This is a genomic window from Acidimicrobiia bacterium (genome assembly GCA_035471805.1).
In the GTDB taxonomy this organism is placed as follows: domain Bacteria; phylum Actinomycetota; class Acidimicrobiia; order Spongiisociales; family JAHEDJ01; genus JAHEDJ01.
This window is the reverse complement of record DATIPS010000015.1, coordinates 1-57,671: the sequence shown is the minus strand read 5'-3', so window position 1 is coordinate 57,671 and position 57,671 is coordinate 1. Positions and strand designations below refer to the sequence as shown.

Annotated in this window: 57 protein-coding genes and 1 pseudogene (1 of these 58 running past the window's edge); 50 read left to right on the top strand and 8 right to left on the bottom strand. The window is 63.3% G+C overall.

The genetic code is table 11. The annotated features are described in order from the left end of the window. The 13 genes and pseudogenes from VLT15_03585 to acs form a co-directional block, all read left to right on the top strand. On the top strand, positions 1–333 hold the 3' portion of the coding sequence (locus VLT15_03585) for an adenylate kinase (GenBank protein HSR44299.1). It extends 306 nt beyond the left edge of the window; only the last 333 of its 639 coding nucleotides appear in the window; the start codon falls outside the window, past its left edge; the stop codon is at positions 331–333. Further along, positions 330–1,091 carry a type I methionyl aminopeptidase gene (gene map / locus VLT15_03580; protein HSR44298.1) on the top strand — a complete coding sequence of 254 codons (762 nt, stop codon included), beginning with the start codon at positions 330–332 and terminating at the stop codon, positions 1,089–1,091. Before VLT15_03585 ends, map begins: the two co-directional genes overlap by 4 nt. A 163-nt stretch (positions 1,092–1,254) precedes the next feature. Continuing rightward, on the top strand, positions 1,255–1,368 hold the full coding sequence (gene rpmJ, locus VLT15_03575; GenBank protein HSR44297.1) for a 50S ribosomal protein L36: 114 nt from the start codon (positions 1,255–1,257) through the stop codon (positions 1,366–1,368). A gap of 3 nt (positions 1,369–1,371) precedes the next feature. Then, positions 1,372–1,749, top strand: coding sequence for a 30S ribosomal protein S13 (rpsM, locus tag VLT15_03570; protein ID HSR44296.1), 378 nt, complete (start codon positions 1,372–1,374; stop codon positions 1,747–1,749). A gap of 19 nt (positions 1,750–1,768) precedes the next feature. Beyond that, entirely contained in the window at positions 1,769–2,155 is a 387-nt protein-coding gene (gene rpsK / locus VLT15_03565) for a 30S ribosomal protein S11 (GenBank protein ID HSR44295.1), read from the top strand. 2 nt (positions 2,156–2,157) lie between these two features. Continuing rightward, positions 2,158–2,763: a 30S ribosomal protein S4 gene (rpsD, locus tag VLT15_03560; protein ID HSR44294.1), complete on the top strand. Its 606-nt coding sequence runs from the start codon at positions 2,158–2,160 to the stop codon at positions 2,761–2,763. A 14-nt stretch (positions 2,764–2,777) separates the two neighbouring features. Beyond that, positions 2,778–3,719, top strand: coding sequence for a DNA-directed RNA polymerase subunit alpha (locus tag VLT15_03555; protein HSR44293.1), 942 nt, complete (start codon positions 2,778–2,780; stop codon positions 3,717–3,719). Beyond that, positions 3,719–4,066, top strand: a pseudogene (gene rplQ, locus VLT15_03550) (50S ribosomal protein L17). The gene VLT15_03555 and the pseudogene rplQ overlap by 1 nt, the downstream one beginning before the upstream one ends. Positions 4,067–4,198: 132 nt before the next feature. Further along, entirely contained in the window at positions 4,199–5,146 is a 948-nt protein-coding gene (coaA, locus tag VLT15_03545; protein ID HSR44292.1) for a type I pantothenate kinase, read from the top strand. Positions 5,147–5,307: 161 nt separating this feature from the next. Next, positions 5,308–5,856 (top strand): NUDIX domain-containing protein, encoded by a 549-nt coding sequence (locus tag VLT15_03540; GenBank protein HSR44291.1) that lies wholly within the window; start codon positions 5,308–5,310, stop codon positions 5,854–5,856. A gap of 103 nt (positions 5,857–5,959) precedes the next feature. Beyond that, a complete protein-coding gene (locus tag VLT15_03535) occupies positions 5,960–6,493 on the top strand; it encodes a YIP1 family protein (GenBank protein ID HSR44290.1) in 534 nt (177 codons plus the stop codon). Between the two features lies 1 nt (position 6,494). Then, entirely contained in the window at positions 6,495–7,229 is a 735-nt protein-coding gene (truA, locus tag VLT15_03530; GenBank protein HSR44289.1) for a tRNA pseudouridine(38-40) synthase TruA, read from the top strand. 188 nt (positions 7,230–7,417) lie between these two features. After that, positions 7,418–9,379 (top strand): acetate--CoA ligase, encoded by a 1,962-nt coding sequence (gene acs / locus VLT15_03525; GenBank protein ID HSR44288.1) that lies wholly within the window; start codon positions 7,418–7,420, stop codon positions 9,377–9,379. 111 nt (positions 9,380–9,490) lie between these two features. Here the strand turns inward: acs and ilvA are convergent, their stop codons facing one another. Continuing rightward, entirely contained in the window at positions 9,491–10,699 is a 1,209-nt protein-coding gene (gene ilvA, locus VLT15_03520) for a threonine ammonia-lyase (protein ID HSR44287.1), read from the bottom strand. Positions 10,700–10,855: 156 nt separating this feature from the next. Here ilvA and rplM point away from each other — a divergent pair, with 156 nt between their 5' ends. From rplM to VLT15_03450, 14 genes are all read left to right on the top strand, one after another. Next, a complete protein-coding gene (gene rplM / locus VLT15_03515; protein HSR44286.1) occupies positions 10,856–11,308 on the top strand; it encodes a 50S ribosomal protein L13 in 453 nt (150 codons plus the stop codon). Continuing rightward, a complete protein-coding gene (gene rpsI / locus VLT15_03510; protein ID HSR44285.1) occupies positions 11,308–11,700 on the top strand; it encodes a 30S ribosomal protein S9 in 393 nt (130 codons plus the stop codon). Before rplM ends, rpsI begins: the two co-directional genes overlap by 1 nt. Further along, positions 11,701–13,032, top strand: coding sequence for a phosphoglucosamine mutase (gene glmM / locus VLT15_03505; protein HSR44284.1), 1,332 nt, complete (start codon positions 11,701–11,703; stop codon positions 13,030–13,032). Positions 13,033–13,334: 302 nt separating this feature from the next. Then, the gene (gene glmS / locus VLT15_03500) at positions 13,335–15,161 is read left to right on the top strand and encodes a glutamine--fructose-6-phosphate transaminase (isomerizing) (GenBank protein ID HSR44283.1); all 1,827 of its coding nucleotides are present in this window, start codon (positions 13,335–13,337) and stop codon (positions 15,159–15,161) included. A gap of 78 nt (positions 15,162–15,239) precedes the next feature. Continuing rightward, a complete protein-coding gene (gene acpS, locus VLT15_03495; protein ID HSR44282.1) occupies positions 15,240–15,614 on the top strand; it encodes a holo-ACP synthase in 375 nt (124 codons plus the stop codon). 192 nt (positions 15,615–15,806) lie between these two features. Further along, the gene (locus VLT15_03490; protein HSR44281.1) at positions 15,807–17,219 is read left to right on the top strand and encodes an NAD(P)H-hydrate dehydratase; all 1,413 of its coding nucleotides are present in this window, start codon (positions 15,807–15,809) and stop codon (positions 17,217–17,219) included. Further along, positions 17,216–18,310 carry an alanine racemase gene (alr, locus tag VLT15_03485; GenBank protein ID HSR44280.1) on the top strand — a complete coding sequence of 365 codons (1,095 nt, stop codon included), beginning with the start codon at positions 17,216–17,218 and terminating at the stop codon, positions 18,308–18,310. The genes VLT15_03490 and alr overlap by 4 nt, the downstream gene beginning before the upstream one ends. Further along, positions 18,307–19,188 carry a P1 family peptidase gene (locus VLT15_03480; GenBank protein ID HSR44279.1) on the top strand — a complete coding sequence of 294 codons (882 nt, stop codon included), beginning with the start codon at positions 18,307–18,309 and terminating at the stop codon, positions 19,186–19,188. Before alr ends, VLT15_03480 begins: the two co-directional genes overlap by 4 nt. Continuing rightward, positions 19,181–19,837 carry a uracil-DNA glycosylase gene (locus VLT15_03475; GenBank protein ID HSR44278.1) on the top strand — a complete coding sequence of 219 codons (657 nt, stop codon included), beginning with the start codon at positions 19,181–19,183 and terminating at the stop codon, positions 19,835–19,837. Before VLT15_03480 ends, VLT15_03475 begins: the two co-directional genes overlap by 8 nt. Beyond that, entirely contained in the window at positions 19,834–20,292 is a 459-nt protein-coding gene (tsaE, locus tag VLT15_03470; GenBank protein ID HSR44277.1) for a tRNA (adenosine(37)-N6)-threonylcarbamoyltransferase complex ATPase subunit type 1 TsaE, read from the top strand. The genes VLT15_03475 and tsaE overlap by 4 nt, the downstream gene beginning before the upstream one ends. Further along, positions 20,289–21,002, top strand: coding sequence for a tRNA (adenosine(37)-N6)-threonylcarbamoyltransferase complex dimerization subunit type 1 TsaB (tsaB, locus tag VLT15_03465; protein ID HSR44276.1), 714 nt, complete (start codon positions 20,289–20,291; stop codon positions 21,000–21,002). Before tsaE ends, tsaB begins: the two co-directional genes overlap by 4 nt. Beyond that, entirely contained in the window at positions 20,984–21,487 is a 504-nt protein-coding gene (gene rimI / locus VLT15_03460; protein HSR44275.1) for a ribosomal protein S18-alanine N-acetyltransferase, read from the top strand. Before tsaB ends, rimI begins: the two co-directional genes overlap by 19 nt. Beyond that, positions 21,484–22,500 carry a tRNA (adenosine(37)-N6)-threonylcarbamoyltransferase complex transferase subunit TsaD gene (gene tsaD, locus VLT15_03455; GenBank protein HSR44274.1) on the top strand — a complete coding sequence of 339 codons (1,017 nt, stop codon included), beginning with the start codon at positions 21,484–21,486 and terminating at the stop codon, positions 22,498–22,500. The genes rimI and tsaD overlap by 4 nt, the downstream gene beginning before the upstream one ends. A gap of 54 nt (positions 22,501–22,554) precedes the next feature. Then, entirely contained in the window at positions 22,555–23,334 is a 780-nt protein-coding gene (locus VLT15_03450) for a DUF1295 domain-containing protein (protein ID HSR44273.1), read from the top strand. Positions 23,335–23,355: 21 nt separating this feature from the next. Here the strand turns inward: VLT15_03450 and rocD are convergent, their stop codons facing one another. Continuing rightward, positions 23,356–24,561: an ornithine--oxo-acid transaminase gene (gene rocD / locus VLT15_03445; protein HSR44272.1), complete on the bottom strand. Its 1,206-nt coding sequence runs from the start codon at positions 24,559–24,561 to the stop codon at positions 23,356–23,358. Between the two features lie 172 nt (positions 24,562–24,733). Between rocD and groES the strand changes: the two genes are divergently transcribed. Together groES and groL are read left to right on the top strand one after the other, a co-directional pair. Then, positions 24,734–25,024: a co-chaperone GroES gene (gene groES, locus VLT15_03440; protein ID HSR44271.1), complete on the top strand. Its 291-nt coding sequence runs from the start codon at positions 24,734–24,736 to the stop codon at positions 25,022–25,024. Between the two features lie 20 nt (positions 25,025–25,044). Continuing rightward, positions 25,045–26,676, top strand: a complete 1,632-nt coding sequence (gene groL / locus VLT15_03435; protein ID HSR44270.1) for a chaperonin GroEL — start codon at positions 25,045–25,047, stop codon at positions 26,674–26,676. A gap of 126 nt (positions 26,677–26,802) precedes the next feature. Here the strand turns inward: groL and VLT15_03430 are convergent, their stop codons facing one another. Beyond that, positions 26,803–27,423: a GNAT family protein gene (locus tag VLT15_03430; protein HSR44269.1), complete on the bottom strand. Its 621-nt coding sequence runs from the start codon at positions 27,421–27,423 to the stop codon at positions 26,803–26,805. A 26-nt stretch (positions 27,424–27,449) separates the two neighbouring features. On the opposite strand from VLT15_03430, the gene VLT15_03425 reads away from it, so the two are divergent. The 11 genes from VLT15_03425 (at position 27,450) to VLT15_03375 (ending at position 37,211) form a co-directional block, all read left to right on the top strand. Next, positions 27,450–27,992 carry a CoA pyrophosphatase gene (locus tag VLT15_03425; GenBank protein ID HSR44268.1) on the top strand — a complete coding sequence of 181 codons (543 nt, stop codon included), beginning with the start codon at positions 27,450–27,452 and terminating at the stop codon, positions 27,990–27,992. A gap of 160 nt (positions 27,993–28,152) precedes the next feature. Continuing rightward, a complete protein-coding gene (locus VLT15_03420) occupies positions 28,153–29,064 on the top strand; it encodes a DUF559 domain-containing protein (protein ID HSR44267.1) in 912 nt (303 codons plus the stop codon). Between the two features lie 197 nt (positions 29,065–29,261). After that, positions 29,262–29,918 carry a 50S ribosomal protein L25 gene (locus VLT15_03415; protein HSR44266.1) on the top strand — a complete coding sequence of 219 codons (657 nt, stop codon included), beginning with the start codon at positions 29,262–29,264 and terminating at the stop codon, positions 29,916–29,918. Then, on the top strand, positions 29,881–30,513 hold the full coding sequence (gene pth, locus VLT15_03410; protein HSR44265.1) for an aminoacyl-tRNA hydrolase: 633 nt from the start codon (positions 29,881–29,883) through the stop codon (positions 30,511–30,513). Before VLT15_03415 ends, pth begins: the two co-directional genes overlap by 38 nt. After that, a complete protein-coding gene (locus tag VLT15_03405) occupies positions 30,510–31,706 on the top strand; it encodes a hypothetical protein (GenBank protein ID HSR44264.1) in 1,197 nt (398 codons plus the stop codon). The genes pth and VLT15_03405 overlap by 4 nt, the downstream gene beginning before the upstream one ends. A gap of 9 nt (positions 31,707–31,715) precedes the next feature. Continuing rightward, positions 31,716–33,212 carry a glycerol kinase GlpK gene (gene glpK / locus VLT15_03400; GenBank protein ID HSR44263.1) on the top strand — a complete coding sequence of 499 codons (1,497 nt, stop codon included), beginning with the start codon at positions 31,716–31,718 and terminating at the stop codon, positions 33,210–33,212. Positions 33,213–33,349: 137 nt separating this feature from the next. After that, positions 33,350–33,892 (top strand): CDP-diacylglycerol--glycerol-3-phosphate 3-phosphatidyltransferase, encoded by a 543-nt coding sequence (pgsA, locus tag VLT15_03395; protein ID HSR44262.1) that lies wholly within the window; start codon positions 33,350–33,352, stop codon positions 33,890–33,892. 2 nt (positions 33,893–33,894) lie between these two features. Then, positions 33,895–34,866 carry an NAD-dependent epimerase/dehydratase family protein gene (locus VLT15_03390; GenBank protein ID HSR44261.1) on the top strand — a complete coding sequence of 324 codons (972 nt, stop codon included), beginning with the start codon at positions 33,895–33,897 and terminating at the stop codon, positions 34,864–34,866. 60 nt (positions 34,867–34,926) lie between these two features. Continuing rightward, entirely contained in the window at positions 34,927–35,334 is a 408-nt protein-coding gene (locus VLT15_03385) for a PaaI family thioesterase (protein ID HSR44260.1), read from the top strand. A gap of 136 nt (positions 35,335–35,470) precedes the next feature. Continuing rightward, the gene (locus VLT15_03380) at positions 35,471–35,899 is read left to right on the top strand and encodes a TipAS antibiotic-recognition domain-containing protein (GenBank protein HSR44259.1); all 429 of its coding nucleotides are present in this window, start codon (positions 35,471–35,473) and stop codon (positions 35,897–35,899) included. A 76-nt stretch (positions 35,900–35,975) separates the two neighbouring features. After that, positions 35,976–37,211, top strand: coding sequence for a hemolysin family protein (locus VLT15_03375; protein ID HSR44258.1), 1,236 nt, complete (start codon positions 35,976–35,978; stop codon positions 37,209–37,211). Positions 37,212–37,298: 87 nt separating this feature from the next. Here VLT15_03375 and VLT15_03370 read toward each other — a convergent pair whose 3' ends face one another. Together VLT15_03370 and VLT15_03365 are read right to left on the bottom strand one after the other, a co-directional pair. Continuing rightward, positions 37,299–39,047 carry an ABC transporter ATP-binding protein gene (locus tag VLT15_03370; GenBank protein ID HSR44257.1) on the bottom strand — a complete coding sequence of 583 codons (1,749 nt, stop codon included), beginning with the start codon at positions 39,045–39,047 and terminating at the stop codon, positions 37,299–37,301. Beyond that, positions 39,044–40,855 (bottom strand): ABC transporter ATP-binding protein, encoded by a 1,812-nt coding sequence (locus VLT15_03365; GenBank protein HSR44256.1) that lies wholly within the window; start codon positions 40,853–40,855, stop codon positions 39,044–39,046. Before VLT15_03365 ends, VLT15_03370 begins: the two co-directional genes overlap by 4 nt. A gap of 191 nt (positions 40,856–41,046) precedes the next feature. Between VLT15_03365 and mfd the strand changes: the two genes are divergently transcribed. Next, positions 41,047–44,418, top strand: coding sequence for a transcription-repair coupling factor (mfd, locus tag VLT15_03360; protein HSR44255.1), 3,372 nt, complete (start codon positions 41,047–41,049; stop codon positions 44,416–44,418). A 46-nt stretch (positions 44,419–44,464) separates the two neighbouring features. Beyond that, positions 44,465–45,415, top strand: a complete 951-nt coding sequence (locus VLT15_03355; GenBank protein HSR44254.1) for a DMT family transporter — start codon at positions 44,465–44,467, stop codon at positions 45,413–45,415. Positions 45,416–45,460: 45 nt separating this feature from the next. Here VLT15_03355 and VLT15_03350 read toward each other — a convergent pair whose 3' ends face one another. Then, positions 45,461–46,012: a GNAT family N-acetyltransferase gene (locus VLT15_03350; GenBank protein ID HSR44253.1), complete on the bottom strand. Its 552-nt coding sequence runs from the start codon at positions 46,010–46,012 to the stop codon at positions 45,461–45,463. Positions 46,013–46,286: 274 nt separating this feature from the next. Between VLT15_03350 and VLT15_03345 the strand changes: the two genes are divergently transcribed. From VLT15_03345 to VLT15_03330, 4 genes are all read left to right on the top strand, one after another. Next, positions 46,287–47,678: a hypothetical protein gene (locus tag VLT15_03345; protein ID HSR44252.1), complete on the top strand. Its 1,392-nt coding sequence runs from the start codon at positions 46,287–46,289 to the stop codon at positions 47,676–47,678. A 5-nt stretch (positions 47,679–47,683) separates the two neighbouring features. Then, a complete protein-coding gene (locus tag VLT15_03340) occupies positions 47,684–48,067 on the top strand; it encodes a cyclic nucleotide-binding domain-containing protein (protein HSR44251.1) in 384 nt (127 codons plus the stop codon). After that, on the top strand, positions 48,067–49,716 hold the full coding sequence (locus VLT15_03335) for an FAD-dependent oxidoreductase (GenBank protein ID HSR44250.1): 1,650 nt from the start codon (positions 48,067–48,069) through the stop codon (positions 49,714–49,716). Before VLT15_03340 ends, VLT15_03335 begins: the two co-directional genes overlap by 1 nt. Positions 49,717–49,832: 116 nt before the next feature. Further along, entirely contained in the window at positions 49,833–51,278 is a 1,446-nt protein-coding gene (locus tag VLT15_03330) for an SDR family oxidoreductase (GenBank protein HSR44249.1), read from the top strand. A 73-nt stretch (positions 51,279–51,351) separates the two neighbouring features. On the opposite strand, the gene VLT15_03325 is transcribed toward VLT15_03330, so the two are convergent. Both VLT15_03325 and VLT15_03320 read right to left on the bottom strand, forming a co-directional pair. Then, positions 51,352–52,326, bottom strand: a complete 975-nt coding sequence (locus VLT15_03325) for an ornithine carbamoyltransferase (protein ID HSR44248.1) — start codon at positions 52,324–52,326, stop codon at positions 51,352–51,354. A 21-nt stretch (positions 52,327–52,347) separates the two neighbouring features. Continuing rightward, positions 52,348–53,079 (bottom strand): GntR family transcriptional regulator, encoded by a 732-nt coding sequence (locus tag VLT15_03320; GenBank protein ID HSR44247.1) that lies wholly within the window; start codon positions 53,077–53,079, stop codon positions 52,348–52,350. 147 nt (positions 53,080–53,226) lie between these two features. Here VLT15_03320 and pyrB point away from each other — a divergent pair, with 147 nt between their 5' ends. The 4 genes from pyrB to VLT15_03300 all read left to right on the top strand — a co-directional run. After that, positions 53,227–54,177, top strand: a complete 951-nt coding sequence (gene pyrB, locus VLT15_03315; GenBank protein HSR44246.1) for an aspartate carbamoyltransferase — start codon at positions 53,227–53,229, stop codon at positions 54,175–54,177. Next, the gene (gene arcC / locus VLT15_03310) at positions 54,177–55,121 is read left to right on the top strand and encodes a carbamate kinase (protein HSR44245.1); all 945 of its coding nucleotides are present in this window, start codon (positions 54,177–54,179) and stop codon (positions 55,119–55,121) included. Before pyrB ends, arcC begins: the two co-directional genes overlap by 1 nt. After that, entirely contained in the window at positions 55,114–56,394 is a 1,281-nt protein-coding gene (locus VLT15_03305; GenBank protein ID HSR44244.1) for a threonine synthase, read from the top strand. Before arcC ends, VLT15_03305 begins: the two co-directional genes overlap by 8 nt. Positions 56,395–56,409: 15 nt before the next feature. Then, on the top strand, positions 56,410–57,671 hold a 1,262-nt coding region (locus VLT15_03300; GenBank protein HSR44243.1), incomplete at its 3' end, for a pyridoxal-phosphate dependent enzyme.

Sequence of the window (57,671 nt, the reverse complement as noted above, 5' to 3'; positions counted from 1 at the left end):
GGAGGTCTCGATGCGGCCGTCGTCATCGACGTGGACTCCGAGGAGATCGTCAGGCGCATCTCGGGGCGCAGGGTCTGCGGCAACGGGCACGTATTCCATGTCGACGACGCACCATCGGCCGACGGGGAGAGCTGCGACCAGTGCGGCGAAGAGGTCTATCAGCGAGAAGACGACTTCGCATCAACGGTGAGGAATCGACTCAACGTCTACCAGGCTCTGACCGAACCCTTGATCACTTTCTATCGTGATGGCGGTACGACCATGCACGTCATCGAAGGAGTCGGGGACCCCGAGAGGATCACGGACTCGATATTGGCGGCACTGCGTCGATGATCACGATCAAGAAACCGGACGAGTTCGAGAAGATGGCTATTGCAGGAGCCACGGTGGCAGTCGTGCTGCGGACGGTCAAAGAAGCCGCTGCACCGGGAGTCAGCATGAAGGAACTGGACGCCGTCGCGGCCGATGTCATCCGTTCGCGGGATTGCACGCCCTCGTTCCTCGGCTACCACGGATTCCCGGCACACATCTGTACTTCGCCGAACTCGGTGATCGTTCACGGTATACCCGACTCGTATCGGCTCAAGGCGGGAGATGTGCTCTCGGTGGACGCGGGGGCCATCTACGAAGGTTTCCACGGCGACGCGGCCATCACCTTTGGGATAGGTGAGGTCAGTCCCGTTGCCCGGCGCCTGATCGAGACGACCGAAGCGGCGCTGTGGGCCGGCATCCAGGAGGTCGCCGACGGTGCCAGGCTCGGAAACATCGGCAGCGCCGTCCAGGCTGAAGCAGAACGTGTCGGTCTAGGCATCGTTCGCGAATACGTCGGGCACGGCATCGGGAGACAGATGCACGAAGAGCCCCAGGTCCCGAACTTCGGCAAGAAGGGGACCGGAATGAAGCTCCGGACGGGGATGGCAGTTTGCATAGAGCCCATGTTCAATCTCGGTGGCGCGGAGACGAGGGTCGAGGCCGACGGATGGACCGTTGTTACCGCCGACGGTTCTCTCTCGGCGCACTTCGAGCACACGATCGGCATCACCGAAGAGGGGCCGATAGTGTTCACGGCAAGCGATTTGTCCTCCGGTTGAACCGGCGACTAAGATTCCCGTCTGGCTTACGGGCCGGTTTGAGCGTGTTCGGCTCCAAGTAGGCGGTTCGCTCGTGATCCCAATCATTCCCTCATCCGCTTTGTGTGCGGTCTGAGGCTGTGGGAACGCCGGCGGTTTCCATTTGAAAGTGTCTGGAGACACCATGAAGGTTCGGCCTTCTACGAAGAAAATGTGTGAAAAGTGCCGGATCATCCGGCGGCGCGGACGCGTCTGGGTCATCTGTCCCAACCCGCGCCACAAGCAGCGACAGGGGTAGTTGATGGCTCGTATCGCAGGCGTCGATCTTCCTCGAGACAAACGTCTCGAGATCGCATTGACCTATATCTACGGCATTGGTCGTACTACTGCGCTGAACACGTGTGAGGAACTTCGTATCGACGCAGGCACGAAAGTGCGAGATCTCACGGACGATGAGGTGCTGCGTATTCGTCGGCACCTCGACCAAAACCTGCGCATCGAAGGTGACCTTCGGCGTGAGGTACAACAGAACATCCGGCGAAAAGTTGAGATTGGTTCATACCAGGGCCTTCGGCACCGGCGCGGGTTGCCGGTTCGCGGGCAGCGGACGCACACCAACGCCCGTACCCGCAAGGGTCCAAGGGTTGCCATCGCCGGCAAGAAACAAGTCGGCAAGTAGATAGGTCGCGGAGGTCCCCTTGGCGGAGCAGAGGCGAGTACGCCGTCGTGAGCGCAAGAACATCCCACACGGGGTGGCGCACATCAAGGCCAGCTTCAACAACACGATTATTTCGATCACCGATCAGACCGGCAACTCCATCGCATGGACGTCGGGCGGTTCGGTTGGTTTCAAAGGTTCGAGGAAATCGACTCCTTACGCCGCGCAGGTGGCAGCCGAAGAGGCTGCTCGCCGTGCCGGCGAGCATGGGGTTCGCAAACTCGATGTGATTGTCAGCGGCACCGGCTCCGGCCGGGACACGGCCGTTCGCACTCTTCAGAACATGGGAATGGAGATCACAGGCATTCGCGATGTGACTCCCGTCCCGCACAACGGTTGCCGGCCCAAGAAGCGCCGGGGAGGCTGAGAATGGCTCGTTATACAGGTCCCCGCCACAAGGCATGCCGCAGGGCGCGTACGCCCCTGTGCCAGTCAAAGCGCTGCCCGGTCGACAAGCGACCGTATCCTCCCGGCGAACACGGCCGTGCCCGCGTTCGGGAGAGCGACTATCTGATCCAGCTCCGTGAGAAGCAGAAGCTCCGCACTATGTACGGCATCCTGGAGCGCCAGTTCCGCCGCTACTACCAGGAAGCCGCTCGCCAGAAGGGCATCACAGGTGACAACCTGCTTCGCATTCTGGAGAGTCGTCTGGACAACGTCGTATATCGGGCCGGTCTCGCCGCCACACGGCCGCAGGCTCGTCAACTGGTGAACCACGGCCACTTCGAGGTCAACGGCAGGAAGGTCGATATCCCCTCCTACCGCGTTCGCAAGGACGACGTGGTTGCGTTGCGCGATGGAAGCAAGGAGCTCATCATCGTCCAGCACTCCGTCGATACGAGCGGCCGCACGCCATCGGAATGGCTCGAGGTTGACACGACGGCCAAGCGGGTGGTCGTGCACGATCTTCCTAATCGTGCACAGATCGATACCCCGATTCAGGAACAGCTCATCGTCGAGCTCTACTCCAAGTAGCGAGGGGAACCGCTTTGTTGATTGTTCAACGTCCACAAATAGAGGAACAGACCGTATCCGATTACCGGTCCAGGTTTGTTGTAGAGCCGCTGGAGCCGGGCTTCGGCTATACGCTGGGCAACACCCTGCGCCGCACGCTCCTGTCCCGCATTCCAGGCGCCGCCGTTACCACGCTGCAGATCGAAGGTGTGCAGCATGAGTTCTCAACGGTGGAAGGCGTCGTTGAAGATGTCGTCGACATCATTCTGAATATCAAGCAGATCGTCGTCCGCATGGAGGAATACGAGCCGCAGACCGTCTACCTCTCGGCCAAGGGCCCGGGTGAAGTGACTGCCGGCCAGCTCAAGGTTCCCGCCGGCGTCGAGATCATCAACCCCGACCTGCACCTGGCGACCCTGTCGTCCGGCGGTCGCCTCGAGGCCGAGCTCAGCGTCGAGCGCGGTGTGGGCTACCGGAGCGCTCTGCGCATTCCCGGCGTCGACGCCATCGGTGTCATGCCGGTGGATGCCATCTATTCGCCGGTGCGCAAGGTGTCGTATCGCGTCGAGCCGACCCAGGTCGGCCAGATGACCAACTTCGACAGGTTGATCCTCGACGTTGAGACCGACGGCTCGCTCTCTCCCGGTGAGGCCATCTCATCGGCAGGCAAGACCCTGGGAGAGCTTCTCAACCTATTCGCCGATATCGGCGAGGGCATCGGCCTGGAGCTCGGTGAAGTTGCCACGGCCGAGTCGGCCTCACCCGATCTCGACCTCCCGATCGAAGCCCTCGACCTGTCGGAGCGTCCTCGCAACTGCTTGCGCCGGGCGCAGGTCAAGACCGTTGGGGAGATCGTCCAGAAGACGGAAGAGGATCTTCTCAACATCACCAACTTCGGGCAGAAGAGCCTCGAAGAGGTCATCGCCAAGCTCGACGAGCTGGGCTTGAGCCTCGCCGCCGGAGGAGCTGAAAGCTAATGCCTCGTCCACGGAAGGGAGCCCGCCTCGGGTCGGGCCCCACTCACGAAAAGCACCTCCTCGCCAACCTGGCCGCATCCTTGATCTGGGAAGGCAAGGTGACCACCACGCTTGCCAAAGCAAAAGCGGTAAGGCCGCTGGCGGAGAAGTTCATAACCAAGGGCAAGCGCGGAAGCTTGCACGATCGCCGGCAGGTGCGGAAGCAGATTCGCGACAACGAGATCGTGACCAAACTGTTCGACGAGATCGGTCCCCGATACGAGGATCGCCAGGGTGGATACACCCGGATCGTCCGCACCGGTCCCCGTCGCGGTGACAATGCCGAAATGGCCGTCATCGAGTTGGTTTGACGGGCAACGCGCGCTCCAGGCAAGAGCAGTAGGCAGGCGGGCCCTTCTGGGCCCGTTTTGCTTGTGGCGATCGGCTTCGGGCCGGAGGCCGGCAGGTGCTGCCGGCTGCCCATGGGCTAGCCTCCTCTCATGTCTCCCGACTCGCACCTGGACGCCCGGTTCATCGACTTCGACCACGACGAGTGGGCGGAGCTGCGGGCCAACACCCCGATGACTCTCGATGAGGGGGATCTGGAACGACTGCGTGGTATCAACGAGGAGCTCTCCCTCGATGAGGTGGCCCAGATATACCTTCCGCTGTCCAGGTTGCTGAACCTCTATGTGGCAGCCTCGCAGCAGCTCTACAAGGTTACGGACACATTCCTGGGTCAACCGGCGGAACGAGTCCCTTATGTGATCGGCGTGGCCGGGAGCGTGGCAGTCGGCAAGTCGACCGTTGCTCGCGTCCTGCAAGCGCTTCTGGCCAGGTGGCCGGACCATCCGAAGGTCGATCTGGTCACCACGGACGGTTTCCTATTTCCAAATGAGGTTCTGGAAGAAAGAGACCTCATGGATCGCAAGGGATTTCCCGAGAGCTATGACGTCCGCCAACTGGTCCGGTTCATGGCGGCCGTCAAAGCAGGGGAGAGAAACATCGGCGCACCCGTCTACTCGCACCTGGCCTACGACGTGCTCCCCGGCGAGAAACGCGAGACGGATCGGCCGGACATTCTGATAGTCGAGGGCCTCAACGTTCTGCAGACCGGTGACGGAGGGGCGACCCGGGCCAGGGTATTCGTCAGCGATTTCTTCGACTTTTCCATATACATGGATGCACATGAGGAGCACGTACTGCAGTGGTACATAGACAGGTTCCTGACCCTGCGCGACACCGTCTTTCAGAATCCCGACTCGTACTTCCATCGATACGCCGGGCTTTCCGAAGATGAGGCTGTCGAGACGGCCAGGGACATCTGGAATCGAATCAACGGCCCGAATCTGCGGGAGAACATCCTCCCGACCCGCGAGCGTGCCCATCTCATCATCGAGAAGGATGCCGATCACACGATCAAGAAAGTGCGGTTGCGGCGGATATGAGGCGGGTGCCGGCCGCCACTTCGCCGCGGCGGCCGCCGGCCGGGGCGATTGGCAAGTGGTTCCCTGTTGAGGCCGGGGCAGCAAGCCATGCTCCGGAGGCATGGTCTCCGGGCCGGAGGCTCTAGGCTCCTGACTGCCTACTGCCTACTGCCTACTGCCTAATGCCGGATTCTCGTACGCACATTCGTCAGCTTCTTGCCGCCTTCGATCCCCCAGATCCTCAACAGGCTTCCTATCGCCGTCGCATGCTGGATCTCTGCGCCTCCGCCGGCGATCCGACGTCCCGCAGCCGGTTCGATCCCGGGCACTTCACTGCCAGCGGTTTCGTCGCGTCGCCCAACGGCGCCGGCGTTCTGCTCATTCATCATGAGAAGATCGGCAAGTGGCTGCAGCCCGGAGGGCACATCGAACCGGACGATGCATCGATCGAAGCGGCGAGCCGCCGCGAGATTGCAGAAGAGACCGGCCTGGGCGCCATTCAATCATTCGGTCTGATCGACATCGACATCCACCAGTTTCCCCTTCGGGCGGACGACCCGGCACATCTGCACTTCGACCTGAGATACGGATTCCGAGCACGATCCGGACTCATCGAAGCCGGCGAAGGGGTGCTCGACGCTCGATGGATACCGTTCGACGAGCTGGATCGCTGGAGCGCAGACCGGAGCGTCACCCGCCCGTCGAAAGCACTCCACGCCCTGGTTCGATGACACCAGGCTGCCAGACGGCGATGGGCCGGTTGCCGATCGGCCCGTTGCCCGGCACTCTCCCAATGGCCTGCAAATAACCCGCCGCTGTTACTCTGGCGGTCCCATGTTCGACCGGATGATGAGAGCCGCCAGGCTCGACCGCAGGCTCTACACCGAGGTGTTCTTCGACAACGCCGCGACCGGAGACGCCGTCTTGATCGTGGCCGGAATCTACGGTGCCATCTATCTCGCCCTCGTGTTGGGGAGCAATCTCGGGTTCAGCGTCGTCTCGTTCATCGGCATACTGCTCTCGGGCCTGATCGGCTGGCTGATCGTATCCGGAGGGCTCTGGCTGGCGGGAACGAAGATCTTCGAGGGTTCCGCAAGAGGAGCAACGGTGATCCGCCTGACGGGATTCACCCATGTGCCGCTCGTGCTGCTCCTAGCCGCCCCCTTTGTCGGTTCGATCCTCACCGATGTCGTGGTTGCGGCCGCGCTCATCTGGTTCATCGCGGCGATTTCGGCAGCGGCCCGAGTGCTGTTCGACTTCGACACGAGAAAGTCGGTCGGCAGCGCCTTGCTGGCAGTGGCCCTTTGGTGGGTTGTGCAATCGATCGGCATAGGCGATGGGCTCGCCTCCTTGATCCGCTTCTTCTGAAGTGCCGGTCTATCGCCTGGACATCGCTTACGACGGATCCGGCTTCCGCGGCTACGCCCGGCAGTTGCAGGTGCGGACCGTGCAGGGTGACCTCGAGGCAGCTCTGCACAAGATTCTTCCCGGCATCGAAACGGTGGTTGCCGGCAGGACCGATGCCGGGGTACATGCAGACGGCCAGGTTGTCAGCTTCGAGGTCGAGGAGTTCCCAGACACCGACCGTCTGCTTCGCTCTCTCAACAAGATGCTCAACCCCGAGATAGCCGTAGGCGCAGTTTCGGTCGCTCCGGACGGCTTCAGTGCCCGCTTCTCGGCGACTTCCAGGACCTATCGATATCGGATCGATAACGGTCGGGTGCTCGATCCGCAGTGGCGGCTGCGGGCATGGCACGTTGGGCAACCGCTGGACGTCGGTGTGCTGTGCTCGGTCTCGGATCACTTCATCGGCAGGCATGATTTCGCCACTTTCTGCCGGGTCTCCGAAGGCCGTACGACGGTGCGGGATGTCATGTCCGCCGAATGGCGGAACTTGAACGACCGTGTGCTCGAGTTCGAGGTGGTCGCCTCGTCGTTCTGTCAGCAAATGGTGCGTTCTCTGGTCGGTCTGTGCGTCGAGGTCGGCCTTGGCAAGATCGACGCGAGCGAAGTGCCTCTCATCATCGAAGCTCGCAACCGGGCGGCCACCGACGGCGCCGTTGCCCCGCCGCACGGACTGACTCTGTGGAGCGTCGGCTACTGAGAAATCACCGGCCCTGCATCACCAATCCCGACTGTGGAGGGATCGTGGCGGAAGAAGTCGGCCCACCGCCCGGGTCGACCGATCTTCGGCCCCCATGGCGACGGAGCCGGCGTTTTCGTACCATGTCGACCGAAAACGTACGTCGCACGGAGTCATGTCCGCTCAAAGGGCGGTAGGAAGGAGCCTTTGTGTCAGACCTCAGGCGTCAGGCCATCGAAAACCTCAGCACAGAGGACCGAGTCTTCCCGCCGTCCGACGAATTCGCCGCGCAGGCCAATGCCCGGCCGGGCATTCATGAGCAGGCGGAGGAGGATTGGCTCGGGTTCTGGGAGAAACAGGCTCGGAGCCGGATCTCCTGGTTCAAAGAGCCGACCGAGGTGCTGGACGACTCTAATCCACCGTTCTTCAAGTGGTTCAAGGACGGAGAACTGAACCTCACCTACAACTGCCTCGACCGCCACCTCGACACCGAGGGAGACAAGATTGCCTACCACTGGATCGGCGAGCCGGGAGACACCAGGACTTTCACATTTCGCGAGCTGTACCAGGAGGTGAACCGATTCGCCAACGGGCTGGCCGGAATGGGTGTCGCCAAAGGTGATCGAGTGGCGATCTACATGGGCATGATCCCGGAACTCCCGATCGCGATGCTGGCTTGCGCTCGCATCGGCGCCGCCCATTCGGTCGTGTTCGGAGGATTCTCATCAGACGCTCTTGCCGACCGCATCAACGACGCCGAAGCCAAAGTCGTGATCACTCAGGATGGGGCCTGGCGCCGGGGGAGTGTCGTGGCGTTGAAGGCCAATGTCGACGTGGCCGTCGCGCAGAGCCCCTCGATCGAGCATGTGGTCGTCGTCAGACGGACCGGCAACGAGATAACGATGACCGAAGGCAGGGACGCCTGGTACCACGATGTTGTCGAAGGGAAGCCGACGGAGTTCGAACCTGCAGTGATGAACGCCGAGGACATGCTGTACATCCTCTACACGTCCGGGACGACCGGGAAACCGAAAGGAATCGTCCACACGCAGGCCGGCTACCTGACTGGAGTCACGACGACGCACAGCCTGGTGTTCGACATCAAACCCGATGATGTCTACTGGTGCGCCGCCGACATCGGGTGGGTCACCGGCCATTCCTACATCGTCTACGGACCTCTCGCCAACGGCACGACCGGCGTCATGTACGAAGGAGCCCCCGACTGGCCGGGCAAGGACCGTCTGTGGCAGATCATCGAGGACTACAAGGTCACGATCTTCTATACGGCACCGACCGCGATTCGGGCTTTCATGAAGTGGGGTGATGAGTTCCCGGCCGGCCACGACCTCAGCTCACTGCGCGTTCTCGGTACCGTCGGCGAGCCGATCAACCCGGAAGCATGGATCTGGTACCACGAGAACATCGGCGGAGGCAGCCGCCCCATCGTAGACACCTGGTGGCAGACGGAGACCGGGGCAATCATGATCACGCCGCTCCCGGGCGCCGTTGCCACCAAGCCGGGATCGGCGACACTTGCCTTCCCGGGCATCTCGGCGGACGTAATCGATGAGGAAGGCAACTCGGTCCCACTCGGCGGAGGCGGTTTCCTCACCATCACCAGGCCGTGGCCCTCGATGCTGCGAACGATCTACGGTGACCCGGATCGTTATGTGCAGACCTACTGGTCGCGGATGGAGGGATCGTACTTCCCTGGCGACGGTGCCAAACGAGACGACGACGGATACTTCTGGCTTCTCGGCCGGGTTGACGATGTGATGCTCGTGGCCGGGCACAACATTTCCACGACAGAGGTCGAGTCTGCGCTCGTCTCTCACAGAGCGGTGGCAGAGGCGGCCGTCGTAGGGCGCAAGGACGAGTTGACCGGGCAGGCGATCGCCGCCTTCGTCACGCTCCGCGCAGGGGAGGTCGGCGACGACAAACTACTCCACGAACTGCGGGACCATGTGGCTGCGACGATCGGTCCGATTGCCAAACCGAAGAGCATTGTCTTCACCGATGATCTGCCCAAAACGCGATCGGGCAAGATCATGCGAAGGTTGCTGAAGGACATCTCGGAGGAAAGGCAACTCGGTGACGTGACCACCTTGGCCAATGCAGACGTCGTGCGGGAGATAGCCGCCATGTCGCAGACGGGTGCCGGCGACGAGTAAGAGGTATCCCGAGTTGCGAATCGGTAGCAGGCAACAGTCGATGACTCTTTGCCCATGGCTCGGGACCCGGCTTCAACCGGGAGCCGGTCGCCGGGCGTTGGCGGCCTGCCGCTAGCCGACGAGTCCGTACTCGCCCAGCGCCAAACGCAGTTCGTCCGAGTGCTCCGGGCCGCGAGTCTCCACGGCAATCAGAACATCCGTGAAGCCGACCGGCACCCCGCCTTCCTCCCTGTAGTGCTCCACGGAGACGACATTGCCTCCGTGGGAAGCGATCACGTTTAGCAGGCCGGCCAGCTGACCGGGCACATCGGGAATCCGTACCCGGTACCAGGCGAAGCGTCCGGCGGCGGCGAGGCCCCCTCGAATGACGCGATTGAGGAGGAGCAGGTCGATGTTGCCGCCGGAGAGGACGATGACGAACGGATCCGGCAGGTGGTCGAGCCGGCCCTCCATGAGAGCTGCGACGCCGACCGCGCCCGACGCCTCAACCAGCAGCTTCGTGCGTTCGAGGAGGAAGGCGACGGCCTGCATTGCCTGGGGGTCGTCGACCGTCGCCAGTTCATCCACGAAAGCCTCGATGTGCCTGAAGGCGAGGAGGGAGGGCTCGTGGACGGCGATCCCGTCGGCAACCGTCGGCCGGGGCGCCACCGGCGTTGGTGAACCCTCCTTCCTGCTGAGCTCGTAGGTGTTGGCGGTGACGATCTCAACGCCGACGATGCGGACATCGGGCCGCAGCGCTTTGAGCGCGGCGGCGGATCCGGCCATGAGGCCACCACCACCGACGGGAATGACGACCGTTCCGGCTTCCGGGACCTGCTCGGCCACCTCGATCCCCAGCGTCCCCTGACCCGTCACGATTGCGGCGTCGTCGTATGGGTGGATGAAACGGGCACCCGTCTCGCCGGCGTATGCCCTGGCGGCGACCACCGCGTCTTCGAGGCTCGTGCCGGTGAGTCGGACCTCCGCTCCGTACTCCCTGGTCGCCGAAACCTTGGGCAGCGGCGCCGCCTCGGGCATGAAGACCGTTGCCCGAACTCCGGTCGACTGAGCGGCGAGGGCTACACCCTGGGCATGGTTCCCGGCCGAGGCGGCAACGACCCCGGCGGAGCGTTCCTCGGGGTCGAGCTGTGAGAGGACGTTCATCGCTCCCCGGATCTTGAACGATCCGGTCCGCTGCAGGTTCTCCGCTTTGAACCAGACATCGCGTCCCGTCATCCGTGAGAACGATGTCGAGTGGACGGAAGGAGTCACGATTACGGTCGATCCCATGCGGGCTCTCGCCGCGCGAATCTCGTCGAGGGAGATCAGTTTGTCGGTCAATTCGGTGTTCCTCGTTTTCTCAGCAATGCTGTGCATCCCCAACGGTACATAGCATTGCTGAGAAAAACGGGTTGCGAGATTGACGATTGACGGTGTAATTCGATACCATGCGTCGGCTCCGCTATCGCGGGGTCTTTCCCTCGCGAGGATTCGATGATGCAGAAGACCTATTCACCAAAACCCGACGACGTGCAACGCGCCTGGTATGTCGTGGACGCAGAGGGCCTCCCACTCGGGCGGCTGGCGTCAGAGATCGCTCAGGTGCTGCGCGGCAAGCACAAGCCGCAATTCGCACCGCATCTCGACGTTGGTGACTTCGTCGTCGTAGTCAACGCCGACAAGGTGGCGGTCACATCGGCCAAATCCGAGCGCAAGATCTACTACCGCCATTCCGGTTTTCCGGGCGGGTTGAAGGAAGAGTCCTTCGCATCGCTCATCGACCGCCGTCCGGAGCAGGTGATGGAGCGGGCGGTCAGGGGAATGCTTCCAAAGAATCGTCTCGGACGCCAGATGCTCAAGAAGCTGAAGGTTCATGCCGGGGCGGACCATCCACACGAGGCGCAGTCGCCGCAACCACTCGTGTTCGATATCCGAAAGGTGGACGCCTGATGTCCAAGCCACTCGTTCAGGCAACCGGGCGTCGCAAGTCCTCGGTAGCCCGTGTCCGACTCCATGAGGGGACGGGCCGTGTTGTCATCAACGACCGGTCGTTGGAGGATTACTTCCCGACGATGGCGCAGCGTATCCGTGTTCTCGAACCGCTCCGAGTGGGCGAAATAGAAGGCCGCTACGACGTGTACGTCACGGTCCATGGTGGCGGCACGACCGGGCAGACCGACGCGATTCGTCTCGGCATCGCCCGTGCGATCCTTGACTTGATCCCTGAACTCCGGCCGCAGCTGAAGAGCAACGGCCTGCTGACCAGAGACGCTCGCAGGGTTGAGCGCAAGAAGTACGGCCTCCGCAAGGCCCGTCGCGCTCCGCAGTACACAAAGCGCTAGATGCTCAAGGAGGGTCGCCGACTCTTCGGAACCGACGGCATCCGCGGTGTCGCGAACACCGAACTGACGCCCGACTTCGTAATGCGGCTGAGCCGAGCCGCCGGTGAGGCTCTTCCGCGCGGGCCGGTGATCGTCGGTCGCGACACCAGGAGGTCGGGCGAGATGCTGTCCTCCGCGCTTCAGGCCGGGTTCCACAGCGTCGGCATCGACACGGTCGACGTCGGCGTGCTCCCGTCCGGAGGGGTCGCCCGTCTCACCGGTACCAGCGGTGCAATGATGGGAGCCGTCGTCAGTGCCTCACACAATCCAGCCTCGGACAACGGCATCAAACTGCTGGGCGCGACGGGGGCCAAGCTCTCCGACGCCGAAGAGGATGAGATCGAGGCCCGGCTTCGAACTGATCGCCCCTTCAACGTCGCCGTCGGGGAGGCGGTCGGCACCAGGTTCTTGAACACGGATGCCCTCGCGGAGTATCTCGACTTCCTGGCAGGACTCGCCGAGTACTCCTTCCGCGGCCTCGCGCTGACACTCGACTGTGCCAACGGCGCCGCATACAAGGCGGCGCCTCAGTTGTTCCACCGCTTGAAGGCAGACGTCAGGGTCCTGGCCGCCGATCCGGACGGAACCAACATCAACGATGGCGTTGGGGCCACATCCCCTGCGTTTCTCGCCAGGGAGGCGAAAGGCCGCCTGGGCCTCGCCTTCGACGGTGACGCAGATCGGCTGATTGCGGTCGATGAGGAGGGGGTACCCGCCAACGGCGACGTCATCATGGCGGTCATCGCCCGTCATATGCACGAGCGCGGTCGGCTGAAGAACAACACCGTGGTTGCCACCGTGATGTCCAATCTGGGTTTCCGCAAGGCGATGGAGTCCATCGGCGTCAACCTGATTCAGACCCAGGTCGGTGATCGCTATGTTCTCGAGGGCATGCGTGAGCACGGCGCGTCCTTGGGCGGCGAGCAATCGGGGCACGTCATCTTCCTCAACGATCTGGTGACCGGAGACGGTCTCCTGACGGCACTTCGGCTCGTCGAGGTGGTGGCCGCGTCCGGTCGGCGGCTCGCAGACCTCCGCAGAGAGACGATCACCGAGTTTCCGCAGATTCTCCGAAATGTCAGAGTGGGGGAGACCAAAGGTCTGGAGGAGTCCGAGGTGATCTGGTCTGCGGTCGAGCGAGCCGAAAAGGAGCTCGCCGGGAATGGGAGGATTCTCGTCAGAGCCTCCGGGACCGAACCGTTGATCAGGGTCATGGTCGAGGCATCGACAAAGGACGGCGCGGCGGCAATCGCCGATGATTTGATCGGTGTTGTGCGAGCCGAGTTGGCCTGAAGCCCGTATGCCGCTCCTCATATCCGGAGCCGGTGGCGGCGACTATCGTTCTGTGCAATCCGGGATTCAGAACATTGGAGCGCCTGGCCCCGCAAGGGGTGACGAGGAAGAGGGAGTATCGAACCTTCGGCGGATGCCCTCTCGGTTCCCACGATCGTGACGGAGCGGATCAAAGCCACCGGGCGACCGGTGCCACAAAGTCCGGTCCGATGTGGGTGCCACAGTCAGATGCTGCGGCATACGAACCGTCCCGGTGATAGCCGGCATTAGGTCGGCGCGGAACGTGGGAAGGAAAGAACGCGATGTGTGGCATCGTCGGGTATGTAGGGCCGCGTCCGGTCCAAGCGCTGCTGATCGGGGGACTCCGACGTCTGGAATACCGGGGATATGACTCTGCCGGCATGGCGATCCTCGAAGAAATCGGAGTCGAGATAACCCGCAAGGCCGGGCGCATCGCCGACCTCGAGTCCGAACTGGAAGGACGGATCAGCCAGGGCACCACCGGGATCGGGCACACACGCTGGGCAACCCACGGCGCTCCCAACACGATCAACGCCCATCCGCACGCGGACTGCGCTGGAGGCGTGGCGGTCGTCCACAACGGGATCATCGAGAACTGGGCGGACCTGAAGGCCGAACTGATCGAAGCGGGGCATTCGTTCCGGTCCGAGACCGACACCGAAGTGGTCGCTCACCTGATCGAGGATCGGGCCGATCTCCCCCTCGAAGAGGCCGTACGGGAAGTCATGCAATTGGCGGAAGGCGCTCTGGCGCTGGCCGTCGTCAGGACCGATGAACCGGAGCTCATCGTCGGTGCCCGTCGTGGCAGCCCGCTGGTGATAGGCCTGGGAGACGGCGAGAACTTCCTGGCGTCCGATATTCCGGCCTTCCTCGAATACACCAGGCGGATGGCGGTCCTCGACGACGATCGAATCGTGGCCGTACGGCCAGGAAGTATCACCATCAGCGACCTATCCGGAACGATCGTTGAACCGCAGATGCGAGAAATCGAGTGGGATCTCGAGTCGGCCGAGAAGGGCGGCTTTCCCGACTTCATGCTCAAGGAGATCTTCGAACAGCCCAAGGCGATCCGCGACACGTTGCGCGGCCGGCTCGACTCAGACGGATTGGTCCGGCTGCGCGAACTCGACCTCGATGTCGGAACCGCCCGCTCCTTCGACAAGGTATTCGTGGTTGCCTGCGGGACCTCCTATCACGCAGCGATGATGGCCAAGTACGCGATCGAACGATGGACGCGATTGCCTGTTGAGACCGACATCGCGTCCGAGTTCAGATACCGCGACCCGGTACTCGATACCAACACGCTTGTCGTGGGAATCTCCCAGTCGGGCGAGACGCTGGACACCCTGGCAGCCGTCCGCTATGCCAGGGCGCAAGGAGCCAAGCTGATCGCGGTGACGAACGTCGTCGACTCGGCGATGGCCCGGGAGGCCGACGCCGTGCTCTACACGCGGGCCGGGCCGGAGATCGGAGTTGCCGCCACGAAGACGTTTACTACCCAGTTGACCGCAATGCAGCTGCTGGCCCTGTGGCTGGCCCATGCGCGAGGCTCACTCGACGACGCTGCCATCCAGAATGCTGTGAAGGCGATGTTCGTCCTGCCCGATCAGGTCGAAGAAGTGCTCCGGCAGTCCGACCGTATCCGTGAGATTTCCGAGCAGTGGGCCGACCGCCGTGATTTCTTCTTCCTGGGAAGAAGCGCCGCCTTCCCGGTGGCGATGGAGGGCGCGCTCAAGCTCAAGGAGATCGCCTACTTGCGCGCCGAGGGTTACCCGGCCGGCGAAATGAAGCACGGCCCCATCGCGCTGATTGAGGAGGGCGTGGTGGTCGTCGGCGTTGCCACGAACAGCCACGTGAAGGGCAAGATGCTCTCCAATATGCAGGAAATGCGAGCCCGCAGCGGGACCATTCTTCTGGTGCTCACCGAGGGTGATAGCGAGGGTGAAGCCGTGGCCGACGAGGTGATCTCTGTTCCGTGGGCGCCGGAGCTGCTCAGCCCGGTCACTGCGGTGGTGCCGTTGCAGCTGCTCGCCTACTGGCTGGCGAAACAGCGCGGACTCGACGTGGACAAACCACGCAACCTGGCCAAGACGGTGACGGTGGAATAGGCCTGCCGGCCATGCAGGCAGGTTCGAGAGCATTTGTTTCTCGTCCCCCGCCTCACGGCGGGGGCGTAAGCTTCTCCGATGCGCATAATCGGACTCGGGGTCGACCTCGCGGAAATAGATAGGGTCGAGCGGTTGCTCGACAAGTACGAGCGGTTTCCTGAACGTGTTTTCACCGAGCACGAGCGTGCCTACGCGTCGCGCTTCGCCAATCCGGCTCGACGGTACGCGGCTCGCTTTGCCGGCAAGGAAGCGGTCATGAAGAGCATGGGAACGGGATGGCGCAGGATCCGATGGCAGGACGTGGAGATCACAGGAGGGGGAGCCCCTCGCGTGAACCTCTTCGGCACAGCCAAAGCACGTGCCGCACAGCTCGGAATCACCGAAGTGCTCGTCACCATCACCCACACGGACGTCACGGCCATGGTGATGGCGGTGGCGGTCGGGGAGCACTAGACGGCAGGCCCGGTATTCTCGGCAATGCTGATGCGCGTGGGGATCAACAGTATTGCTGAGAAGTTGAAGACCGTTTCCGAGCAATGCTGATGCGCGTGGGGATCAACAGTATTGCTGAGAAAACGGGGGGTTCAGGTGGCGGCCGCGAGTCTTCCCTATCATCAATGTCGTGCCCGCAATCAGCCCCCTTCCATGAAACCCGTTCTAACGGCAGCGCAGGCGGCCGCACTCGACGAGGCTTCGACCGAAACGGTTCAAGTGCTCATGGAGCGCGCCGGACTCGGCGTTGCACTCGCGGCGGTCGACATGGGGATCGGCTACGGCTCGCAGGTCGTCGTCCTCGCCGGGCCCGGCAACAACGGTGGTGACGGTTATGTGGCAGCCCGCTACTTACGTGAGCGGGGCGTGGCGGTCCGGGTACTGGCGCTCGCCGAGCCGCGTTCGACCGGCGCAAAATGGGCGGCCGGCCTGGCTCGGTCTGCAGGCGTGCCGATCCGGCCGTGGGAGGCCGATCCCGTTCCCGTCGATCTCGTCGTCGATGCTCTCTTCGGCGCCGGATTCCGGGGCAACCTCCCGGAAGCCGCCATCTCCTGGGCGAAGTTTGCCGGGCGGGTTCTATCGGTGGATGTTCCAAGCGGATTGAACGCCACCGACGGCACTTCGGCCGGTTCCTGTTTCCGGGCCGAACGGACCGTGACTTTTCAGGCGAAGAAGGTCGGCCACCTCGTCGGCCTCGGGCCGGACGTATGCGGTGTCGTGAATGTTGTCGCCATTGGCCTGCCGCAGGGTGATTCCGAGTTCTTTGAGTGTGAACGATCCGACGCTCCTCTCCCCGAACGAGGTCGGACCGTGCACAAGTGGTCGGCCGGATCGGTGGCGGTTGTGGGCGGTGCACCAGGGATGACCGGAGCAGCTCTCCTCGCCGCCTGGTCGGCTCTTGCCGCCGGTGCAGGGTCTACGTCGATCATCTGCCGGGCCGACACGCAGGGGATCTATGCCTCATCGGCTCCCGGAGTCCTCACCCACGCCTTCGGCAAAGGTGGAGTCCCCGCCACCGAGGACGCCATCGAAGTGCTCGACCACGCGGCCCGCTTCGACGTGTTGGCGGTCGGCCCCGGGCTCGGCCCCGGGGTTGATGGGTTCGTTCGGCTGCTCCTCGAGCGTTGGACCGGTCCGCTTCTGCTCGATGCGGACGGCATCAACACCCTGTCCGGCGTCGATCTGCTCGCAACCCGCCGTGCCCCGACGATCATCACCCCGCACGCGGGGGAGTTCCGGCGTCTGACCGGGCACGACGCCGGTTACTCGGAGGCAACCTCTCTGGCCAGGGAGACCGGTGCCACAGTGGTTCTCAAGGGCAACCCGACCTTCGTTGCCGGAGAAGAGCTGTGGGTCGTGGACTCCGGTGGCCCGGAATTGGCCACTATCGGGACGGGTGACGTGCTGACCGGCGTGACGGCGGCTTTTGTCTCCTCGGGTATGCCCCATGAGACGGCCGCGAGAAGTGCCGCCTACTGGCATGGCATCGCCGGTGCGACACTTGCCGAGCGAGAGAACGTCACGGCAATGTCGCTGGTACGAGAAATCGGGAGGGTCGTCCGGTGAGGCCTACCTGGGTCGACGTCGATCTCGACGCGGTGGCGCACAATGTTTCCGCGCTGGCCGGCCTGGTGGCGCCGGCGGAAGTCTGTGCAGTCGTCAAAGCCGATGCTTACGGTCACGGGGATGTGCCGGTCGCCGAGGCTGCGATCGACGCTGGAGCCGGCCGCCTGGCGGTGGCACTGGTATCCGAAGGTGCTCGCCTGCGGGAGGCCGGTATCGATGCACCGATCCTGCTGCTGTCGGAGCCCCCGGTCGGATCGGCCCCCGCGCTACTGCAATGGGACCTGACACCCACCGTCTATTCGCTCCCCATGATCGAGGCGCTGGCCTCCCTGGCCACATCCCCCGTCTCGGTGCACCTGAAGATAGACACGGGCATGCACAGGGTCGGTGCTTCGGCGGCCGATGCCCTCCACTTTGCCCGCCTCATCTGTGATTCTCCCGGTCTGGACCTCGCAGCGGTGTGGACCCACTTCGCCGTCGCTGAGGAGGATGCCGACTTCACACGAACCCAGATCGAGCGCTTCGAGGAGACGTTGAACGTCCTGCGGTCCGAGGGCATACGAGTTCCACTGGTCCACGCGGCCAACACGGCGGGAGCGATTCTGTTTCCGGAGGCTCGCTACGACATGGTGAGGGTTGGAATCGGGACTTACGGACTGCAGCCTTCTCCGTCCGTTGGTGCCGATCTCGGGTTGCGGCCGGCGATGAGTGTCGTCTCCAAGGTGGCGCATATCCGGCGGCACCCGGCCGGCACCCGCCCCTCGTACGGCAGGCGACGTCCGTTGCCTTCCAACGGTCGGGTTGCCTCCGTCCCGATCGGCTATGCCGACGGCATGCCGCGTTTGCTCTCCTCGGTCGGAGAGGTCCTCATTCGAGGAAGGCGATATCCGCTGGCAGGCACGGTGACGATGGACTACATCGTGGTCGACGTCGGAAACGATGAGATCGAGGTAGGAGATGAGGTCGTTCTGATCGGCCGTCAGGGTGATGAGCAAATCAGGGTTGAGGAGTGGGCGGATCTGATCGGGACCATCAACTACGAGATCGTGTGCCAGATCGGGCCGCGCATGCCGAGGAGGTACTTGCCATGACCCTCACGGCCGTCGAGGGAGTGAAGGTGGGTCATTGGACCCACCCGACCGGGATCACCGGCTGTACCGTCGTCGTGTTGCCGGAGCCGAATGTGGCCGCAGTCGAGATTCGCGGCGGTGCACCGGGAACCCGTGAAACGGCTCTCCTCGAGCCGGGTATGCGGGTCGAGACGATCCAGGCTCTGCTGTTGACCGGCGGAAGCGCATTCGGCCTGGCCGCCGCAGACGGTGTGATGCGGGAACTCCTTGCAGATGGTCGCGGGCACCCCACGCCGCTCGGCCCGGTTCCCATCGTCCCCGCCGCCGTGATCTTCGACATGGCGGCGGGCGATGCCGACGCCCGGCCCGGCCCGGCGCAGGGATCGCTCGCCTACCGGGCGGCCACCGCCGATCCGGTCGAGAACGGGCCCGTCGGGGCCGGCGCAGGTGCAACCGTTTCCAAGTGGCGGGGTTTGGAGCACATACGCCCGGGCGGGTTGGGGTCTGCTTCGGTGGATCTCGACGGCGTCACGGTTGCCGCGCTCGCGGTGGTCAACGCGCTCGGTGATGTGTTCACTCTCGAAGGGGAGTCCCTCACCGGAGGTCAGGTCGCTCCCGATTTCAACCCGGCGACGATGACGGCGGTCAACACGACCCTCGTGGTGGTCGTCACGGACGCGGCTCTCGACCGCCCGTCTACCCGGCGGCTGGCCGTCCGCGCCCAGGACGCTCTGGCAGCCTGTCTTCGGCCTGCACACACTCGATATGATGGCGATGCGGCGTTTGCAGTTTCGTGCGGGGCCCGCCCGGGCGACGTCGACCGGCTGTCCGAGGCTGCTTTTGTTGCCACCGCGCGAGCGATAGAGGCGGCGATCCGACGAGGAACATCAGGTGAGTGACAACGAGCTTCGGCTCCTGGCGGAAGAGGCGGCCGCCTGTGTTGCGTGCGGCCTCGCCGAAACGAGAACGAACGTCGTGTTCGGTGTCGGCGGTGCCAATGCCGATCTCATGTTCATCGGCGAGGCGCCGGGCCGCAACGAGGACCTGAGCGGCGAGCCCTTTGTCGGGGCGGCGGGTCGACTCCTCGACCGCCTGGCCGAAGAGGTGGGGATCTCCCGCGATGAGGTATACATCGCCAACGTTCTGAAATGTCGTCCGCCGGGCAACCGCGATCCCAGGGAGGAGGAGATCGAGGCGTGCAAGGGCTATCTGGCAAGACAGATAAAGCTGATAGACCCGGCGGTGGTGATGACGCTGGGCAACTTCGCATCCAAACTGCTCCTCAAGACATCGACCGGGATCACCCGGCTGCGGGGAACCGCCTACCCGTGGTGGGGGAGATTCGTGGTTCCCACGTTCCACCCGGCGGCGGCGTTGCGGGGCGGTGAGCGAGTCCTCAACGACATGCGCAAAGACTTCGCGCTGGCCCGCCGGGTCCTCGACGAAGGGTCCGTCGAAGATCCGGTCATAGCTACCCGGGAACGCACGGAGGCGGGCCCCCGGGCAACTAGCCTCCAGGAAACAACGCAGTTGGAGTTCTTTGCGTGACTGTTGATCTCAACTCTGGTTCCGACGCGGACACTCGGGCAATCGGGCGCCGACTGTCCGGGCTGCTACGCGCCGGAGACGTCGTGGTGCTGTGCGGCACATTGGGCGCCGGTAAGACTGCTTTTGTCGGCGGAATCGCCGATGGTCTCGGCATCGACGAACACGTGACCAGCCCATCCTTCGTTCTGATGAAGAAGTACACGTCCGGGTTCCTCCCTCTCGTTCATGTCGATGTCTACCGGATTGGCTCCCTTGGAGAGTTCGACGCTCTCGATGTATACGAAGAGTCGCTGAGCTCCGTGCTGGTAGTCGAGTGGGGTGATGCGGTGGTAGCCAGCCTTCCCGGTGATCACTTGAAGGTTCTCATTGAGATCACGGGCGAGACTGATCGACGCGTCCGTCTCGAGCCGAACGGCGACTGGGCGAAGCGGCCTCTCGAGGAGATGTCCGAGTGAAGGTTCTGGCAATCGAGACCGCGACGCCGGCTTCGTCGGTCGCACTGGGGGATGGGCGTGCCACTGTTGCCTCGGCCAAACGGGTCGACCGGCAGGGGCACGGAGGGTTCATCGTGACTGCGGTTGATTTCTGTTTCGATCAGGCCGGATGGAATCCCGCCGATCTGGATGCCATAGCCGTCGACGTCGGCCCCGGCCTCTACACCGGGATCCGGGTGGGTCTCTCGACCGCACAGGGCATGGCGGCCGCGCTCGGAATCCCCGTCATCCCGGTTACGTCTCTCGACGCCGTTGCCCTGCGGGCGGCTACCGGACATCGGCACATATATGCGGTCGTCGATGTGCGGCGCGGTGAGCTGGCAGTGGCGTCCTACCGGCCGGTTCCCGGCGGGGTCGTCAAGGATGGACCGCCTGAGATCATGTCCCCGGATCATCTGCGGGCGATGCTCGAGTCGGATGCGGGCGAGGTGCTGATCGTTGGAGACACCCAGAGCGTTCCGGAGGCGACCTTCCGCGGATTGCATCGGGTCAAGTCGGGTCGGCCTCGTTATCCGGATGCCTCGGCGTTGCTCGATCTGGCTGCCGGGCCACTCCAGAAGGGTGTGTTCCCCTCACCTGAAGACCTGCGCCCGCTCTATTTGAGAGAACCGGACGTGTCCATCGCCTGGAAGCAGTTCCGTCAGGAGGGGCCGTGGGACGGCACGGCGTAGGCGTGATGGAGATCCGGGCGATGACACCCGCCGACATTCCCCTGGTGGCCGAACTGGAACGCCGGGTATATCCCGAGCCCTGGTCGGAGGGTGTCTTCCGGGACGAGCTCTCGCAGCCGAACCGGGTATACCTCATAGCGGTTGATGGCGACAGGCCGGTCGCCTATGCGGGCATGATGATCGTGTTCGAGGATGCCCATATAACTACCGTATCGGTGTCGCCGGAGACACGGGGCGGGGGAATCGCCAAACGCCTGATGATGCGACTCGTCGAAGCGGCGCTGGCCTCCGACGCAGAGCATCTGACGCTCGAGGTGAGGATGTCCAACGATTCCGCCCAGGCCCTGTACCGGAAGTTCGGCTTTGCGCCGGTGGGAGTCCGCAAGGATTACTACCTGAACGAGGATGCGCTGATCATGTGGGCGAGCGGCATCAACGAGCCCGACTACCAGGAACGACTGCAGTCGATTCGGGAGGAACTGTGACAATCGAACCAACGGTTCTGGCTTTCGAGACGAGCTGCGACGAGACGGCGGTGGCGGTGGTGCGCGGCTCCAAGATCCTGTCGAACGTTTTGTCGTCCCAGGTGGACATGCACGCCAGATTCGGTGGGGTTGTGCCCGAAATTGCGGCAAGGGCACACGTGGAGTCGATCCGCTCGCTGACCCACCGGGCTCTGGTCGAGGCCGGTATCCATCCCGACGACCTGGATGGCATAGCTGCAACCCAGGGGCCCGGTCTCGTGGGAGCGCTGCTGGTCGGTTTCTCCTTCGCCAAGGCCACCGCATGGGCACGACAGTTGCCGTTCGTTGGAGTGGATCACATGGAGGGGCACCTGATGGCTCCCCGCCTCGAGTTCGAAGGCTTCGCTCCACCGGCAGTTGTCTTGCTTGCCTCCGGAGGACACAGCCAGGTCGTTCATGTACGCGGCTGGGGTGATTACGAGGTTCTCGGGCAGACCATCGACGATGCCGCCGGTGAGGCGTTCGACAAGATCGCTCGCTTCATGGGTCTCGGATATCCGGGTGGTCCGGCCATCGATCGGATGTCCTCCGACGGCGATCCGCAGGCTATCGCCCTGCCGCGTCCCTTGCGCGAGCGCAGGTACGACGTCTCGTTCTCCGGGCTGAAGACCGCAACCGTCACATTCATCGAGAAGGCCAAAGCCTCCGGTTCTCTCCCGCCGATCGAGGACGTTGCCGCATCCTTCCAAGAGGCGATCGTCGATGTGCTCATCCAGAAGACATTCAACGCCGTCGAGGACACCGGCGTTCGGATGGTCGGGGCGGGAGGTGGAGTTCTCGCCAATCGGCGTCTCCGGCAGAGAATGGAGGAAGAGGCCGCCAGGAGAGGGGTCGAACTGTTCTTACCGGCTCTGGCCCTCTGCACTGACAACGCGGCGATGATTGGTGTGGCCGGAGCGCACTGGTTGGCGCAGGGCGTCTACTCGGCTTGGGACAGCCAGGTCGATACCAATCTGCGCCTCGACACGGCCTGACCGGAGAACCTCCGGCAACTGCGCCGGTGATATAAGAGCCAGACGAGTGAAGGAATGTTCGACTCAACCGCATCTCTTCTCGGCCTTGCCGTTCTTGCCGCCATCACCCTCCTCGTTTGGGTGGCCAGCCTGGTGCGCCGGGATGCGGGGATCATCGACCTCTTCTGGAGTCTGACCTTCATAGTGGTCGCGGTCGTCTACGCGACGGCCACGGATGCTCCGGCAGGCGGACGAACCACCTTGACGCTGGCGTTGGTGACGGCGTGGGGGCTCCGATTGTCCGGACATCTCACTTGGCGCAACTGGGGGGAACCCGAGGACTTCCGCTATCGGCGCATGCGTGAGCGCGGCGGCCCGACCTGGCCTTACAGGAACCTGATCACAGTGTTCTGGGTCAACGCCTTCCTGGCCTGGCTGGTTTCCGCTCCACTGCTGGCCGGAGTCGACGGATCCGACGATCCTGGTCTTCTCGCCTTCGTCGGGATCGCCGTATGGGCGGTGGGTTTGTTTTTCGAAGCGGTCGGCGACTGGCAACTCTCGATCTTCAAACGGGACCCTTCCAACCATGGGAAAGTGCTCGACTCCGGATTGTGGGGATTGACACGTCATCCCAACTACTTCGGCGACTTCATGGTGTGGTGGGGCCTGTTCCTGGTCGCCGCGGATGCGGGCGGATGGTGGAGTATCTACGGCCCGATCGTGATGTCGGTTCTCCTGTTGCGCGTTTCCGGGGTGGCGCCGTTGGAGAAGAAGCTCGTGAAGGCCCGGTCCGGATACGAGGAGTACGTTCGGACCACCAACGCCTTCTTCCCCGGTCCAAAGAAGAGCCGGTGACCCCGTCCCGACCGCGCAAAGCTATGCCAGGGATTGCGCGATTCTCTCCAGGCCAAGCGCGAGGTCACCGCCGCTGATGGTCAGCGGCGGCGAGAATCGAATCGTCCGACCGTGCGTTTCCTTGGCCAACACACCGTTGGACGCCAACCGGGTGGTCACCTCTTTGCCCGTGGGGCCCCCGGCGGCGATGTCCACCCCGGCCCACAGGCCACGGACACGGATGTCGGCGATGGCCCGGGACTCGGCTGCTATCGAGGCGAGCCCGTCGGCAAAGATCCTCCCGAGTTCGACCGTTCTTGCCTGGATCTCGCCCTCGCCGAGAATCTCCACCACTTCCAGTCCGACTGCCGCTCCAAGGGGATTTCCACCGAAGGTGCTTCCATGCTGACCGGGGGAGAGGACGCTCATTATGTCCCAGTTCGCAACGACGGCTGAGACCGGGAGAATCCCCCCGCCGAGAGCCTTCCCGAGTATGTAGACATCGGGTGTGACGTCTTCGAGGTCGCATGCGAATGTGGCTCCGCTGCGTCCGAGTCCGGACTGGATCTCGTCGGCGATCATGAGCACTTCGTTATCGGAGCAGATCCGCCGAACGTCGCGCAACCAGCCGTCGGGCGGCAAGATCACGCCTGCTTCGCCCTGTATGGGTTCGAGCACGAAAGCCACCGTGTCTTCGTCGATTGCTGCCTCAAGGGCAGCGGCATCGCCGAACGGGATCGACACGAACCCCGGCGTATAGGGGCCGAAGCCGGTACGAGCATCCTCGTCGGATGAGAAGCTGACGATGGTGGTGGTCCGGCCGTGGAAGTTCCCGTCGCTGACGATGATCTTGGCACGATCGTGACCGACGCCCTTTCGAACGTAGCCCCATTTGCGGGCGATCTTGATGGCGGTCTCGACCGCCTCCGCGCCGGTGTTCATCGGGAGCATGGATTCCTTGCCGCACAAGGCGGTCAGTGCCTTCGCGAAAGGGGCCAACCTGTCGCTGCGAAACGCCCGGCTGGTCAGAGTCAGCGTTTCGAGCTGGTGTCGCGCCGCGGCGATGAGGCGCGGGTTCTGATGGCCGAAGTTGAGGGCCGAGTAACCGGCGAGGAAGTCCAGATATGCACGGCCGTCGACGTCATACACCCAGCTGCCCTCGCCGCGGGCAAGTACGACCGGGAGGGGTGCGTAATTGTGAGCGAGGTGGGTTGCTTCAGTATCCAGGAAGCCTTGGCTGAACGTCACTCAATGTCTCCTTCCCGGACGGATGGTCTGGTCCGGGCGCGGCGGAGACTAACTGACTGCGGGGCCTTCTCAGCCGCCGGACGGCGGACTAGCACTCATCGCGGGAGAGTGCTAACGTTGTTGGCACTCTCATACAGAGAGTGCTAACCCGCAATCTTTAGGAGGATTCGGCATGAAGCTTCAGCCTCTCGGCGACCGAGTGGTCGTCAAGGCGAAGGAGGAGGACGACGCGCGGACTCCTTCCGGCCTGGTGATTCCCGACACCGCCAAGGAAAAGCCGCAATTTGGTGAGGTTCTGGCCGTTGGGCCGGGCGCACTCAATGAAGATGGCGATCGCATGCCCATGGACGTGAGCAAAGGCGATGTTGTCGTGTATTCGAAGTTTGGTGGCACGGAGGTCAAGGTGGATGGGCAGGAATACCTGATCCTGTCATCACGCGACCTTCTCGCCATCGTCGGCTGAGACATAAGGAAGGATTCTGAATGGCTGCGAAGGAACTACGTTTCGATGAGGAGGCCCGTAGGGGCCTCGAGGCGGGCGTAAACAAGCTCGCCGATGTTGTAAAGGTGACGCTCGGCCCCAAGGGCCGCAACGTCGTGTTGGAGAAGAAGTGGGGAGCTCCCACGATCACCAACGACGGTGTCACCATCGCAAAAGAGATCGAGCTCGATGACCCATGGGAGAACATGGGTGCTCAGCTCGCAAAGGAAGTCGCCACCAAGACCAATGATGTCGCCGGTGACGGCACCACCACTGCAACCGTGCTGGCGCAAGCAATGGTCCGTGAGGGTCTGCGCAACGTCGCCGCCGGTGCGAACCCGATGGACCTCAAGCGCGGTATCGAGCAGGCGGTTGCCAAGGTCGTCGAGTTCATCGGCGAGTTCTCTCGCACGATCGAGACCAGCGACGAGGTCGCGGCCGTAGCCGCCATCTCCGCCGCCGACCCCACGATCGGCAAGAAGATCGCCGAAGCGATGGACAAAGTCGGCAAAGACGGCGTCATCACTGTTGAAGAAGGCCAGACCTTCGGAATCGAACTCGAGTTCACCGAAGGCATGCAGTTCGACAAGGGCTACATCTCGCCTTATTTCATCACCGACCCGGATCGCCAGGAAGCCGTTCTCGACGATCCCTACATCCTGATCGCCAACCAGAAGATCGGTTCGGTCAACGACCTGCTTCCGGTACTCGAGAAGGTCATGCAGACGGGCAAACCGCTCGTCGTGATCGCAGAGGACATCGAGGGCGAAGCCCTGGCAACCTTGGTCGTGAACCGCATTCGCGGCACCTTCTCGTCGGTTGCGATGAAGGCCCCCGGATTCGGTGAGCGTCGCAAGGCCATGCTGCAGGACATTGCGATTCTCACGGGCGGAACCGTCATCTCCGAAGAGGTTGGCTTGAAGCTCGAGGGTGTCACCGTTGACATGCTCGGTCGCGCTCGCCGCGTCGTGGTCACGAAGGACGACACGACGGTCATCGACGGCGCAGGCTCCGAGACCGATGTCGCCTCCCGCATCAAGCAGATCGAGCGTGAGATCGAGAACACCGACTCTGATTGGGATCGTGAGAAGCTCCAGGAGCGGCTCGCCAAACTGTCGGGTGGTGTCGTCGTGATCAAGGTCGGCGCGGCAACCGAGGTGGAGCTCAAAGAGAAGAAGCACCGCATCGAAGATGCCGTGTCCGCCACCCGTGCCGCAGTCGAAGAAGGCATCGTGCCCGGTGGTGGCGTTCCGCTGCTTCGTGCGCAGGTTGCTCTCGACAAGCTGCGCGGTGGCAACGACGACGAGAAGACGGGTCGGATCATCGTGCGCAGGTCGCTCGAAGAGCCGCTTCGCCAGATCGCAGTCAACGCCGGCTACGAAGGCGGTGTTGTCGTCGAGCATGTTCGCAACGGCGAGGGCCTCTTGGGGTTCAACGCTGCTACCGGCGAATACGAGGACCTGATGAAGGCCGGGATCATCGATCCTGCCAAGGTCACGCGTTCGACCGTCCAGAACGCAGCATCGATCGCCGCGTTGCTCCTGACCACCGAAGCTCTCATCGCAGAGCGCAAGGAAGACTCTCCAAGTCTTCCCGGCGGCGGACACGACCACGGCGGAGGCATGGACTTCTAGGAAGCGAGTGTCTCGCAACTAGCAACCGGTACAGAGAAGCAGGGGCCCAATGGGGCCCCTGCTTCGCGTTCGGGTGGTGGTGCTCCCGGAGCGCTCGGACCCGCCCGCACGAGACTCTCCTTGCGGTCAGGCACCCTCGACTGACGGTTGCTCGCCGGCGACCAGGTCGGCGATGTGCCGGCGCTGCCTGTCGAACTCGTGATCGAGCATGCTGTACACAGTGTGATCGAGCCACGAACCGCGTACTTTCAGCTCCTCCCGCAATATGCCCTCGCGCACGAAGTTGAGTTTCTCGGCGACCCTTTCACTGGCACGGTTGCCGACTGCGATTCGCAGCACGATGCGATGCATCTTGAGCTGGTCGAACCCCACCTGGGCCAGTCGGGCGGTTGCCTGGGTGGCGATTCCACGGGATGCTTGGTCCGATCGAACCCAGTACCCAATCTCGCCCGTTCGGAACCCTCTGGAGACGAACCAGATAGAGACGTTGCCGAGGTGGAGGCTCTCTTCATCCTGGCGATCGCGGATGCAGTAGTCGTAGGCGCGAGTCTCGCGCCAGGCCTTGATCGACTCGCGCACGAAGTGGGCGGCTTCGATTCGGCCGTAGCCGAGGTGTGCCCACGGCAACCACTCGTGGAGGTCGTTGATGGAGGCTCGAACCGCGCCGGTGAGGGCATCGACGTCACGCCGGCGAAAGGGCCTGAGTATGAGCTGGCCGGTGAATAACGGGTCTGGTTCGAGTTCCATTCGGAAAGAGCCTATCTGGTCGTACCATGGGGCGCCGCATGTGGGATCGACTTCCAGGAATCGAGACGGATGAACCGGCAGGCACTGGCTCGGACCGCGCCGCGGTGCTGGTACCACTCTTCGCGGACGAGTCGGGCGTCGTTCGGGTCATTCTGACGAAGCGGCCGATGACCATGCCGACTCACGCAGGCCACATCGCCTTCCCCGGCGGGCGCCCCGATCCGGAAGACAGCGGGCCGATCGCGACGGCGCTTCGCGAGGCTGAGGAGGAGGTCGGGATAGATCCGGCGTCGGTGGAGCTCTTGGGTTTCCTGCCGGTGATTCACACGGTCGAGTTCACGTTGTTCGTGGTGCCGGTGGTCGGTCGGATCCAGGGAGTGCCCGAGTTGCGTCCTTCCCCGCGGGAGGTCGAGAGGGTCTTCCTGCCCCGAGTCGCGGACCTCGCCGACGAATCTGCTTGGCGTTTCGAACTGTGGCAGGGCCGCAAGGTGTGGTTCTTCGATCTGGACGGCGAGGTTCTGTGGGGAGCCACCGCCAGGATGGTGCGGGACCTGGTGGGCCTCCACTGACTTCGGTTTTCTCAGCAATGGAATGGTTCTCCACGGTCAACAACATTGCCGAGAAAGGCCGACCGGATTTCTCAGCAATACTGTTGTCCTCCACGCGCATCAGGATTGCTGAGAAACCAAGGGTCTTCCGGGAGCCGTTTGTCCGTGGTATCTCCATTTCATGGATCGTGGCTTTGGAGCAACTGTTGACGACCTGATTGCCGCTCAGTACGGGGTCATCTCACGCCGGCAGCTCATCAACGCCGGCATCGGCCTTGGTGTTATCAACCATCGGATGCGGACCGGGGCACTTGTACCCGTCGATCGAGGCGTGTATCGGGCGAGGATGGCACCGCCGTCGGTTGAGCAATCTCTGATGGCGGCTGTTCTGGGCATCGGAGGCGCTGCTGTAGTCTCCCACCAGTCTGCAGCTCATCTATGGGGTCTTCTCAACCGGCGTCCCGAACAACCTCATGTGACCACATCCGCTGGGCGATGGCGACCCAAACCCTTCCACGTCCACCGTTCCACGGACCTTGCGGACTCACACATCACCAGTGTCCGCGGAATCCCGACGACCACTCCCGCTCGAACCGTGGTGGACCTGGGTGCATCTGCTCCGAGGATGGCCGTGGGGGCTTTCAACCAGGTCCTGCGCGATCGTCTCGTCACGTTGAATGAGTTTGAAACCCTGCTTGGTGATATTGGGCGGCAAGGTCGCGCCGGAGTCGGCGTGATCCGGAGACTCGTAGAGGAAAGGGCCAAGTGGGTGGGTACAAACGAAAGCGCTCTCGAAGATGAGTTTCGCCGGATTGTCGACAAGGCGCTGCTGCCGATACCGGTTGCTCAATACGAGATACGCGACGACTGGGGTGTCCTGATCGGACGGGTCGATTTCGCCTACCCTGAACGGCGTCTCGTGATCGAGCTCGACGGATACCGGTTTCACAGTGATCCGGAGGCGTTTGCCCGCGATCGCAATCGCCAGAATCGACTGCTCCTGGCCGGATATCGGATTCTTCGATACACGGCGACCGACCTTCGACAGAATCCCGATCGCGTTGTAGCCGATCTTGTCCGGTCCCTTGCCTGAGCTTTCTCAGCAATACTGTTGAGCTCAGAGGACAACAACATTGCCGAGAATCCCGAACCCGGCTTTCTCAGCAATACTGTTGTCGTCCACGCGCAATAGTATTGCCGAGAAACCGACTCATCAGGGTGTCGCGCTTTGCCTACGGCGGCCGTCCCGGGCATAATGCGTGGTCCCCCTTTTTCCCAAGGAGTCACCTCATGGAACTCACTCTGCGCGCCGAGACCGGTCGCCCCATGGGTAGCCGACCCGCGCGCCGGCTGCGTCGCGAGGGCCTTGTCCCGGCAACCGTCTACGGTCGTGAGGCCGAACCCGTGTCCGTCGCGGTTAACGCCCGCGAGCTCTACTCCGTGCTTCACACAGAGGCCGGCCTGAACGCTCTCATCACCCTTGACATCGAAGGCAGCGGCAGTTTGCTCACGATGGCCAAGGAAATTCAGAGGCACCCGTTCCGCTCCGAGTACTACCACGTCGATTTCCTGGCGATCTCTCTCACAGAGAAGGTCACCACCGACGTGACCGTGCACCTCGAGGGAGAACCTGTCGGTGTCCGCACCAGTGGTGGAATCGTCGAAACCCTCAGGAGCTCGGTGACAATTGAAGCTCTGCCCAGGGGAATTCCGTCTGCCATCGTCGTCGACATAAGCGACCTCGACATCGGTGACATCGTCAAGATCTCCGACCTACCCGTGTTGGAGGGTGTCGACTACCTCGACGATCCGGATGCCCCGGTCGTCACCGTTGCAATCCCGGCCGCGGTCATCTCCGAGGAAGAAGCGGAAGAGGGCCTCGAAGAAGGTGAAGAGGGTGAAGAGGCTGGTGAGTCTGCTGAGGCCGGGGAGAGCAGCGACGAGTAGTCGCGATCTGCTGACGCCGCCCCTGGTGGTTGTCGGGCTTCGCAATCCGGGTCGAAAGTACCAGGGCACCCGTCACAACGTCGGTGCTGAAGTCGTCGACATTCTGTCGGAGCGTTGGGCGGCGCCTTTCAAGGGCGGCCCGGGCCGGGTCAACGCCGAAGTCGCCGTTCACCGCCTCGAGCATCGACAGTTGGTGCTGGTCAAGCCGTACGCCTACATGAACGAGTCGGGCGGCTCCGTGGTGTCCGCTTTGCGCTATTTCAAGGCGGGCATCGAGGATTTGCTGGTCGTTCACGACGACATCGATCTACCGTTTGCGCGTCTCCGCCTGCATTCGGGCCGAGGGTCCGGTGGCCACAACGGCATCAAGTCGATCGTCGGCGCCACATCGTCTCAGGATTTCTGGCGACTCAAGGTCGGCGTCGGTCGTCCTCCGGGGCAGATGGATCCCTCCGACTTCGTGCTCCGTCCGTTTGGGCAGTCGGAACGGGAAGAGGTCGATTTCCTGGTACGCGATGCTGCCGACGTTGTCGAGCTCTTCCCGACCGACCCCGAGTCTGCCGTCGAGATGGCCTCACAGCGGCGTGCCCGATGACCAAACGGCCCGACAGGCTCCGGTTGTTGTTCGCAGGAATTGTCTTGCTCGGGCTGTTCAACGTGGCAGCTATCTGTTTCGGATCCGGTGCCTGGAAGGTCTTTACACACGCCGACGGCTTCATCATCATCGACTCGACCGGCGCCCTCTTCGGCACCACCGATGACGGCGACAGTTGGGAGCCGGCCCGGAGCCTCCCGCGCGAACGAACCAAATACAGTGATGAGGTCTGTCTCGGCTCGGGGGATTGCTATCGAATCAGAGCCGATCGACTCGGTATCGAAGTAGGCGGGGATGGCTCCTGGACGACTTCCTGGGAGTATCCAACGGGTCGTGTCGGCTATCTCGCCAGGCAACTCCCCGGCCCGTGCGGCGACGGACACGCAGACCTGGGACTGGCCGGCATGGCGCCGACCTACGAAGGCAGTCGTTGGCAGCTGGTGGTAGCGGCCGGCGCCGACGGCGTAATGGGCCTCGATTCCGACGGTGAATGGGTTCGAGATGTATACACGGTCCCCGCCCAGGAGGATGCCGGCCTGACCGACGTCTACCTCGTTCCGGAGTTGCTGACCACCGCCCTCGTACTGGCAGGTCTTGCGGTTGTCTTCGGGTTTCATGACCGCTCCGAGGTCGCCAGAGCGACTCTGGGAGCCTTCGTCGGATTCGCCGGCGCCGCCGGCGTCTGGATCGTCGCGCAGAACCTGGGGGTTCGTTCTGTACTGGGCCTGCTGTTGCTGGCGATGCTTCCCTTGGTCGGATTGGGCATATGGTGCAGCGGCCGATACTGCGACATCGCCGAAGTCATGGTCGGCGGCTTCCTCGGAGTCGGTGCCGCCGTCGGAGGGGCAGCCGTGGAGATGTCGCACGCCGATTTCAGTTTCGGCATCGTGCTCACCGTCATAGGTCTCATCGTCCTGGGTGCGGGCGGAGTGGCTGCCCGCGATCAGATCGGCAGGTGGCCGCTGGCGCTGTTGGATTGGCTGGTCCTGGTTGCGATTCTGGTAGTCGGTGCTGTGTTGGCCTTGGCGGTGTACCCGCTGTGGGTGTGGGGTTGGATCGGGCCGCGCCTGTTGGCAGATGGACTGGTGCTCGCAATAGCCCTCGTCACGGTTGCCGCAGCGCGCCGTCTCTGGATCCGCCGTGGCCATTTGGAGAACGCGGGAGCAACATCGCGATCCCTCCCGGCCCGATAGCCTGGGGCCATGGCTGATTACGTAGGCGCTCTTGATTCCGGTACCACCAGCACACGTTTCATGGTGTTCGATCACCGCGGTGAGGTCGTGGCGATCGATCAAAAGGAACACCGTCAGGTGTTTCCGAAACCCGGCTGGGTCGAACATGACCCTCTCGAAATCCGGGATCGGATGTTCGAGGTCATCGAAGGAGCTCTGTCCGAAGCAGGCCTGTCGGCAATCGATCTCGCCGCGGTTGGAATCACGAATCAGCGTGAGACGGCGGTCGTCTGGGATCCAACTACCGGTTTGCCGCTTCACAACGCCATTGTGTGGCAGGACACCCGAACGGCCGACCTCGTTGCCGAGCTGGGCAGAGTTGAGGGACAGGATCGCTTTCGCGCCAAAACCGGGCTCCCCTTGGCGACCTACTTCACCGGGCCGAAGATCTCCTGGATGCTCGACAACGTTGCGGAGCTGCGAGAGCGGGCGGCTTCCGGCAATGCCATCTTCGGGACGGTCGACACCTGGGTGCTCTGGAATCTCACCGGCGGCGTGAACGGTGGTCTGCATGCGACGGACGTCACGAATGCCAGCCGGACGATGCTCATGGATCTCGAAACCCTTCAGTGGGACGACGAACTGCTCGCCGCGATGAGGGTTCCCCCTTCGATGTTGCCGGCGATTCGCCCGTCCGTGGGGTTCTTCGGCACGGCAGTCGGTTCTCTCGATGGCGTCCCGGTCGCCGGGATACTCGGTGATCAACAGGCAGCGCTTTTCGGTCAGACCTGCTTTGAACCCGGCGACGCGAAGAACACCTACGGCACTGGTTGTTTCATGCTGCTCAACACGGGCACGACGCGGGTGCCGTCCGATAGCGGGTTGCTGACGACGGTCGGTTATCAGATCGGAGAGCAGCCCCCGGTTTATGCGCTCGAAGGGTCGATTGCCATCACGGGGGCGCTCGTGCAATGGCTGCGAGACAATCTGGGGATCATCGACAACTCGGAGGATGTCGAGGCGCTTGCCGGGAGTGTCGATGACAACGGCGGCGTCTACTTCGTGCCGGCCTTCAGCGGACTATTCGCCCCGCATTGGAGGAGCGACGCGCGCGGCGTCATTGCCGGTCTCACCCGATTCGCCACCAAGGCCCATCTCGCACGGGCAGCTCTCGAAGCGACGGCTTTTCAGACTCGTGAGGTGCTCGATGCGATGTATGCAGACAGCGGCGTGAAGCTGACTCAGCTCAAGGTCGATGGGGGCATGGTCGTCAATGATCTCCTGATGCAGTTCCAGGCCGACATCGTGGAGGTGCCCGTCGTGCGACCATTGGTTGCCGAAACCACTGCGCTGGGTGCCGCGTACGCCGCCGGTCTGGCAGTCGGGTTCTGGGCGAGCACGGAAGACCTGAAGGATAACTGGGGCGTCGGTCAGACGTGGAAGCCGGCAATGGCGGGTGAGCGCAGGCAGGAGCTCCTCACTGCCTGGCGAAAGGCAGTGCAGCGCACGCTCGATTGGGTCGATTGAAGCTGTCGAGCCGATTGCGAGGCGCCCGGTGGTGTCTCGAGTAGCGGTCTTTCTGTTGAATCCATCCCATCTTCGGCGGTGACCGATCACACTGAGCCCGGCGCGATACAATCGAATGAGTCGAAGAAGGAAAACGTATCTCTCTGCCGGATCTGTTGGCGTTCGCCCGAATCGTGTCGGTGCCGATCATCATGTGGCTCGTCACCTCGAGTCGCGAACATGCGCTCGGCGGCGCAGCCGTCCTGTTTGCCTTCGCCGCGGCGACGGATTTCTTCGACGGATATCTGGCCCGCCGTTGGGGTATCACCACCGTGCTCGGAGCATTCCTCGATTCGACTGCAGACAAGATGCTCGTATCCGGAACCCTGATTGCGCTGGTCGCCATCGAACGCGCCTCTATCTGGCCGGTTCTGATCATCATCATGCGCGAGTTCACCGTGATGGCTTTGCGGGGAATAACCGCCATGGAGGGACACATCGTCAAGCCCTCGATTTGGGGCAAGATCAAGGCGGGTGTTCAGTTCGGTGCCATCTTCTTCGCCATGCTGCGGTTCTCGCAATCCTGGGGCCCCCTGTACTTCGACGAGTGGCTCATGTGGCTGGCCGCTTTTGTCGCAGTTGCCTCCGGTTGGCAGTACGCCGCAGGTTTCTGGCACGTCGTCCGCAAGGTAAACGCGTAGGCGTGACCGTCTTCGTCACCGGGGGCACCGGCACGGTCGGCCGGTCGCTGGTAGCGCGGCTGATCGCGGAGGGAAACAATGTGCGCGCTTTGGCCCGTTCTGCCGGTGCCGCCGCCAGCCTTCGTGAACAGGGAGCCGAACCGGTCGAGGGAGACCTGTCGGACGTTCGGGCACTCGTCACCGGGATGCGCAACGTAGAGGCCGTCTTCCACGTTGCCGGCATGAACGAGATGTGTCCGGCCGATCCAAGTCCGATGTATCGAGCCAACGTCGACGGGACGAGGAACACCGTGCGCGCTGCCAACTCCGCGGAGGTTCGGCGTCTCGTCTACACCTCCTCGGCGGTCGTTCTGGGTGAACGAAAAGGTGAGATAGGGCACGAGCGGACCGAACACAGAGGCTACGCGCTGTCCCATTACGAGCGTTCGAAAGCCCTCGCAGAGGAGGTGGCGTTTGCAGAAGCAGGGGCCGTCGAGGTCGTGGCCGTCAACCCGTCGTCGGTTCAGGGTCCGGGGCGTGCCACCGGGACCGGCAAACTGATTCTGGACGTACTTAACGGTCGACTACCCGTGATGGTCGACACCAACGTGAGCATCGTCGACATCGAGGACTGCACCGAAGGTCATCTACTTGCCTGGCGGCATGGCTCTGCCGGGGAACGGTACGTTGTGAGTGGTTTCTCGATGAGCGCCAGAGATGCCGTGGACTTGCTTGCTCGGGTCATCGGACACGATCTCTCCGTCAGATTCATCCCGGCTTGGCTGGCATCGGTGGGGGGTGGCGCCGGAGCAGTCTTCGCCAAGCTGCGGCGGACCGGGCCCGTCTTCTGTGGCGAGATGGTGCGGGTGCTGCTGCACGGCCACACCTACGACGGCTCGAGGGCGACGAGAGACTTGGGACTCGAGTACCGGACACCCGAAGACACTATTCGCCGAACTGTGTCTTGGTTTGCGTCGGAGGGCCTTCTCCGATGATCTTCACTCAAGCCGGAACATCCGAAGCCTGCGAGCTTTGTCAGGGACTACGCTCGGCGCATGCCGCCGACACCCGACGAGATACATCAGTTCCTGGCCGACCAGTTCCCCGCTGCTGCTGGCATTGAGTGCATCGAGGTTGGGAACCGGCACGCGATCGCTCGTTGGGCTCTTGACTCATCGGGTCTGCGGCCGGGAAGGCTGATCTCCGGGCCAACTCAGTTCAGTCTGGCGGATACATCCCTGTACTTCGCCGTCTTTGGTGCGATCGGTATTGAGCCGATGGCAGTCACGGTGGATCTCTCGATCAGGTTTCTCCGTCCGGCTTCCGGTGGAGACCTGTTTGCGCGCGCCGAACTCCTCCAGGTGGGCAGAACCAGGGTCTTCGGAGTGGTCGATCTGTGGGTCGACGGTCGTGAGGACAGGCCGGTTGCCCATGCCACCGGCACCTACGCCCGGCCCGGCTGAATCAGCCCGACTTCACGTTACGTGAGGGTCTAACGTAGATGGCTCACCCGCCGCGACCGATCAGCCGACCCGGGTGGCGCACTGCTTCTACGGCTCATCGAGTGAGCCGCTCCCGGCCACCGGTGAGGGAGAGACGATGAACGTAGAAGAGATGCTCGAGGTGTTCGGAGAGTTCGATCCGTCCGAGTACCAGGAAGAGGCCAGGGACCGATGGGGTCACACGGACCTCTACGAGGAGTCGGTGCGCCGGACGAAGTCTTACGGCAAGGATCAGTGGAAAGAGGCGGGCGCCGAGGGCCGGGCGATCGGCAGGAGGTTCGCGGACCTGATGGGGTCCGGTGCGGAGGCAACGGACCGGACGGCCATGGATCTCGCCGAGCAGCATCGCCGGTACATCTCCAGATGGTTCTATACCTGCTCGTACGAGGTTCACGCAGGTCTCGGCGACATGTACGTGGCCGACCCCCGCTTCACGAGGTATTGGGAAGGCTTTCGGCCCGGCCTGGCACTGTTTGTCCGGGACGCGTTGCAGGCCAACGCGGGGCGCGCAAAGAGCGAGCAGTAGTTTCCAGAATTTTCTCAGCAATACTCTGTACGGTTAATCGTATGTTGCATTGCCGAGAAAATGAGGGGAGCAGCGAGTGGACGGCGACGACGTCTGGCTGATCGCTCTCCTGGTACTGGCCTTCGCCGTAGCGGTGTTCGTGGCGGCAGGCGAGACCGCCCTGCTCCGCGTGTCGCCGATACGGGCGGCGTCGCTGGGGGCGGGGGGAGATCGGCGGGCTGTGCGGCTGGCAGCCCTCCTCGGCAAACTCCCGGCTGTTCTGAACGCCGTCCTGCTCACCGCCCTGCTCAGCCAGATCGCAGCAGCGACCATCACCGGCATCCTGGCGCAGCGGTGGTTCGGCAGTATCGGAGTCACCGTTGCGTCGATCGTGCTCACCCTCTTCCTCTTCATCTATGCAGAAGCGATCCCCAAGACCTTCGCGGTGCGTCATTCGGACCGGGTGGCGTTGGCGCTGGCGTCCTCGCTCGCTTTGTTAGAACGCATGCTCCGTCCGATCGTCCGGGCACTGGTCTGGATCGCCGATCTCCAAGCGCCGGGCAAGGGGATATCGATGGCCCCCACCGTCACCGAGGACGAGTTGCGTCGACTGGCGACGCGGGCGGAGAGGGAGGGGGAGATCACCGGGGAGGATCTGGCGCTGATAGATCGGGCTTTTCGGCTCGGCGACCGGCGCGTGGACGACATCATGGTGCCGAGAGCCGACATCGTCGCCGTTCCCGCGGACGTCACCATCGACTTTGCTCTCGCTATCGCTCTGGAGGCCGGCCATCGGCGCCTGCCCGTCTACGAAGAGACGGTCGAGAACATCGTCTCGATGGTGCGGCTCCGTGACATGATTCGAGTACCCGAGCCGAGGCGAGAGCTGCTGGCGGTTGCATCGCTCGCCCTCGCCCCTCTGGTGGTGCCGGACAGCAAGCGCGTCCTCGACCTGCTGCGCGAGATGCAGGAGTCGCGTACGCATCTGGCCGTGATCGTCGATGAATACGGTGGGACTGCCGGGCTGGTAACCGTGGAGGACATTGCCGAAGAGTTGCTGGGGTCGATGAGCGAAGCGCCGGAGCCGACGGCCGTTTCCGAGATATCTGAGGGTAGGTGGTCGGTCGATGCCGCTCTGCCCGTCGAGGACCTGGCCGAACTGATCGGCTCGCCGCTGCCGGAGGGCGATTGGAACACTGTTGCCGGCATGGTGTTTGCGCTTGCCGGACGGGTTCCGGATGTCGGCGATGAGATCCGTGTACCGGGTTGCAGTTTCAAGGTCATCTCCACGAGGCGTAGACGCATAACCCGCATCGAGGTCTCGCTTCTCTGAACGCCGCACGGGGCCGCTGACCCGGGCGCCTGCGGCCGGACTCCCGAGTGGCCGCTCCTGATGTGAATCCCGGGCGCCGGTGCCGCCTCAAACGCTCTTCGTCCCGCTGGCCCAATCGGCGTGAAGGCCCGCGTACACCCCTTCGGAGTCGAGGAGCTCGGTGTGAGTTCCACGTTCGGCGAGGCGGCCTCTGTCGAAGACGAGTATCTCGTCGGATGCCTCGGCTGTGGCCAGACGGTGCGCGATGGTCACCGCAGTTCTTCCGGCGGTGAGCCTCTCCATGGCACGTCGCAGTTGCACGTCGAGCGCCGGGTCGACGGCCGAGGTGGCCTCGTCGAGCACGAGGAGATCGGGAGTGGAGATCCACGCCCGGACCAGGGCGATGAGTTGCCGTTCGCCGGCAGACAGGTCCCCGCCGCGTTCACCAACGAGGGAGGAGAGGCCGTTGGGAAGCCGGTCGAGCCACCCGTCGAGTCCGAGTTCTATGAAAGCCGTCCGGATTTCACGCTCACTTGCCTCGGGTTTGCCGTAGCGGACGTTGTCGGAGACGGTCCCCTCGAACAGGAACCCTTCCTGCGGCACGAAGGCAACTCGGGAACGCAGGTCAGAGAAGGCGATCTGCTCGAGCGGGACACCGGCGATGGCGATGTTCCCATCGTTCCTCTCCAGAAGGCGCACGGCCAGCTTTGCGAAGGTGGTCTTGCCCGACCCCGTCTCGCCGACAACGGCGACGCGGGAACCGGCGGGCACCGCAACGCTGACGGAGGTGAGGACCTCCGGTCCGTCGCCGTAGCTGTAACTCACGCCGTCGAATGTGATATCGAGGGCTCCCGGGGGAAGTTCTCGCCCGTCCACCGGGTCGGGGATCTCGACCGCCGAGTCGATCTCACCAAGAATCCGGCGCATTCCCGAAGCAGCCGACTGCGCAGTCTCGAGAACCTCTACGACCATCTGCACCGGCTCTGTGAGAAGGTTGACCAGGAACAGAAAAGCCAGCAGGCGCCCGGGCGAAGTGCCTACTGCCAGGCCCATTGCGACGACCGCGGCCATGAGCACGCCCGCGAAGAGTTCGGCCGAACTGAACAATATGTTGCCGAACCGCATCGTCCTGTACTCCGATTGGAATCGGTCCTCGAGAGCTTCGGCGACCCGCGTCTTGGTACCGGTCTCCACGCCGTAGGCGCGGACGATCGGCAGCGCAGAGATGGCCTCGGACAGCACAGAGAGGCTGTTGGCGACGCGCCTGCGGACGCGGTCGTAACTCCGTTGCAGGATGCGCTGGAACCAAACCATGAGAGCGGAGTAGACGATGATTCCCACCGTCACCAGCACCGCCAGCTGCCACTGGTACCAATACATCGCAGCGAGAGCCAGCAGCACCTGCGACCCGGAGGTGAGCAAGCCGACACCTCCCCAGTCCATGAATCCCTGGAGGGTCGCGATATCCGATGTGACGCGTGAGACGAGCGAACCCCTCCGCTCGGCGTCGACGTGCAAAACCGAGCGGCGCAGGAGGTGCGCGAACGTCATCTGGCGAAGATCGGAGAGACCGGTCGATGAGGCCAGGACCAGACGGAGGAGGGCGGTCCGGCCGATCCAGGTACCGAGGACCAGTGCCACGCCGGCGAGCAACACTTTCCGTCCGACGCTGCCGAGGTCGATCTGAGCAGGGGTGAGCAGCTCGTCGTCGATGATCTGTTGCATCACGACCGGGACGATGACCTGTATGGCGGTCCCGGCCGCAGCCATCAGCACCGTGAGGCCGAGCCCGCGACGGAGCACCGGCGCCTCTCGTAACGCTCTCCTCAGGACCCGGAGGGTTCGGTCGTCTTTCACCGCGGCCTCCCCGGTTCGGCTGCTCGACGCCGGGCGTCGTCCTCGTAGGCCTGCACCAGCTCGGCGTAACCCGACGAGCCGGCCAGGAGCTCGGAATGGGTCCCATGCGCTGCTATCCGCCCGTCGTCGATGAACATCACCTCGTCCGCCAGCCGGATCGTGGCCGGGCGGTAGGCGACCATGACGATCGTGGACGGCAGCTCCGCCCGTTTCAGCGACCGGAGTATCTCGGCTTCCACGGATGGGTCTACGGCCGAGGTTGCGTCGTCGAGAATCATCAGGCGCGGCTTCCGGATCAGCGCTCTGGCGAGAGCTATCCGCTGGCGTTGGCCCCCGGACAGCGAGGCGCCGCGCTCTCCGAGCCGGGTGTCGTATCCGTCCGGTAGATCTGCGACGAACCCTTCCGCCCCGGAGAGCCGTAGCGCCCTCGTGAGATCCTCTTCCGAGAACTCTTCGCCGAGTGTGATGTTGCCGGCCACGGTGTCGTCGAACAGGAATGCGTTCTGCGCCACGTATGCCACCTCGTGGGGCAGCTCCGACCTTGCGAATGAACGGATGTCGCGTCCGTCGAGATGAATGGCACCATCGCTCGGATCCCATAGGCGAGCCAGCAACATCGCAAGTGTTGACTTGCCGGAGCCGGTGGGCCCTACCACGGCGAGGGTGGTGCCGGCTCTCAGGTCCATCTCGACGCCTTCGAGGATCAGTTCGTCGGTCCGATAGCGGAAATACACGTTCCGGCCGTCCAGCGCGGCGGCTGCGCCCGGGCCGCGGGCGGTGAGATCGCCGTAGGCCGTGAAGTCGTCGGCATCGAACACCCGCTGGACCCGTTTCCAGCCGGCGATGCTGGCCGATAGATCGAACAGCACAAAGCCGATCAGCTGAACCGGGAACGCCAGCAGCGAGAGGAGATAGGTGATGGTCACGAGGTCGCCGGCGCTGATCGCTCCTGCTCGAATGCGGGCTGCTCCCGCATATATGAGGATGAGAATCAGCGCCGACGGAAGCGCGCGAATGAGTGCCTGGTAGGAGACCCAGCGAGAGTTGACGTCGATGATGCCGTCGCGCACATCATCGGAAGAGACGCCGAAGCGATCAGAGACCATCTGCTCGCGTCCCAAGGACTTGATGGTCAGCGCCCCGTCGAATGCCTCGTGGGCCAGCGACCAGAGACGTCCGCGTTGCTCCTGAACTTCCTCCCATAGTGGATAGACGGTCCAGGCTCCCTTGATGTCGACGGCCACTATGACGACCAGGCCGACGAGGGACCACAGCCCGAGCCAAACGTCTATGCCTGTGACCATCGCCGCGGAGCCGAAGAGGAGCAGTATCACCCCGGTCGCGTAGGGGAGCGGGGCAAGGACTCCCGTACCCCGATCGGTGTCGGAATCGGCTACGGCGAGCAGGTCACCGATCGACTGGCGAGAAAACCACGCCAGCTCCAGGTCGAGTTGGTGTTCGAGGAGCCGGTTGCGAACGTCCTGGCGGGTCCGGAACTGCAGCCACCCGGCAGCCGTTCGACGCAGCACAATTCCGAGAGCCTTCCAGAGTGACACACCGACCAGGGCGGCAACACCCGCCCAGATCTTTGTGCGGTAATCGGCGCCACCGTCCAATACCGGAATGATCACAGTGTCCGTGAGCCATCCGACTACTTGCGCGGAGGCAACTATCGCCGCCGCATAAGAGGCCGCACCGAACACGGCCAGGCCGAAAGCCCATGGGTGGCGCCGTACGAAACGGGCGATCAGCCGCGTGCCGTCACGCAGCACACTCCAGGGAGAGGCAAGGGTGGTCGGGCGTTCCATCAAGGGAGCAGATTAGGCCGACCGTATTCGGCGCAGGTCGGTGTTTTCTTGGCGCCTCCGTGGATTCTCCGAGCATCCACCGGCACCTCCATCCGGGTGTCGCCGACAAATCGCCGGTTGCCGCGTGGAACCCGCCCGACCCTCCGGCTCGCGTTGTTCCCGGTCGCGTTTCACTCGCTACGCTTGCTCGCATGCCCGCTCCGCTTGCCCCGCTCGTCGACCGCTGGCGCGCTGATCTTCTTCCGAAGCCGTCTGCCCGGCTGGTCGTCGCTCCGGGCGCTCGCGCCTATCTGGTCGCCGGGATGGCCGCCAGAGCCGACCGGCCCCTTCTCGTCATCGTTCCGGGTGAACTCGACGCCGTCGACCTGGTCGATGATCTTGCCCTGTTCACGGAAACGGCCGCCTTGCTTCCGGCGTGGGAGACGCTGCCGTTCGAGCATGTCTCACCCAATGTGACGACAATGGCCGCGCGGGCGAGAGCAAGAGACCTTCTGGACGTCGGCGAGCCCGGGACGATCGTCGTCGGCTCGGTACGGGCGGCCACGCAGCGTGTCAGCCCCTCCTCGGTGCGCCCGATCATCGCCGCCGCCGGAAAGGAAGCCGGATTCGATCTGCTCGTCACGCGACTCGCCGAGTTCGGCTATCACCGCACGGATCGTGTGGAGAGCCGTGGCGAGTTCAGCGTGCGAGGTGGTTTGATCGACGTCTTCCCCGCACAGGCCGACGATCCGGTTCGGCTGGAGTTCTGGGGTGATGAGGTCGAGTCCGTCCGACAGTTCTCGATCGGCACTCAGCGCTCGACCGATTCGGTCGATGGATTGATCGCCTATCCCGCCAGAGAGTTGCGGCCGGACGCGCATGCTCGGGCGGCGGCCGGGGCTCTGCTGCAGCGAGAACCCTGGGCGGCTGCAACGTGGGAGCGGATGGCGGAAGGCCATCTCTTCTCGGGCATGGAATCGTGGCTGCCGTGGATAGCGCCCGAGAACACGGTGGTGACGGAACTGGCCGCGGGGTCGCCGATCATTCTGTTCGATCCGGTCCGGTCGGTGGATCGGAGTCGAGACCTCCTCAAGGAGGAAGCAGAGATGGCCGCCGCTCTCGCTCCGACGTGGGGCCACGGAGCGCCGGAGGCAGGCGACCATCCGGCTCTGTATCTCGCCCTGGAAGATTCCCTCCGCGGCAGGCAGATCGTTGAAGCACCGCCTCTGGCGGCCGGGCCGGACGACACGGTGCTCGAGATGCGTTCCCTCGATGCCACTCCCGGCGATGCCGAGTCGGTCGCCAAAGCCATCAACCGTTGGATCGCCGGCCGCAACGAGGTCGTCATCGCCATGGACGGCAATGCTGCAGCCGATCGGGTCGTCCGGCTGCTCGGCGAGGCCGGTCTCGACGTGCCCCGCAGAGATTCTCTCGAACGTGTCGAGACGGCGGCCATCGGTGTCGGTATCCATCAAGGTTTCATGTTGCCCCAGCTGCGGGTCGGGGTGCTCGGCGAGCAATCGATCGCGGGACGGCGGCGCGCTCACCGCCGGGTTACCGCCCGTCGCGAAGCCGACGACGGAGCTCGCTACCGGGATCTCACAGAGGGCGATTATGTGGTGCATTTCCGCCACGGGATCGGCCGTTTCGAAGGTCTCGCCACGAGGACGATTGCCGGGATCGAAAGGGACTACCTGGTCGTCGCCTATGCCGCCGAGGACAAGCTCTATGTGCCGACGGATCAACTGGCTGCAGTCAAGAAGTACACGGGAGGAGAGGCTCCGAGGTTGTCGCGGATGGGCGGCTCGGACTGGGCGAAGACGAGGAGTCGGATTCGCAAGGCGGTCGCCGCGGTTGCCGAGCAGGTGGTGGCGCTGCACAGGGCCAGAGCCGCCGCGACCGGGCATGCCCACAGCCCCGACACGCCGTGGCAGCGCGAGATGGAGGCCGCCTTTCCCTACGAAGAGACGACCGATCAACTGGTCGCCATCGGCGACGTGAAGGTCGATATGGAAGCCGACAAGCCCATGGATCGGCTCATATTCGGTGATGTGGGTTTCGGCAAGACCGAAGTGGGGGTGCGGGCCGCATTCAAAGCCGTCATGGACGGGAAGCAAGTAGCCGTCCTGTGCCCGACGACCCTCCTGGCACAGCAGCACTTCCAGACCTTCTCCGAACGATTCGATGCCTACCCGACCAGGGTCGAGATGCTGAGCCGCTTCCTCACATCGAAGCAACAGCGGGAGGTCGTGGCCAAACTCGCCACGGGGGAGACCGACGTTGTCATAGCGACGCATCGGCTCCTGTCACAGGACATCCAGTTCAAGAATCTGGGACTGCTCATCATCGACGAGGAGCAGCGTTTCGGAGTCAAGGCGAAGGATCAGATCAAGCGGTTCCGCGTAGGGGTAGACGTGCTCACGCTGACCGCCACACCAATCCCTCGAACTCTCGAGATGGCCCTGACCGGAATCCGCGACGTGAGCCACATTCGAACTGCTCCTGAAGATCGCCATCCGATCCTCACCTACGTGGGGCCCTTCGATGAGCAGGCAGTTTCGGCGGCGATCCGCCGGGAGATGCTGCGGGAGGGGCAGGTGTTCTACGTACACAATCGAGTGCAATCGATCGACCGGGCGGTGGCACGGATCCGGCAACTGGTCCCCAACGCCCGGTGCGCGGTTGCCCACGGTCAGATGTCCGAAGGCCAGCTCGAGCAGGTGATGCTCGACTTCTGGAGCCGCAAATACGACGTTCTGGTGGCCACCACCATCATCGAGTCCGGTCTGGATCTGCCGCAGGTCAACACGCTCATCGTCGAGCGGGCGGATCTGCTCGGCCTCGCACAGCTGTACCAACTCCGGGGACGGGTCGGTCGGTCGAGTCAGCGCGCCTATGCCTACCTCTTCCACCCTCCCGAGCAGTCTCTCTCCGAGGATGCCTATCGCCGTCTCGAAGCCATCGGCGAGCACACCGACCTCGGCAGCGGTTTCCACTTGGCCCTTCGCGACCTCGAGATCCGCGGAGCCGGATCGATGCTCGGCGAGGTGCAGTCGGGGCACATAAGTGCGGTCGGTTTCGACCTGTACACCCAGCTGGTGGCGGAGGCAGTGGGAGAGCTCGAGGGAACGCCGGTAGACAAGGCCGGCGAAGCGGAGATCAGAATCGATCTGCCGGTCAACGCACATCTCCCGGACGGATACATCGAGGATCAGCTCGCTCGCATCGAGGCCTACCGCAGGTTGGCCGCAGCCGCCACCAACGAAGAGGTGGACGACGTTGTCACCGAGTGGGCCGACCGCTACGGACCATTGCCCGACGCCGCACTGGCGCTGATCGATATCGCCCGATTGCGGGCGGAAGCGATCCGCACCGGTATTGCCGAAATCGTGCAACTCCGACGGGAGGTGCGGCTCTCTCCCGTCGATCTCTCCGCGAGCCAGGAAGTCAGGTTGCAGCGCATAGCTCCACAATCCGTGCTCAAGGCGGAGGAAGGACTGGTGTTCCTGCCGGCTCCGCCTGATGCAAGAGTCGTGGGCGATCTGATCGCCTTCTTCAAGAAGATGTGGCCCGAAGAGGGATAGGGAGCGCGGACGCCGCGAGAAGTACCCCGCTCGCTACGCTGCGCCGATGAAGCGTCTGCCCGCTCCCGTGCTGTTGAGCGCGGCCGCCGCGTTCTGGGGCGGCAACTTCATCGTCGCCCGGGCCGTTTCATCGTCTTTGCCGCCCCTCACTCTCAGTTTCTACCGGTGGGTCGTCGCCCTCCTGGTGCTCGTGCCTCTCGCCGGTAGGGAGGTCTGGTCGAAGCGGAGTCAGGTTCGGGACAATCCAGGCTGGTTTGCGCTCGTCGCGCTAACCGGAACCGTTTTGTTCCATGTTTTCGTGTACGTGGGTCTCGCCACTACGACTGCCATCAACGCCACGCTTCTCGTTGCCACCTCACCTGTGATCATTCCTCTCGTGGCGGTCTTGGTGCATCGGGACCGGATCAACGTGATGCAGGCGCTGGGCATCGCCATTTCGGTACTCGGCGTATTGCTGATCCTGACTCGTGCCGATCTCGAGGTTCTGGCCTCTTTCGCCTTCTCGTCGGGAGATCTCCTGATCCTTGCCGCGGTGGTGGCGTGGGCCCTCTATTCGGTGGTTCTCCGGGATCGCCGTGACGATTTGAGCCCCCTCGGTTTCGTGCTCGCCATCACCGTGCTGGGAATCCCGATTCTGCTCGTGTTGTACCTCGTTGAACTCGCCACGCAGGGAGGCTTCGACGTCACTCCGGGGCATCTGCTGACCATCGTCTACGTCGGGCTGTTTGCCTCGGTGCTGGCCTATCTGGCATGGAACAAGGGTGTGGAGCTGATCGGCGCCGTTCGAGCCGGGCCGTATATGAGTCTCATGCCGGTGTTCGCGGCGTTGCTGGCGGTGGTCTTTCTCGGGGAGTCTCTGGAGCTATATCACGTGGCGGGGACGGTGGTGATCGCCCTCGGGTTGATTCTCAGCGGGCGACGGCCGGGTGCTGCCCGGCTGGAGGCCGGAGGGAAAGCCACCGCCGGAAGGGAACTCCCGCCAGGTGCGAAGTCGTAGGAACCGGCCCAACCGGTCCGGGGTGGCGGCCGGCTCCGGCTCGACTCACGGTTGGCGGCGCACGATGGGACGTCCTCCCCGCCGCAGCGTCTCGACGAATCCGGCCCGCTCGAACAGGTCGAGGGTGCCGGTGAACAGCTCAGCCGCGCCCCGGGCTCCCGCGGATGTGTCGATGGGGTAACCCTCGATCTGGTCGTATCCGCGCGTTCGCGCCACCTCCACAGCACCATCGAGTAGCGCCGACGCGGCACCACTCCGCCGCTGGTCCCGGCGGATGAAGAAACACACAACCGAGCAGACCCGGCGATCGTCGATGGGCTTGAGTTTCGGGGATCGATTCAGCCTGCCGAATTCGCTACGGTCTCCGAGCGATACCCACCCCACCGCCTCTCCGTTCCGGTAGGCGAGAAGGCCGGGGACCGGGCCGTGGTCAACGAGCTCCTTCAAGAGGGCCCTCAGGCCGGAACCAGCTTGGGATTCGAACTCCCTGTTCGACACCCGCCACCACATGCACCAGCAACCGGAGTAGGCACCGTTCGGGCCGAACAGTTGCTCCAGGTCCGGCCACCTGTCGGGTGTTGCGGGGTGGATCTCCATGATCGAGACACGATATCGCGACTTGCCGTCCCGGGGTGCGAGGCCGATGGTCGGTTCCGCATCGTCCCATCCGGCCGGTCGATCCGGGCGCCGTCCGGGGGCAGATACACCGGACCTCGACGGTCTTCCGTTTCCGGCTCCAGGAGCTGAAACCGTCGACACGCGAAGCACTAGTTCGATTAGCCTAGGGCGATCCGTTGGTCGATCGGGCGGGTTTTCGGTCGTCGGCCAACCGGTGAGGACAAAAGGGAGCCATCCAGACCGGGAGAGTCGGGTGAGTGGGTTGCGGCAGCGGACGCGAGGTGCGAGGCGGTCGATTCGCCATTTGGCGGAGAGTTCGTCTTCGGATGGTGGTGCAACACTCAACGACGGTTCCCGGGTCGCGGTGATCGGAGGCGGACCCGCCGGGTCTTTCTTCGCTTACTTCCTTCTCCGTCTCGCCAATACCATCGATCTCGACATCAGCGTGGACATCTACGAGCCCCGTCACTTCACACACTGTGGACCGGCCGGCTGCAACCACTGCGGAGGCATAGTCTCCGAGTCCCTCGTGCAGATGCTGGCAACCGAGGGGATCAACCTCCCGCCCTCGGTGGTGCAAAGGGGCATCTACTCCTACGTATTGCATATGGACGCCGGCAGCGTCGAAATCGAGTCCCCCGTCGAAGAGCAACGAATTGCCGCCATCTATCGTGGCAACGGACCGCGCACGGCCGTGGACATGCCCTGGGACAGTTTCGACGGGTACCTTCAGCAGATCTGCGAGAAGGAAGGTGCCCTGCTCGTTCACCAGTTGGTCGTCGGCCTCGAGCGCGCCGGCGATCTACCCGTCGTAATCACGAACGAGGGACGCACCACCTACGACCTCGTTGCCGTCGCCTGCGGCGTGAACAGCAACTTCCACATGCTCCTCGACGGGAGTGCTGCGGAGGGAAAGCCGGAAGTCTCCCGCACATTCATCACCGAGTTCAAACTCGGCGCGGACAGAATCCTCGAAACGCTCGGGGATTCGATGCACGTGTTCCTACTCGATATTCCCCGCCTCGAGTTCGCCGCTCTGATTCCAAAGGGCGACTACGTGACGCTGGCAATGCTCGGCGAGGAGATCGACGACGATCTGGTCAAGCGATTCCTGGATTCGCCGGAGGTGAGGGAAGTCCTCCCCGCCGATTCTGTCCCTGCGGTCTGCTCCTGCGCCCCGGTTATCAATGTCAAGGGCCCCGAACGCCCCTTCGGCGAACGGGTTGTCCTGGTCGGGGACGCGGGGATAACGCGTCTCTACAAGGACGGGATCGGCGCCGCGTATCGGACTGGGAAGGCGGCGGCCGAAACGGCGGTCGTCCATGGAATCTCGACGGACGACTTCGAAACCCACTACTTCCCGACCTGCCGGGCGATCGCCACCGACAATATGTTTGGGAAGTTGATCTTCTTCTTCACGATTGCCGTGCGGAAGAGCAAGTACGTCCGGAAAGCAGTGTTGCGCATGACGGCAGGGGAGCAGCGGCGTCCCAAGGGCCGCCACATGAGCGGTGTGCTGTGGAACATGTTCACGGGGAGCGCACCCTACCGCGACGTCTTCTTCAACGCCCTCCGCCCGGGATTCCTGCTCGGTCTGGCCAAGAGCCTGGCAACCGGCGTCCGGCGCCAACAAAAGGAGAGTTGACTCATATGCCCAGCAGACGGAGAGGTGAACTAGGCAAGGTCTTCGGCGACGGCGAAGTGATAGTGCAACAGGGCGATGTCGGTGAGCAGATGTTCGTCGTGCAGTCGGGTAAGGTCGAGGTCGTGCTGGAGTCGAACGGTCTTCAAAGAAGGGTTTCGGTGTTGGAATCCCGTGACTTCTTTGGTGAGATGGCCCTGTTCGACAAGGAACTCCGCTCGGCCACGGTCCGGGCTCTGGGTGAGGCAAGAGTGCTGACCATCGACAAGCGGACCCTCCTGAAGCGGATCAGCGAGGATCCCCTTCTTGCATACAACCTGCTCCGGGCTATGTCTTCACGGGTTCGCGACCTCAACGATCAAGTCTCCGCACGAAGGGACGACTCTTCGTGATGCAACCGGTGAGTCCCGAGGTCGCGACCAGCACCGGCATTCCGAAGTACCGGCCGCGGCAGGCTGAAAAGGCCGCTCCTTGCGAGGCCGGTTGTGCATCGGGCAGCGACATCCGCACCTGGATCGGCCTGGTTGCCCAGCGTGACCGGACGGGTCTCGACACGCAACAGGCCTACGCCCGGGCTTGGCAGACGATTACGGACGCGAACCCGTTCCCGAGCGTTCTCGGCCGTATCTGCCCTCATCCCTGTGAGTTCGGCTGCAACCGGTCGGAGAACGACGGAGCAGTGGCGATCAACGCCCTCGAGCGGTTCCTCGGTGATTGGGCAATCGAGGAGGGTCTGGGTCTCGAGGTAATCGACGCAGAGCCGAAGCCCGAGACCATGGGTGTGATTGGTGCCGGGCCATCAGGGTTGTCGTTTGCCTACCAGATGGCGCGGCGCGGCTATTCCGTCACCGTGTACGAACGACGGCCGATGGCCGGTGGAATGCTTCGCTACGGCGTACCCGACTACAGGCTCCCGCCGGAGGTGTTGTCCGCGGAGATCGACCGAATCATCGCACTGGGTGTGGAGATTCGTACCAACACCTCGATAGGCGTCGACATCTCGATGGAGGACCTGCGAGCCGCACACGACATTCTCTATTTGGGCATCGGCGCCCAGCAGCCTCGAATGCTCGGTATCCCGGGAGAAGATGGGCCGGGCGTGTTCACGGGCACCGACTACTTGAGCCGCGTGAATGATGGTCAAACCGTCGAAGTCGGATCCACGGTGATCGTGGTCGGTGGTGGCAACACGGCCGTCGATGCCGCCCGTGTGGCTCGTCGGTCCGGCGCCGAGGTTGCGTTGGTCTACCGGCGCACTCGCGCGGAGATGCCTGCCATTCCCGAAGAAGTGGACGAGGCACTCGCGGAAGGGATCACGCTGGAGCTACTCACAGGGCCGGTCGAGGTCGTCCGTGCCGACGGCAAGGTGACCGGTCTGAGGATGCAGCGTATGCGCCTCGGCGAGGCGGGGCCGGACGGCAGGCGGCGACCGGAGCCGGAGCCGGGCGCTGTTTTCGAAATGGCGGCGGACACCGTGATCGCGGCAGTCAGCCAGCAACCGGATTGGACGGCCCTGGAAGGTTTCGATATCCAGGATGGCTGGATCGCTACCTCCGATGCCGGAGGAATGGACGGAGCAATGTGGGCGGGCGGAGATGTGCGCGGGCTGGACATCGCCGGATCTGCCATAACTCACGGCCGGCGAGCGGCCGAGCACGTTCACGCCAAACTGAGGGGAAATCCACCACCGGACGGTCGCCGGTCCACTCCCATCGAAGCCGACCGTGTGAACTTCGATTTCAAGGAGGGCCGGCCTCCCGTCCAGCCACCCCACCTGACGGTCGAAGAGGCGCTGTCGAATCCGACGGCGGAACCCACCGCGACCATCACCGAGGAGGAGTTCCTCACCGAGGTCGGCCGATGCTTCTCCTGCGGTCTGTGCATGGGGTGTCAGCAGTGTTGGATGTATTGCACCTCGATGAGTTTCACCAAGGTCCTCAATCCGGAGCCGGGACTCTATTACACCCTCTCACTGGAAGAATGTGAGGAGTGCGGCAAGTGTATTGAGGTGTGTCCGTGCGGATACCTCGAGGTCGTCTGAACGGGTCCACCGCATTCCCGGTATATCCGTTTTCCGTTATCCGCTGCGTATCGCTACGTTTCCAGCCAGATGTTGCAGTTGTCACACCCCGAGCAGAGGGAACTCGCTGAGCGACGATGCGGATACTCGTAACAGGAGCAACCGGTTACATCGGTGGAAGGCTCATTTCTCGCCTCCTCGATGCGGGCCACGAGGTGCGGTGTATGACTCGACAGCTGGGGCGAGTCGACGGTTATCGCTGGCGCGACCGGGTCACCGCTCTGGAGGGGTCGATGTTGGATCCCAAGTCGCTGGCGCGTGCACATGAGGATTGCGAGGTCGTCTACAACCTCGCCCGTCCTCTGAGCACCGACCCGGGCGCCGACCAGGACAGGGTGGCGGCGCTGAACATGCGAGATGCTGCAACGCGCGCCGGAGTTCGGCGAGTCGTATATCTCTCCGGCCTCGGTTCGGCATCGGGAAAGATCTCCGGGTACCTGGCCGCTCGACATGAGATCGGACGAGTCCTGCGATCGGGGGAGACGCCGGTTACAGAGATTCAGACTTCGGCGATCATCGGCTCCGGATCGATCACATTCGAGATGGTGCGCTACCTCTCGGAAGTCCTGCCGGTGATGGTTACCCCGTCCTGGACGCAGACGGCAACCCAGCCGATCGCGGTACGGAACGTGCTCGAAGTTCTGACCGGCATCATTGAGGTTCCGGACGAAGGCCATCGCATCATCGAACTCGGCGGGCCCGAAGTCCTCACATATGAGCAAATGATGCGGATCTACGCCGAGCAAGCCGGACTATCCCATCGGCGAATGGTTCGCTTCCCCCCGACGGGACCGGCTCTCTCGGCATGGTGGGTGGCGTTGGTGACTCCATTGCCCATATCGATCACCAGAAGCCTCATCGACTCTCTCGGGGACAGGGCGATCGTCGAAAACGACACCATCAGGGAGCTCCTTCCAGACTTCGCTCCGTTCACCTATGAAGAAGCAGTGCAGAGAGCTCTCCAAAGAGTCAACCAACTCGAAGTCGAGACGAGATGGTCAGATGCCGTGATGTATCCGGCCGCTGCTCTCCCGAGCGACCCGCAGTGGTCCGGCGGCAAGGTGTACAAGGACGAGCGGCAGGTGATCACCCTGACCACTGCAGCCGATCTGTTCCGGGCTTTGACCAGCATCGGAGGAGACGCCGGGTACTACTCCGCAGGTTGGGCCTGGAGCATTCGGGGTTGGCTGGACAAACTCGCCGGAGGCTTCGGCCTGCGCCGCAACCGGCGCCATCCCGCCGACTTGCGGGTCGGCGATGCACTCGATTTCTGGCGTGTGGCTGCCTTGGAGAAGGACCGCCGCCTGTTGCTGCACGCAGAGATGAAGCTTCCCGGTGATGCTTGGCTCGAGTGGCGAGTGACAGATGATGAGGAGTCGCGCACCCTGACCCAGATAGCCCTCTTCTATCCGCGCGGGCTGGCGGGACGCCTCTACTGGCTGCTGATGAAGCCGGCACACGGCATCATCTTCGGTCCCATGGTCAGAAGGATCGCCAAGGAAGCCGGCAAGACGAAGTCGTAGCCGGCGAGAGCCGCCTTCTCTATTTTGCCCTTTCGACCGGAGAATCTCCCATCGTTGACTATGCGAGCGAAGCTCACATAGTCAACGCCATGACTGCCTTCTGGGCGTGCAGGCGATTCTCGGCCTGGTCGAAGACCCTGCTCCAACGGCCGTCGATTACCTCGTCGGCGACCTCGATGTTGCGGTCGGCCGGAAGCGGGTGCATGTAGATCGCGTCCTGGTCGGCCATTTCCATGCGGCGGGCGTCCACGATCCAGTCCTTGTACTTACCAGAGATCCTGGCCGACTCCTCATGATCGGACGTGGTCAGCATCGAACCCCAGGCCTTGGCGTAGACGACGTCGGCGCCTCGCATCCCTTCCTCGAAGTCCTCCAGGATCTCGAAGCTGCCGTGTGCTGCTCTGGCATTCTCTTCTGCCTGGGCGACGATCTCGGGCATGAGCTTGAACTCGGGTGGCCGCGTGAGGCGAACGTTGGCGCCGTAACGGGTCATCAGCAGGATGACGCTCTGCGGAACGCTGATGGGTTTCTGATAGCTGGCCGCGTACGCGTAGCTCATGTTGAAGGTGAGCTTGCGCGGGTCGCCTTTTTGCTCGATGACCGTGAGCAGGTCGGCGAGTGCCTGGAACGGGTGGTACACGTCGCACTGCATGTTGAGGACGGGAGTGCGGCTCGCCTCGGCGACTGCACGGATGTACTTGTTGCCGATACCCCAGTCGACGTTGCGGATGGCGATGCCGTCGTCGTAACGTCCGAGGATCTCGCCGATCTCCTTCCACGTGTCGCCGTGGCCGATCTGCGTGGTGGTGCTGTCGAGGAACATGGCGTGCCCGCCGAGCTGGGCCATACCCGCCTCGAAGCTGGCTCGGGTTCTCGTGCTCGAGAAGAAGAACAGCATTGCCAGGACTTTGTTGCTCAGGAGTGCGTGCTGCTCGCCGAGGGCGCGGCGCCGTTTCAGGTCGAGGGCGACGTCGATCACCGTGTCGAGCTCGTCCTTGGTCCATTCCTGGGTGGTGATCATGTCTCGACCGTGCAGATAGGTTTGCATCGATGCTCCTTTGGGTATCGGTCAAGCCCCGGCTTTCCGCCTGATCAGACGGAAACGGAGCAGGTCATCACGGAAGAAAGAGGTGGATTGAGCGACCGGGTCGTTGTTCTGGTCGAAACCGATCTCCTCGAAACTGAGCGCCGGCGTGCGGCGGGGGACTCCCAACTCCGCAGCTTCATGAGTCGGCAAGGCGACCGGGACGATCTCGGACAGGTAGTAGGAGAGCTGCCGATCGCAGTGGCGGTCGAGGAGGTCGTAGAGGGGCAGGGCTCCCTCAACTTCCGCGATCTCGCCGGAAACGAGCCGCGCGGGCACCCGGTTGTACGTCAAGGCAACGGGAAGATCATCCTCGAGGAAGACCTTCTCGACCACCAGCAGTTGCTCCCCGGGTTCGATTTCGAGATCCGCTGCCAGCGGCTCGGCTGCCGGCTCAGAAGTGACGGCAACGACACGGATGGAGGGTGTGAACCCGTGATCGCGGAGCACTTCCTCATAAGACCACATCTCCTCGAGTCGGGATTTGATCTGGAGCCCCGGTTCGTTGACGAAGGTGCCGGCGCCCTGCTTCCGATAGATCGATCCTTCGTTTTCGAGCCTGCTCAGCGCGTCTCGAATAGTCGTCCTGCTGACCCCGAGTTCGTTGGCCAACTCGATCTCAGACGGAATCCGACCTTCCTCGAACGCACCGGAGACAATGCGCTCCTTGAGGTGCGCTTTGACCTGGTCGGTGAGGGAGGGGCTGCGAGTGATCATGAGGGTACGGGTAGCACGTCCAGTGATACTGTTGTATGATTGTATGACAAATCGTACAGGAGGCCTTCCCGGCTGTCCACCCCTATTCGGGTGGAGGCAAATGAGGGGCCTCCGGAGAATCCACACGACATAGAGCAGGAGTGCCAAATGCGCAGCTTTGCCGGAAGAGACATCCTTTCGCTCAGGGATTTCGAGAGGAATGAGTTCGAGCACCTTTTCCAGATTGCAGACGAACTCGAGCCCGTTGCCCGTGAACGCCGGAACATCGATCTTCTGTCCGAGAAGACGCTGGTCACCGCCTTCTACCAGCCGTCGACTCGTACCCGACTCGCTCACGAGGCCGCTATGCATCGTCTCGGCGGACATGTCACCGGCTTCTCCGATGCCAAGATGACCCGTGCAGGCGACTTCTATCAGGAGTCCATCAAGGACACCGTTCACATGCTCGAGTATTACGGCGATGTCCTGGTCATGCGCCATTTCCAGCAGGGCGCGCCGCATGAGGCCGCCAAGTGGGCGTCGATTCCCGTCATAAACGCCGGAGACGGCTGGGGAGAGCACCCCACGCAGGTTCTGACCGATCTGTACACGGTCCAGTCGGAGATGGGTTCAATCGACGGGAAGACATTTGTCGCCATCGGTGATCACCGTATGCGCACGATGCATTCCCTCGGCTACGCCCTGTCCCAGTTCGATGCAGAGATGGTCATCCTGGCGCCGGAGGAGATGGCGCCGCTTCCCGAGTTCCTGGCGGAACTCGACGAGAAGGGCACGAGCTACCGGATCGCCGAGCACATCGACCAGGTGATTCACGAGGCCGACGTCATCTACATGGAGCCGGTCGTGCAACCCGACTACACCCAGTCCCGTCAGGAGAAGCAGGACGAGTACGGGATGACCCCCTCCAACTACCAGATCACCAAAGAGGTGATGAAGCGGGCCAAGGGTGACTCGATCATTCTCCACTCGCTGCCACGGATGGATGAGCTGCTCCCGGAGGTGGACCAGCTCAAGCACGCCCGTTACTGGCAAGAGGCATACAACGGCGTCGTGATGCGTATGGCCCTCCTCGCCTCGGTCCTCGGAGTGATGGAGTAATGCCCAAAGTCGTCATTGCCATCGGTGGCAACTCCCTTATCGCGGACAAAGACCACCAAACCGTTCAGGATCAGTACAACGCCGCCGCCGAAACCGATCAGCACATAGCGCAGCTGGTCAAGGACGGATGGGACGTCGCGATCTCTCACGGCAACGGCCCGCAAGTCGGGTTCATCATGCGACGTTCCGAGCTCGCCCGTGGGGAACTGCACGAGATTCCGATGGATGTCGCCGGGGCCGACACGCAGGGGGCAATCGGCTATGCCCTGCAGCAGAACCTGATCAACGACTTCCGGGCGATGGGCATCGACAAGCGGGTCGTCACGGTGGTCACGCAAGTCGAAGTGAGCGCCACAGACCCGGCCATGCTGAACCCGTCAAAGCCGATCGGGACCTTCCTCGAGGAAGAAGAGGCAAAGCGGCGTCGTGACGAGGAAGGTTGGGCGATCAAGGAAGACGCCGGGCGCGGGTGGCGTCGAGTGGTCGCCTCTCCGCAGCCACAGCGGATTGTCGAGATCGACGTGATCCGGCAGCTGATCGACTCCGGTGTGGTGGTGATCTGCGTCGGCGGCGGCGGGATACCGGTGGTCGCGGACGAGAACGGCGACTTGTACGGCGTTGCCGCCGTGATCGACAAGGACCTCGCCTCGGCGCTGCTCGCCAACTTGATCGACGCCGACATGCTGCTGATCTCAACTGCGGTCGAGAAGGTCGCCCTCAACTTCGGGAAGCCGGATCAGCAGTGGGTAGACCGTCTGACGCTTTCGGAGGTCAAGGCGTACCTCGAGGACGGCGGTCACTTCGCAGAAGGTTCGATGGCTCCGAAGATGCGAGCCGTCGTGCAGTTCCTCGAGGCAGGCGGAAAGGAAGCATTGATCACCAACCCGACCAATCTCGAGTTCGCCGTTGCAGGCGCGACCGGAACTCGTATCGTTCATGACTGACGGTCGTCTGGAGCACGTGACGGGCCTCGTCTGTGTGATCTGCGAACAGGCGTACCCGGCCGAATACGCCGGGTACGTCTGTCGCGAATGCGGCAACGAAGGAATCCTCGACGTTCGCTACGACTACGACCTGGTAGGGGAGCGCCTCTCGAGGGAATCCCTGGCCGCCGACCGGAACATGACCATGTGGCGGTACCGCCCCGTCATGCCGGTCGCCGCCGATGCGGTGGTCCCGCCGCTCACGGTCGGGTGGACTCCGATCTACGACGCCCCGAGGCTCGCCGGCGCGCTCGGCCTGGCAAAGGTGTGGGTGAAGGACGAAGGACGGCAACCCACGGCGTCACTGAAGGATCGGGCCAGCGCGATGGCGATCGTCAAAGCCGGGGAAGCAGGGGCAGAGGTCGTGACGACGGCCAGCACGGGAAATGCCGCAGCAGCCTTGAGCGGCCTGTCGGCTTCCGTCGGACAGAAGAACGTCATCTTCGTGCCCGAGTCGGCGCCGCAGGCCAAGATCGCACAACTTCTTGCATATGGTTCCACCGTCGCTCTCGTGCAGGGCAACTACGGGGACGCCTTCGACCTGTGCATGAAGGCCTCGGCAGAGTACGGCTGGTACAACCGCAACACCGGTTTCAACCCCTACATGACTGAGGGCAAGAAGACCGCTGGGCTCGAGATCCTGGAGCAACTCGAGTGGGAAGTGCCCGATGCGGTCTTCGTGAGTGTCGGCGACGGGTCGATAATCGGCGGTATCCACAAAGCGATGAAGGATGCGCTGGGGCTGGGGTGGATAGACCGCAGTCCGCGTATCTTCGGGATTCAGGCTGCCGGCAGCGACTATCTGGTCCAGGCCTTCGAGAATGACGAAGACGTCCTGACCAAACCACCGATTGCCGCCGACACGGTCGCCGATTCCATCAGCGCCGATCTGCCGCGCGACCGGATCAAGGCAATGGCTGCGGTCAGAGACACCGATGGGGCCTACCTGCGTGTATCGGACGACGAGATTCTCGCGGCGGTTCCGCTGCTCGCACGCGGTTCCGGTGTGTTCGCCGAGCCTGCCGGAGCGGCAGCCTATGCCGGTTTGAAAGCCGCAGTTCAGCGCGGCTTCGTCGGAGCGTCCGATCGCGTCGTGGTCCTCTCCACCGGTAGCGGTTTGAAAGACGTCGCTTCTGCGATGAAGGCGGTCACGGCCGCCGGCACCGAACCGATGGTGATTGCCCCGACCCTCGAAGCATTGAAAGACGCCCTTGCTCAGAGGGCCAACGACTAACGGCTAAGGACTGACATGATCGATCTCACCATGCACGAAGCGACGCTGGAGTCGGCCGTCAAGGTCGCACGCGAGAAGGCGATTCGTATTCCGACCTTCAAGCAGATGCGGGACCCCTCGCTCATCCCCGATTCGGTCAAGCGGGAGCTGAGCGAGGTCGGATTGTGGGACCTCGACCCCCGCAACCTGTTTCGTATCAACTGGCACAACGCGCCGACACCGGCGGGCGGCGGGTACGGCCCGGTCAACTTCCTCGAGCTACCTCCCGAGCTGACCGGAACGAAAGCCCGCATCCTCGTCCTCGAAGGGAAGTGGTTCCCCACCGGCGCGCACAAGGTCGGTGCGGCCTTCGGATGCCTGGTGCCCAGGCTGGTGACCGGTCAGTTCGATCCGGCGAGGACCAAGGCCGTCTGGCCTTCCACGGGCAACTACTGCCGCGGTGGCGCCTACGACTCGAACCTGCTCGGGTGCGAGTCCATTGCGATCCTGCCGGAAGGCATGAGCCGGGAACGGTTCGAGTGGCTGGAGTCGGTCGCCGGCGAGATCATCAAGACTCCGGGCTCCGAGTCGAATGTCAAGGAGATCTTCGACAAGTGCAACGAGCTTCGTGCCTCAGGCCAAGATCTCATGATCTTCAACCAGTTCGACGAGTTCGGCAACTACCTCTGGCACTACGCGGTCACCGGACCGGCCATGGCCGAGGTACTCGAGGCGGTGATGGGTCCGAAGGACGTCTTCCGGGGGGTCACGTTGACAACCGGCTCTGCCGGGACGATCGGCTCCGGCGACTACCTGAAGCAGGTGTATCCGACATCGAAGATCGCGGCGGGAGAGGCAGCGCAGTGCCCGACCATGCTCTACAACGGTTTCGGCGAGCATCGGATCGAAGGAATCGGCGACAAGCACATCCCGTGGGTACACAACGTTCGGAACACCGACCTCGCCATCGGCCTCGACGACGAAGCGACGATGAGCCTCATCCGGTTGTTCAACGAACCGGCCGGGGTCGCCCATCTCGCCGATCGAGGTGTGCCGGACGACGTCATAGAGAAACTGCCGTTGCTCGGTATCTCCGGTGTCGGCAACATGCTGTCGGCCGTCAAGATGGCCAAGTACTACGAACTCGGCGCCAACGACGTGATCATCACCGTCGGGACGGACTCGATGGAGATGTATGCGAGCCGCCTCGAGGAGCTGACCGCCGAGCGAGGCGAGTTCACCACCCTGAACGCGGCAGGTTCATACGAGCGCTATCTGATGGGCACTGGAATCGACCA

Excerpts from the sequence above, each read along its gene's own strand:
- map (HSR44298.1), top strand. The coding sequence starts at position 330 with ATGATCACGATCAAGAAACCGGACGAGTTCGAGAAGATGGCTATTGCA.
- rpmJ (HSR44297.1), top strand. The coding sequence starts at position 1,255 with ATGAAGGTTCGGCCTTCTACGAAGAAAATGTGTGAAAAGTGCCGGATC.
- rpsM (HSR44296.1), top strand. The coding sequence starts at position 1,372 with ATGGCTCGTATCGCAGGCGTCGATCTTCCTCGAGACAAACGTCTCGAG.
- rpsD (HSR44294.1), top strand. The coding sequence starts at position 2,158 with ATGGCTCGTTATACAGGTCCCCGCCACAAGGCATGCCGCAGGGCGCGT.
- coaA (HSR44292.1), top strand. The coding sequence starts at position 4,199 with ATGTCTCCCGACTCGCACCTGGACGCCCGGTTCATCGACTTCGACCAC.
- VLT15_03540 (HSR44291.1), top strand. The coding sequence starts at position 5,308 with ATGCCGGATTCTCGTACGCACATTCGTCAGCTTCTTGCCGCCTTCGAT.
- VLT15_03535 (HSR44290.1), top strand. The coding sequence starts at position 5,960 with ATGTTCGACCGGATGATGAGAGCCGCCAGGCTCGACCGCAGGCTCTAC.
- rplM (HSR44286.1), top strand. The coding sequence starts at position 10,856 with ATGCAGAAGACCTATTCACCAAAACCCGACGACGTGCAACGCGCCTGG.
- rpsI (HSR44285.1), top strand. The coding sequence starts at position 11,308 with ATGTCCAAGCCACTCGTTCAGGCAACCGGGCGTCGCAAGTCCTCGGTA.
- glmM (HSR44284.1), top strand. The coding sequence starts at position 11,701 with ATGCTCAAGGAGGGTCGCCGACTCTTCGGAACCGACGGCATCCGCGGT.
- glmS (HSR44283.1), top strand. The coding sequence starts at position 13,335 with ATGTGTGGCATCGTCGGGTATGTAGGGCCGCGTCCGGTCCAAGCGCTG.
- acpS (HSR44282.1), top strand. The coding sequence starts at position 15,240 with ATGCGCATAATCGGACTCGGGGTCGACCTCGCGGAAATAGATAGGGTC.
- VLT15_03490 (HSR44281.1), top strand. The coding sequence starts at position 15,807 with ATGAAACCCGTTCTAACGGCAGCGCAGGCGGCCGCACTCGACGAGGCT.
- VLT15_03480 (HSR44279.1), top strand. The coding sequence starts at position 18,307 with ATGACCCTCACGGCCGTCGAGGGAGTGAAGGTGGGTCATTGGACCCAC.
- VLT15_03450 (HSR44273.1), top strand. The coding sequence starts at position 22,555 with ATGTTCGACTCAACCGCATCTCTTCTCGGCCTTGCCGTTCTTGCCGCC.
- groES (HSR44271.1), top strand. The coding sequence starts at position 24,734 with ATGAAGCTTCAGCCTCTCGGCGACCGAGTGGTCGTCAAGGCGAAGGAG.
- groL (HSR44270.1), top strand. The coding sequence starts at position 25,045 with ATGGCTGCGAAGGAACTACGTTTCGATGAGGAGGCCCGTAGGGGCCTC.
- VLT15_03430 (HSR44269.1), bottom strand. The coding sequence starts at position 27,423 with ATGGAACTCGAACCAGACCCGTTATTCACCGGCCAGCTCATACTCAGG.
- VLT15_03425 (HSR44268.1), top strand. The coding sequence starts at position 27,450 with ATGGGGCGCCGCATGTGGGATCGACTTCCAGGAATCGAGACGGATGAA.
- VLT15_03420 (HSR44267.1), top strand. The coding sequence starts at position 28,153 with ATGGATCGTGGCTTTGGAGCAACTGTTGACGACCTGATTGCCGCTCAG.
- VLT15_03415 (HSR44266.1), top strand. The coding sequence starts at position 29,262 with ATGGAACTCACTCTGCGCGCCGAGACCGGTCGCCCCATGGGTAGCCGA.
- VLT15_03405 (HSR44264.1), top strand. The coding sequence starts at position 30,510 with ATGACCAAACGGCCCGACAGGCTCCGGTTGTTGTTCGCAGGAATTGTC.
- glpK (HSR44263.1), top strand. The coding sequence starts at position 31,716 with ATGGCTGATTACGTAGGCGCTCTTGATTCCGGTACCACCAGCACACGT.
- VLT15_03385 (HSR44260.1), top strand. The coding sequence starts at position 34,927 with ATGCCGCCGACACCCGACGAGATACATCAGTTCCTGGCCGACCAGTTC.
- VLT15_03380 (HSR44259.1), top strand. The coding sequence starts at position 35,471 with ATGAACGTAGAAGAGATGCTCGAGGTGTTCGGAGAGTTCGATCCGTCC.
- VLT15_03365 (HSR44256.1), bottom strand. The coding sequence starts at position 40,855 with ATGGAACGCCCGACCACCCTTGCCTCTCCCTGGAGTGTGCTGCGTGAC.
- mfd (HSR44255.1), top strand. The coding sequence starts at position 41,047 with ATGCCCGCTCCGCTTGCCCCGCTCGTCGACCGCTGGCGCGCTGATCTT.
- VLT15_03355 (HSR44254.1), top strand. The coding sequence starts at position 44,465 with ATGAAGCGTCTGCCCGCTCCCGTGCTGTTGAGCGCGGCCGCCGCGTTC.
- VLT15_03350 (HSR44253.1), bottom strand. The coding sequence starts at position 46,012 with ATGGAGATCCACCCCGCAACACCCGACAGGTGGCCGGACCTGGAGCAA.
- VLT15_03340 (HSR44251.1), top strand. The coding sequence starts at position 47,684 with ATGCCCAGCAGACGGAGAGGTGAACTAGGCAAGGTCTTCGGCGACGGC.
- VLT15_03335 (HSR44250.1), top strand. The coding sequence starts at position 48,067 with ATGCAACCGGTGAGTCCCGAGGTCGCGACCAGCACCGGCATTCCGAAG.
- VLT15_03330 (HSR44249.1), top strand. The coding sequence starts at position 49,833 with ATGCGGATACTCGTAACAGGAGCAACCGGTTACATCGGTGGAAGGCTC.
- VLT15_03325 (HSR44248.1), bottom strand. The coding sequence starts at position 52,326 with ATGCAAACCTATCTGCACGGTCGAGACATGATCACCACCCAGGAATGG.
- VLT15_03320 (HSR44247.1), bottom strand. The coding sequence starts at position 53,079 with ATGATCACTCGCAGCCCCTCCCTCACCGACCAGGTCAAAGCGCACCTC.
- pyrB (HSR44246.1), top strand. The coding sequence starts at position 53,227 with ATGCGCAGCTTTGCCGGAAGAGACATCCTTTCGCTCAGGGATTTCGAG.
- arcC (HSR44245.1), top strand. The coding sequence starts at position 54,177 with ATGCCCAAAGTCGTCATTGCCATCGGTGGCAACTCCCTTATCGCGGAC.
- VLT15_03305 (HSR44244.1), top strand. The coding sequence starts at position 55,114 with ATGACTGACGGTCGTCTGGAGCACGTGACGGGCCTCGTCTGTGTGATC.